Origin of the sequence: Galactobacter sp. (assembly GCF_022712295.1) — a bacterium.
GTDB lineage: Bacteria > Actinomycetota > Actinomycetes > Actinomycetales > Micrococcaceae > Galactobacter.
Map to the genome: position 1 here is coordinate 1 of NZ_JALAGT010000049.1, position 42,074 is coordinate 42,074.

Consider the following 42,074-nt stretch of genomic DNA (forward strand, 5'->3'; position numbering starts at 1 on the left):
GTTCGTCCTCACCCTCGTCGTGATCGTGGTGGTGGGGTTGGTGCTCTCCGCAGCGGGACGTCTGGGCAGGGCCCCCAGTGCGGAGTTCACGTTGATCCCGGTGGACGATGCAGGGGTGACCGGGCTCCTGGGCCTGGCGCTGGTGCTGAGAGCCTTCTCCACCGGATCGGCCGCGCTCACGGGAGTCGAGACGCCCATCTCGGGTGTCACCGAGCTGGCCCGCCAGCGGGCCGTGAATGCCGGCCGGGTGCTGGTGTGTTTGGGCCTGACCGCGACGGCGCTGACGTTGGGCGTGATGTGGTTGGCGAGGGCCACTGGGGTCAACGTCGTGGAGGATCCCTCGACCCAGCTTTCCCTGCACGGCGCGGCCGTCGAGGACTACGTCCAGGCCCCGGTCCTGTCCCAGCTGACGCAGGCCGTGTTCGGCAGCGGCTGGCCGGTCATTGCCTTCGGCGCCGTCACGGTGCTGGTGCTGTTGGCCGCAGGGCTCTCAGGTTTCGGTTCCTTCCCTCGCCTGGCTTTCCACCTGGCCACGGATGGCTATCTGCCTCGGCAGCTGCGCACCCGCGGTGACCGGATGGGATTCTCCAACGGGATCCTGGTGCTCGCAGCCTCCGCTCTGGTGTTGGTACTGGCCACGGGGGCGCATCTGTCCGTGCTGGTGCAGCTGTACGTGGTCGGTGTCTTCGTCTCCTTCACGCTCTCCCAGGCGGGCATGACGCGGCATTGGACACTGCGGCTGCGCGCGCTTCCGCGTGGAGCAAGGAAGTCGGCACTGCATCGGCGGCGGGTGCTCTCCGTGGTGGGGGCCACCCTGAGCCTGTTGGTGCTGGCCGTGGTGCTCATCACCAAGTTCACCCATGGCGCCTGGCTGGCCGTGGTGGCCATCGTGGTGCTCACCTTGGGGATGACGCGGATTCACGCACATTACATGCGGGTGGACGCCGAACTCGCGGTGGCGGAGGGAACCGACGGCACCGCACCGGAGACCTCCCTGCCCTCCCGGGTCCACGCTTTGGTCCTGGTCTCCACCGTGCGTAAGCCGGTCCTCCGGGCCCTCAGCTACGCCAGGGCCACGAGACCCCACCACCTCGAAGCGGTGCTCGTCGACAACGACCCGGAGAAGACCTCGCGAGCCGTTGAAGCGTGGACCGCGCTGCGTCTACCCACACCGCTGACCGTGCTGGCCTCCCCGTATCGGGTGATGCTCCCGCCGCTGCTGAACCACATCAGGCGGCTGCGCCGCAAGGGCCCACGTGATCTGGTGGTCGTGTACCTGCCGGAATATGTGGTGGGGCACTGGTGGGAGACACTGGTCCACAATCAGGCCGGTATCCGTTTGAGGTCTCGGTTGCGCAGGGAGCCGGGAGTCGTCCTGGCCACGGTCCCGTGGCAGTTGAGCGGGCAGGCCGCCGCCGCGGTCACGCCGGAGCGGACGCCGGGCCACACGCTTGAGGGACCACACGCTTCAGGCACCACACAAGAGCATGCAGAACGAGACGGGGGAATGAGCCAGTGACCGAGCAAGTGCACGCCGACCAGGAGCCACGCGACGCCGAGGTCGTGGAGGTGGAACTCACCGACATCGCCAAGGACGGTCCTGTGGTGGGACGCGTGGACGGGCGTGCGGTCTTCGCCCGGCACGGGGCACCGGGTGAACGCGTTCGGGTCAGGCTGGATCCGCACAAGCCCAAGGCTCGCTGGCTGGCAGGCGACGTCATCGAGGTGCTCTCGGCATCGGAGCACCGGGTCCCGCACGTGTGGCCGCAAGCGGACGTCTTGCTGCACGGTCCGGACGAGGTCCCGGGAGGCGCGGAGTTCGGACACCTGGAGCTCGCCTATCAGCGGGAGCTGAAGGGGCGGATTCTCGAGGGGCAGCTGAGCAGGCTGGCCGGGATCGACGCCGCCGACCTCGGCTTCACCGGCGTGGAACCGGCCCTGGAGGAGTCGGCGGACGGGCTGCACTGGCGCACCAGGTCAGCCTTCGGCGTGGATGCCGGGGGCCGCCTGGCCATGCGCGCCCGCGCCTCACACCGCATGATCCCCACCCCGGAATTCCCGTTGGCGGTGGCGGCCGTGGACCGGCTCGGGCTCGGGGACCTTGACCTGAGCGGCCTGGAGCGGGTGGAGGTGGCCGTACCGACCCAGGGTCAAGCGCTGGTCCTGCTGGTGCCGGAAACGCGGACCAGTGCTCCTCGGCAGGCCCGCGGACGCCGCGGTCGTGGTCCTCGCCCCGTATCTGCCCCCACCAGGACCGGCCTGGCGGCGGTGGAGCGCGTGGCGGCCTCGCTGCCCGACGGCGTGGCGGTGGCCTCGTTGGTCCAGACCGGTGGCGCCGCTGCCGACGGCGCGGGGTCCTTGACCCCGCTGCGCGGAGCGACCGACCTGATCGAACGCGTCGAGGGGTTCGACTTCAGGGTCACGGGGGAGGGCTTCTGGCAGGTACACCGAAGCGCGCCGGTCACTCTGACCAGGGCCGTGTTGGATGCGGTCGGAGCGGAGCAGGGACAGGCGGTCGCCGACCTCTACGGTGGGGCGGGCCTCTTCAGCGTGCCACTGGCACAGGCCGTCACCGGCAGTGGGAAGCTCGTGTCCATCGAGGGCGCACCGGGTACCCACCGGGATGCCGAATACAACCTGCGCCGATTCCCGCAGGCCACCGCTGTGCAAGGACGCGTGGAACGCGTCCTCGAGACCGACGCGGAAAAGTACAACGCAGTGGTGCTCGATCCGCCCCGTGCGGGAGCCGGCGTTCGCGCGGTCTCGGCCATCGCCGCGTCGGGCACGGACACGGTGGTCTACGTGGCATGCGACCCTGCAGCCCTGGCCAAGGACGCGGCACGTCTGGCGGAGGCAGGCTACCGGATGAGTCGAATCCGCGGATTCGACCTGTACCCGCACACCCACCATCTGGAGTCCGTGGCCGTGTTCACCAAGGCCTGAGAATGGCGCACGGGAGTCGTGACGCAATGCGGCGTGTCGCCCAGGGACGATGGCCGTTTGCGACCGTTGCGTAACCCGAACGATCGCGTGTCGAGATTCGGGGGTTGACATTGTTAGAATGGGGAAGTATCTCCGTCGCGCTTCTCTTGCGTTTCATGGTGAGGTGACCCTCACTGGCAGGGGTGGGCTGCGACCATCATGATGGAGTGAAAGCGAGAGGAGTCCCATGACCAACGTGGACAGCTTTGGTGCCAAGGGCGTATTGGACGTCCAGGGGACCGAATACGAAATTTTCCGTCTGAACGCCGTGGAAGGCGCAGACAAGCTGCCGTACAGCCTGAAGGTGCTGCTGGAGAATCTCCTGCGGACCGAGGACGGCGCAAACATCACAGCAGATCACATCAAGGCCCTGGCCAACTGGGATCCGGACGCCGAGCCCAGCGTGGAGATCCAGTTCACGCCTGCCCGCGTGATCATGCAGGACTTCACCGGCGTTCCCTGCGTCGTCGACCTCGCCACCATGCGTGAGGCCGTCAAGGACATGGGCGGCGACGCCTCCCGCGTCAACCCGCTGGCCCCCGCCGAGCTGGTCATCGACCACTCGGTGCAGATCGACACCTTCGGCTCCGAGGCTGCCCTCGATCGCAACATGGAGATCGAGTACCAGCGCAACGGCGAGCGTTACCAGTTCCTGCGCTGGGGCCAGACCGCCTTCGATGACTTCAAGGTGGTTCCCCCGGGAACCGGCATCGTTCACCAGGTCAACATCGAGTACCTGGCACGCACCGTCATGACCCGTGAGGTGGACGGCAAGCTGCGCGCGTACCCCGACTCCTGCGTCGGAACCGACTCCCACACCACCATGGTCAACGGCCTGGGTGTGCTCGGCTGGGGCGTGGGTGGCATCGAGGCAGAGGCTGCCATGCTCGGCCAGTCCGTCTCCATGCTGATCCCTCGCGTGGTGGGCTTCAAGCTCTCCGGCTCCATCCCGGCTGGCGCCACCGCCACCGACGTGGTGCTGACCATCACCGAGATGCTGCGCGACCACGGCGTGGTCGGCAAGTTCGTGGAGTTCTACGGCGAGGGCGTCGCGGCCGTGCCGCTGGCCAACCGCGCCACCATCGGCAACATGTCCCCGGAGTTCGGCTCCACCGCCGCCATGTTCCCGATCGACCAGGTCACCCTGGACTACCTGCACCTCACCGGCCGCAGTGACGAGAACCTGGCTCTGGTCGAGGCCTACACCAAGGAGCAGGGCCTCTGGCACGACGCCTCCAAGGAAGCCAAGTACTCCGAGTACCTCGAGCTGGACCTCTCCACCGTGGTTCCCTCCATCGCCGGCCCCAAGCGCCCGCAGGACCGCATCGTCCTGACGGATGCCAAGGAGCAGTTCCGCAAGGACATCCACACCTACACGCAGGATGAGGACGCGCTCGGCCTCGGCCGTCCGTCCAAGTCCGTGGACGTCACGATGGAAGACGGTCGCGAGTTCGCGCTGGATCACGGTTTCGTGTCCATCGCCTCCATCACCTCCTGCACCAACACGTCCAACCCCTCCGTCATGCTCGCCGCGGCCATCCTGGCCCGCAACGCCGTGAAGAAGGGCCTCGCGGCCAAGCCGTGGGTCAAGACCTCCGTGGCCCCCGGTTCCAAGGTCGTCACCGACTACTACGAGAAGTCCGGTCTGATCCCGTTCCTCGAGGAGCTCGGCTTCTACATCGTGGGCTACGGCTGCGCCACCTGCATCGGTAACTCCGGTCCGCTGGAGACCGAGATCTCCGAGGCGGTCCAGGCCAACGACCTCACCGCCACCGCGGTGCTCTCCGGTAACCGTAACTTCGAGGGCCGCATCAACCCGGACGTGAAGATGAACTACCTGGCCTCCCCGCCGCTGGTCATCGCCTACGCCCTGGCAGGCACCATGGACTTCGACTTCGAGAACGACGCCCTGGGGCAGGACGCTGACGGCAACGACGTCTTCCTCTCCGACATCTGGCCCAACCCGGTCGAGGTCCAGGAAGTCATCGACGCCTCCATCGACCGCGACATGTTCTCCAAGGACTACGCCTCCGTCTTCGACGGTGACGAGCGCTGGCGCTCCATCGACACCCCCGAGGGCAACACCTTCGAGTGGGCCGACGAGTCCACTTACGTCCGCAAGCCCCCGTACTTCGAGGGTATGGAGTCCACCCCGGCTCCGGTGCAGGACATCGATGGCGCCCGCGTGCTGCTCAAGCTGGGCGATTCGGTCACCACCGACCACATCTCGCCCGCAGGTTCCTTCAAGTCGGACACCCCGGCCGGTAAGTACCTGATCGAGCACGGTGTGGATCGCAAGGACTTCAACTCCTACGGCTCCCGCCGTGGTAACCACGAGGTCATGATCCGCGGTACCTTCGCCAACATCCGCATCAAGAACCAGCTGCTGGACGGCGTCGAGGGTGGCTTCACCCGCGACTTCACTCAGGCCGACGCCCCCCAGTCCTACGTCTACGACGCCGCTCAGAACTACCAGGCCGAGGGCACCCCGCTCGTGGTCCTGGCCGGTAAGGAGTACGGCACCGGATCGTCGCGTGACTGGGCAGCCAAGGGCACCGCACTGCTTGGCGTTCGCGCAGTCATCGCTCAGAGCTACGAGCGCATCCACCGCTCCAACCTGATCGGCATGGGCGTTCTCCCGCTGCAGTTCCCCGAGGGCGAGTCCGCTGACACGCTGGGCCTGGACGGCACCGAGACCTTCGCGGTCTCCGGCGTCACCGCGCTCAACGATGGCTCCACCCCCAAGACCGTCCACGTGACGGCCACCGCCCAGGACGGTAAGGTCACCGAGTTCGACGCCGTGGTGCGTATCGACACCCCCGGTGAGGCCGACTACTACCGCAACGGCGGCATCCTGCAGTACGTGCTGCGCAACATCGCCGCAGAGGCCTGATCCAGGTCTTACCCACGAGGGCCCGGTCCCTCCCCTGATACTCAGGGGAGGGACCGGGCCCTCGTGCTAGTAGAGTTGATCTCCGTGATGAATCGGCAGCCGATCAGTGCCCGCGTGGTTCCGCAGCGTCCTCGTAGGCCGGAGCCGCTGGTTCCGGGGGAGCGCGTCGTGACGCGGGCCTGGAAATACGACGGATACGCGCATTGGGTCGTGGACGGCGTCGCCCTGGGCTCCGACGACGACGGAGAGTGGATCTATCAACCGGCCGGCTCCTTCGTGGCTCGCCCCGGCGCCGCCTTCACGGCAGGCGACGATGCCGTGGTCCTCATCCCTGACACGGGGGAGTGGATCGCGACCTTCCACGCAGGTGTGCGCCGTAACGGACTGCTGATCTACATCGACGTGTCCACCGAGATCGGCTGGTCACCTCTGGCTTCCGGGGAATGGGAGGTCCACTCGGTGGACATGGACCTGGACGTCGTGGAGCGGGCAGGGCAGGACGTCTATCTGGACGATGAGGACGAGTTCGAGCAGCACAGCGAAGAACTCGGCTACCCACAGGAGTTGATCCACGCCACGCGAGCCGAGGCGGCCAAGCTGCTGGCCGCCGTCGGGCACCACACACCACCGTTCGACGGGCGCGCGAAGGCGCGCTTCGCTCAAGGCCGCGCCCTGCTGGGGCGCTGAAGGAAAGAAGAGGGCACAGCATGGCGATTTTGCGCACGTACCGCACTGAGGAGGACGGGAGCCTGAGCTTCCGCGAGGCGTGGTACGACGAGGAGACGGCTCAGTTCGTGATCAACCGGGGCCCTGTAGGGCGACTTTCCGAGACCCCGGTGGTGGAGGACGACCTGACTCCGGAGGCCGGCGAGGGACTGCTGGCCGCCTTCGCGGAGTCCTGTGAGACCGATGGATACCGTGAACTGGCCGTCGAGGAGCAGTCCTGGCTGCACGTTCGTTTCCCACTCAAGCACGCCGAGCCACAGGCGCGTGACCGCTCCCTGCGCGACGCCGTGGTGTCGGGTTTGACCGGTCACCTGGCCTGGCGCGGCCTCGGAACCGTGGAGGCCTCGGTGTTCGGCGCCTCAGGGCTCACGGTCACGGTGCTCACGCCTGCCCCCAAGCTTGCGGTGAAGGCCGTCATGACGTGCCTGCGGGAGACCGTCCGCTCCGACGTGAACCGTGCCGTGATCGCAGTGGCGGCTGGCTCCGAACCGGCCGACGCCAGGGTCAAGCAGCCGCAGCCCTACCGGGGTTCCTTCCCGGTGGACGAGGAGACCGTCAACGAGTTGCAGGAGCAGAACTGACATGACCGACATGCCCACCACCCGTCTGGGGAATTCGGGGCTGACCGTCTCGCGGATCGGCCTCGGTTGCAACAACCTGGGACGTTCCGGCACCGCGACGCTGGACCAGGATGGAGCGGACGCGGTGGTCCACGCTGCGCTGGACGCCGGAATCACCTTCTTCGATACCGCAGACAACTACGGTGTGGAGGCCGGGCTGAGCGAGACCCGTCTGGGAAAGGCCCTCGGCTCGCACCGCGACGAGGTGGTCGTCGCCTCCAAGTTCGGCATGGATGTGCGCGGGGCCAACGGGCCGGACTTCGGCGCGCGCGGCTCCCGACGCTACGTTCTCACGGCGGTCGAGAACTCCCTGAGACGTTTGGGAACCGACCACCTGGATCTCTTCCAGTTCCACACTCCCGACCCGGCCACCCCCATCGAGGAGACGCTCTCCGCCCTGGACACGTTGGTGACTTCCGGCAAGGTGCGTTACATCGGGCATTCGAACCGGGCCGGCTGGCAGATCGCCGAGGCCGAGTTCGTGGCCCGCGAGCTGGGGACGGAGCGCTTCATCTCCGCGCAGAACCACTACAACCTGATCGATCGGCGTGCGGAGCTCGAGGTGCTTCCCGCATCCCGCGCCTACGGCCTCGGCGTGCTGCCGTACTTCCCCTTGGCCAACGGCCTGCTGACCGGCAAGTACTCCTCTGGCCAGGCCCCGTCAGGCAGCCGGCTCTCGCATTCGCGCCAAGAGGTCTTGGAAAGCGCGGACCTGGATCAGCTGGTGGCTTTCGGTGAGTTCGCCGCAGCACGGGGACTGTCCGAGGTCATCGTCGCCTTCGGGTGGCTGCTGGCTCAGGATCCGGTGGCCTCGGTGATCGCCGGTGCCACGCGCCCGGAGCAGATCGCGCAGAACGCCGAGGCATGGACCTGGACTCCCACGGCCCAGGAACTGGCGGAACTGGACGCGATCTTCCCAGCCCCTCAGCCCATCGCGTTGTTCTGAGCCGACCAGGATTCACAGCCTCCGGTGCCCGACACGCACGCGAAGGATCACGATTTGATCACGTACGGTGCGTAAAGTGGTCGGACACTGGCGGTCTCCTTCCCCGACCTCCGGCACACAGACTCGTCCGTATCCGCCTGCGGCTGGTGTGCCAGGGACTCTATGATCACTTTCGACCACGTCACCAAGGTCTACGACTCGCGTGAGCGCCCTGCGCTGCGCGACGTGGACCTCACGGTGGACCGCGGCGACTTCGCCTACCTCGTGGGACCTTCGGGTTCGGGTAAGTCCACCTTCATCAGGCTGGTGCTGCGTGAGGAACAACTCACCAGCGGTTCCGTGTATGTCGCCGGGACCAACGTGGATCGACTGCCTGGGTGGAAGGTTCCGCTGCTGCGCCGCAACATCGGTGTGGTGTTCCAGGACTTCCGACTCCTGCCGGGGAAAACCGTGTTCGCGAACGTGGCGTTCGCCATGCAGGTGATCGGTAAATCCCGCGCCATGATCAAGGAGACCGTACCCGAGGTGCTGGCCACCGTCGGCCTGGAGAAGAAGGAACAACGCCTCCCGCACGAACTCTCCGGCGGAGAGCAGCAGCGCGTGGCGATCGCCCGTGCCGTCGTCAACCGTCCCGCCATACTGTTGGCGGACGAGCCCACAGGCAACCTGGATCCGGAAACCAGTCTCGGGATCATGGAAGTGCTTGAACGCATCAACCAGAACGGCACCACGGTGGTCATGGCCACGCACGATGACGAGATCGTGAACTCGCGCCGTCATCGAGTCATCGAACTCGACGGTGGCGTGGTGGTACGTGACGAGGCCAAGGGTGAGTACCACGCCTCGGGCGTTTCCCACATCGCGGGCGCGCCTGCTCTGGCGCCCTTCGACAGCGAGGAGGACGAGATATGAGACTCTCCTTCGTGCTCAGCGAGATCTTCACAGGGCTGCGTCGCAACCTGTCCATGGTGCTCTCCGTTATCCTGGTCACCTTCGTGTCGCTGACCTTCGTGGGTGCATCGGGACTGCTGCAGTCCCAGGTGAACCAGATGAAGGATTACTGGTACGACAAGGTCCAGGTCGCCATCTTCATGTGCAACTCGACCTCGGTCTCCAGCAACTGTCCTGTGGGTTCCGACGGGCAGCCTGCCGAGGTCACGGACGCTCAGCGTGACCACATCGAGGAGCTGCTCAACTCCGCGCAGATGAAACCGTACGTCGACTCGTTCGCCTACGAGTCGCCGAAGGAAGCTTTTGAACACTTCCAGGACCAGTTCTCCAATTCCGACATCGCGTCGTCGGTGACGGAGGACCAGCTCCCCGGCTCGTTCCGCGTGAAATTGGTTGACCCCGAGAAGTATCCCGTGATCAACGAGCAGTTCTCCTCCCAGCCAGGGGTGGACTCGGTTGCGGACCAGCGCGACTACCTCGACACCGTCTTCAAACTGATCAATGTGGCCTCCGTCGTCGCGATCGTCATCGCGGTGGTGATGCTGGTCTGCGCGGTGTTGATGATCGCGACCACCATCAGACTCTCCGCCTTCTCCAGACGTAGGGAAACAGGGATCATGCGGTTGGTCGGTGCCTCCCGCACCGTCATCCAACTGCCCTTCGTCCTGGAAGGCGTGATCGCCGCCGCGATCGGAGCGATCCTGTCCTCGGCGGTGCTCTGGGCGGTGCTCCAGTTCGTGGTCCAGGACCGCCTCGCGCCGGAGAACCCCGGCGTCGCTTTCATCGGCGTGGAACAGATGTGGTGGGTGGCTCCGGTCCTCATCCTCATCGGCGTGGTGTTGGCCGGCCTCTCCTCAGTCCTGACCTTGAGGCGATACCTTAAGGTTTAGTCCCTCCGTCCGCCTCGGGCCCCGCCCGACCGATCCCGATCCATCCCGGTGTCTTCCCCACCAGCCGGAAAGGAACTCCTCGTGAGCTCGAAATCTGTCATGTCTCGGTCCACCCAGCCCACACGTCGGGCGGCGTCGAGAAAGCCGGCCAAGCTGGCCCGCGCCGTCCTCGGTTCCCTGCTGGTCGGTGCGTTCACCTTCGGGGCGGGCGTGGTACCGGCCCAGGCCGACAAGTTGGATGACAAGAAGGCCCAGATCGACAAGCAGGTGAAGGGCACACAGGAGGACCTCGAGGGCTTGCACGCGGAGGTCCAGACCACGGCAGACCAGCTGAAGTCCTACCAGGACAAGGTGCCTGCGGCCAAGCAGCGGGTCAGCGACGCCGAGGCCAAGGTGGCTGCCGCCCAGCGGGAGCTCACCGCGTTGCAGAACCGGCTCACCGCAGCGAAGAAGGACCAGGCCGATCTGGAAGCCAAACGGGAACGCAATGCAGCCGCGCGTGCCGAGAACGAGCAAGCGGCCGGTCAGATCGCATCGCAGGCCTACCGCCAAGGTGGACAGAGCAACAACAACCTGTCCATGCTCTTCTCCGGCGCGGACCCCTCGGACATGGCGACGTCCATGGAAATGGCGAACCGTGCTGCGGAGTCGCGCAACAAGAAGATCGCGAACCTGCGCTCGGCTGATGCGACCAACCGGAACAACGAGGCCCGGCTGAAGACCATCGCCGCTGAGATCGAGGATCTCAAGGAGCAGGCGGACGCCGCCCTCAGCCGGACTCAGGCTGCCCGCAGCGAGGCGCAGCAGGCCAAGGCCACCTTGGATTCCCTGGTGTCCAAGACCTCTGCGACTCAGAAGCGGCTCAAGGGTGAGGTCGCCTCGGCCAAGGGCCGACTCGACAAGCAGCGCAGCGAGCAGAGGTCCATCGACGCGCAGATCAAGGAACGCCAGGAGCGCTTGAAGCGTGAGGCGGAGGAACGGGCACGTAAGGCCCGTGCGGAGGCCAAGAAGAAGGCTGCCGCGGCAGAGAAGGCGCGCCAGGCTCGCGCGGCCAATGCGGCGAAGCTGCAGCGTCAGGCGGCCGCTGCGCAGACCAGGGCCAACACGGCCACGAGCAACGCGACTCCGTCCGGTTCCGTGCAGAAGTCCTCGTGGGGCCTCATCGTCCCCTCGACCGGCGGCTACATCTCCTCCGGATTCGGCTGGCGGCCCACGCCGGCAGGCACCATCGACTATCTCGGCACGGGCGGCTACGTCCACGGCGGGCAGGACTGGGGCTACGGCGGGCAATGTGGGGCACCCATCAAGGCCGCTGCCGCGGGCACGGTGCGAGAAGCCGGCTCCAAGAGCACCCACGGCATCGTGGTCTCCCTGGACCACGCGGTCGTGAAGGGCCACGCCCTCACCACCAACTACCACCACATGTCCAGGGTGGCGGTCAGCGTCGGTCAGAAGGTTCAGCAGGGCCAGACCATCGGCTACGTCGGCACCACGGGCAACTCCACCGGTTGCCACCTGCACTTCGAGACCATCGTGGACGGTAGCTACCGCAACCCGCTCGGACTCCTTCCGTGACCCGTTGGGAATTCCCAACCGACAAGCGCTAAAATGGTGACTTCCGCGCCCAGCAACGGGCGTCGGCACCGCTGACAGCGGTGGAGCACCAGTAGACGAGGGGGACACGGCCATGGCCAAGACCAAGAAGAAAAAGGTCGACGACCCACGGAACCTCGTTGTTGCCACGAACCGTAAGGCGCGCCACGACTACACCATCCTGGACACCTGGGAGGCCGGCATGGTCCTCACCGGTACCGAGGTGAAGTCGCTGCGTGAGGGGAAGTCCTCCCTGGTGGACGGCTTCTGCCAGTTCTACCGTGACGAGCTCTACGTGGAGCAGATCTACATCCCCGAATACCTGAACGGCTCCTGGACCAACCACGCCGCCCGGCGTCGTCGCAAGCTCTTGCTTCATCGTGACGAACTCGCCAAGATCCAGCGGAAGGTGGACGAGGCCGGTCTGACGATCATCCCGTTGCGGCTGTACTTCAAGGAAGGCCGCGCCAAGCTGGAGATCGCGTTGGCCCGTGGTAACCGGGAATACGACAAGCGTCATGCGTTGCGAGCCAAACAGGACAACCGTGAGGCCCAGCGGGCCATGCGTGCTGCCAACCGGCGCGGCGGCATCTCCTGAGTCCGTATCCGAGGCACCGCTGAACGTGTCTTCCGGAGAGGACGGGCTGCGGGAATGAACTGCCCATGAAGTGCGTTAGACTTGATGTATTCCGCGTGAGAGCGCGGGACGGTTCGACGGGAAGCCTGAAAGGTAGAACGTCGTGACAACCACATACGGGGCCGATCGGTTTCGACGATGCAGTCGTTGATCAGGGGAAGCGGGCCGAGGATGCAGAGTCATCTCGTCAACGCTCTCTGCAAAACCATAAGTGCCGAATCCAAGCGCACTGACTTCGCTCTCGCTGCCTGATAATCGCAGCCAGTAGCAGTCCGTCAGACCCAGGATGCTATCGCCTGGGATCCTGACGTCAGCTAGGTAGCCACTGCTTCACCACCCGCGTCACGGGGGTGGTGAGGGACACCCACCGTGACTGTGCCCAGAGATATCCACGAATCGCTCGTTCTGGTGACGGTTCATGGGGCAGAGAAATCTCAATCAGGAATGCGCCCGGAGAAGACCTGGCATCACAGCATCGGACGCGGGTTCGATTCCCGCCGGCTCCACCTGTCAGACCCCCCGTCGATCCTCGGATCGACGGGGGGTCTTGTCGTGTCCGCAAGGTTGGCCTCCGTGGCGTGTTCGGTTTGTGCGCCCTGGCAAATCCACGTAGCTTCTTTGATGAGCACTAACACCGATACGTATTCAGGCGCCCGCCCGAGAGCGGCTCTGACGGAACAGGAGCATCATGACCACCCCCAACGGCTGGCAGGGACAGAACAACCCGGCCCATCCCCAGCAGGCGCCCTCCTCGGCCTCTGCGCACCACCCGGCGGGTCCGGCGGGGTACGGCGCTCCTGCACCCGGCCAGGGCGCTCCTGGAGCTCCTCAAGGGTACGGGCAGCCCGGAGCCCAGTACGCGCAGCCCAAGCCCAAGGCTCCTGCCGACACCGCCAAGATCTTCAACCTGGCCGGGCTGATCGCCCTTGGCGTGGCTCTGGTCCTGGTGATCCTCGGGCTGATCTTCACCCTGACGGGCACCAGCTCCCACTCGGAAGAGGACTACGACCAGACCTACGTCGAGGTCAAGAAGCTCTACTACGTCGGCCAGACGTTCCTGTCCACCGGTATCGGAGTCGCTGTGGTCGGCGCCGCGGCGTACGTGGGCAGCCTCATCCAGGGTCTGACGGCACAGCTGAAGAAGTAACCGGCTCCACACGTATCGACGGCGGGGCACCATGACTCGAAGGTCGTGGTGCCCCGCCGTCGTCGTGTCCGGGGAAGGCAGCGGAGCAGCGCCGAAGGAGATCAGCGGGGGATCGGCGTGGGCGTCGGCTCGTCGTCCAAGGTCCCGAGGACGGAGAGCACCTCGTCATGCAGCAGGGAGTTGGTGGCCAGTGCGTTGCCTCCGAACGGCCCGTCCTCGCCCTGCAAGGAGGTGAAGCGGCCGCCGGCCTCCGTCACCAGGGGAACCAGTGCGGCCATGTCGTAGAGGTTCAGCTCGGGCTCCGTCGCGATGTCCACGGCCCCTTCTGCCAGCAGCGTGTAGGAGAAGAAGTCCCCGTAGCCGCGGGAGCGCCAGATGCGGTCCTGAAGGTTCAGCATCCCGTCGAGATGACCGTTCTCCCGCCACCCGGTCAGTGAGGAATAGGAGAGTGAGGCATCCTCGAGCCGGGAGACCTTGGAGACCCGGAGGCGGCGGGACTGTGCCAGGGAACGGCCCACATAGGCCCCCTGATCCTTGGCGGCCCACCATCGCCGGTTGAGCGCCGGTGCGGAGACCATGCCGACCACGACCTCGCCCTCCTCCACCAGGCCGATCAGGGTGGCCCACACGGGGACGCCACGGACGAAGTTCTTGGTCCCGTCGATGGGATCGATGATCCAGGTACGGTCGCTGTGCCCGGAGGTGCCGAATTCCTCGCCGTAGACGGCATCGCGCGGGCGGGCGCGTCCCAGGTGCCCACGGATGGATTCCTCGGCGCGTTTGTCGGCATCGGTGACAGGCGTCAGATCGGGTTTGGTCTCCACGACCAGGTCGGAGGAGTGGAAGCGGCGCAGCGTCACCTCGTCGACGGCTTCCGCCATGAGATGGGCCAGGTGCAGATCGTCGGAATGGCTCGCCATGGATCCCATGCTAGTGGTTGCCGAGTTCCTTCTCCGCCTGGGTGTCGTCCTGTCGTGATGCCAGCAACCGGCGGAGGGACTCCAGCCGGGCCGCACCGAAAACGCCCGCATGCCCGGAAGCGACCCAACCGTCCAACGCGCACCCGGGCGAGTCCTCGGCATGGGTGCATCCTCGCGGGCAGTCAGCAGTGGCATCCACCAGGTCCTCGAAGGCGTTCACCACGCCCTCGGGAGGCACATGGGCCAACCCGAAGGAGCGCACACCAGGTGTGTCCACGATCCAGCTTCCTGGATTTGCACCCGGCAGCTTCAGGGCGATCGCGGAGGAGGAGGTGTGCCGCCCGCGTCCCGTGACCGCGTTGACGTGACCCGTGGCGCGGCCCGCACCGGTCAGGGCATTGACCATGGTGGATTTGCCCACCCCGGAGTGGCCGAGGAGGGCGGAGATGTGGCCGTCCAGTTCGCTGCGCAAGGCTTCGACGGCCTCGGACGAGAGCGCCGGATTCTCCACGTTCTCGTCGTCGGAGCGGGAGACGATCACACGTGAGACCAACGGCGTGTAGCACCGCACCAACTCGGAGGGCTCACGCAGGTCCGCCTTGGTGATCACCAGGACGGGGGTGATCCCGGCATCGTGAGCCGCAACGAGCGCACGGTCGATGAATCCGGTGCGGGGTTCGGGATCGGCCGCCGCGACCACGATGACCAGTCTGTCAGCATTGGCCACCACAACGCGTTCCACCTCGTCGGTGTCATCGGCACTGCGCCGCAGGAGGGTGGAACGATCCTGGATCCGCACGATCCGGGCCAAGGACCCCTGCGCCCCTGAGGTGTCTCCGACCATGCCCACGAGGTCACCGGGCACGATGGCCTGGCGCCGCAATTCGCGGGCACGCATGGCCTGCACCGTGCGCTCACCGGCATCACCCTCGTTCACCACGCTCTGATAACGCCCGCGATCCACGCCGATGACTCTGGCGAGCACGGCGTTCTCGTGTTTGGGTCGGTCCTTGCTGCGCGGCTTGGAACCACGCTTGTTGGGCCGGATCCTGACGTCGGACTCGTCGTACTCGCGACGGCTCACGCGACGTCTCCTGTCGGCGTGCCTGCTGTGGCGAGCATCCGCTCCCACATGTGGACGAAATCCGGCATGGTCTTGGAGGTGGTGGCCACGTCCCGAACCGAGACGCCTGGGATCCTCAGCCCCACCATGGCTCCGGCGGTGGCCATGCGGTGGTCCTCGTAGCTCTCCCAGACCGCGCCGTGCGCGGTTGCGGCGCCCGGGGTGATCTCCAGGCCGTCCTCGAGCTCTCGTGCCTGGATCCCCACGCGGGCCAGTTCGGCGACGAGGGCGGCCAACCGGTCGGTCTCGTGGCCCCTGAGGTGGGCTATGCCCGTCAGCCGACTGGGGCCGTCGGCCAGAGCGCACAGCGCGGCCAGGGTCGGCGCGAGTTCGCCGGTATCGGCGAACTCGCCGCCGGCGATGCCGCCGTCACCGCTGACCTGCAACGAGCCGTCGGGCAGGCGTTGAACCCGCGCGCCCATGCGCGGTAACAACTCCTCCCAGAGCGCACCGATCTGGGTGGTGGTGGCGGGCCAATGCGGGATGCGGACCGAGCCCCCGCAGATCAGCGCCGCCCCGAGGAAGGGGCCGGCGTTGGAGAGATCCGGTTCCACGACGACGCGGCCGGGGGAGGGAACCCCCGGTTCCACGCGCCACGAGCGATGATCGGGGGCGGCCGAGGCCGTGATGCCCGCCGCGCGCAGTACGTCGAGGCTCATCCCGATGTGCTGGGGGCTGGGTAGTGAGGATCCCGTGTGGCGCAGCGTGAGTCCATGGGGGAGCAGGGGCGCAGCCAACAACAGCGCAGAGACGAACTGGCTGGATCCGGAGGCATCGATGCTGACCTCGCCGCCCACGACCGCCTCGTTACCGGTGACCGTGAACGGGAGGAAGCCTTCCTCACCGCCGTCCACGTGGGCGCCCAAGGCGCGCAGCGCCTGCAGGACGGGACCCACCGGCCGACGACGCGCGGCGGCATCGCCGTCGAAGGTCACCGGGCGGCGCTGAAGCGCCGCGAGGACGGGGACGAAGCGCATGACGGTGCCGGCCAGCCCGGTATCGATGCTGACCGGGTCGGAGCCGGCTTCCGGGCCCAACGGCAGCGGTGAGACCGTCCAGACGGGGCTGCCGTCCCGAGTGCTCTCGGTGATGCCGGATCCCAGTCCGGTCAGGGCGCGCTGCATCAGGCGTGAGTCCCGGGAGTCCAGGGGCGCCACGACCTCCACGGGATCCCGCGCCAACGCCGCCACCAAGAGGTGCCGATTGGTCAGCGACTTGGAACCGGGAATGGCCACGGTGGCATCGAGCGGTCCTGGGGAGACCGGCGCGGGCCACGGGTCGGGGACGGGCACTCGGCTCATGCGTCCTGGGAGGAGTCCGCGGCGCTCTTGACGGCCTTGGCCGCACGCGCCTCGGCCCGATCGGCCCGACGCTGCGCCCGTTTGGTGGCCTTGGCTGCGTTCGCCTTCACGGCCTTGATCTTGTTGCGGGAGCCGCCGTCGACGCTGGCCACGAGGGCGCCGCCCACCAGCCCTGCCCGGGTCACGGCCGTGGTCACGAGATTCCCCTGCGTCTTGGCCGCGGAGAGGTCCCCGGGCAAGGTGGCCGCCTGAGTCGCAACGATCAGCGCCGCGGAGAGACGTGGGGCCTTGCCCAGGGCCAGTAGGAGGGAGGCGCCGGCCTCGACGCCACCCACCGTGCGCGTGAAGAGTTCCGGACGATCCGCGAGGGCCCGCAGTGCCGGGAAACGGCGCGCAAGCCGTTCCAGCTGTGGGCGCAACGACGCGGCGGTGGCGCCGGGAGTGCGGAGCCGGGACACGGCGTCTGCCACGAAGGGTGCGGCCAGGAGCGGACGGGCGATGGTACGGATCGGCGACATGTTTCCTCCGGATTGATTCGGCGTGTGGACTCCTCCATCATCCCACGCGGTTGGTGGGCCCGCGGAATATCCGCGGCGCAAGGAAACGTTGTACCGAATGTGGAAGCGACCATGACCCCCGTGCAGACGCACGTAGACTCGGCCGGGATGAGTACCTCAGAGACCCCTCCGGTGGACGTCGCCACGGAGACCGAGGAAGAACGACGCTCCCGTTTCGAACGGGATGCCCTGCAATACGTTGACCAGTTGTACTCGGCCGCGTTGCGGATGGCCCGCCATCCCTCAGACGCCGAGGACCTGGTGCAGGAGGCCTACGCCAAGGCGTACGCGTCCTTCCACCAGTACAAGCCGGGGACCAACCTGAAGGCGTGGCTGTACCGGATCCTGACCAACACCTACATCAACCTGTACCGGAAGCGCCAGCGTGAGCCCAAACGCTCGGGGACGGAACAGGTCGAGGACTGGCAGCTGAGTCAGGCCATAGACCACCACGACCCGGGTTTGCGCTCTGCGGAGGCGCAGGCGTTGGATCATCTGCCCGATTCGGACGTCAAACACGCTCTGCAAGCGATCCCGGAGGACTTCCGGCTGGCCGTGTACTTCGTGGACATCGAGGGTTTCCCGTACAAGGAGGCAGCGGAGATCCTCGAGGTGCCGATCGGCACCGTGATGTCGCGGCTGCACCGCGGGCGCAAGCAATTGCGGGAACTGCTGAGCGACTACGCCGCGGAGCGCGGCGTCGACGTCGGGGCGGCAGCGAAGAAACGGGCACAGAAAACCAAGACCAAGGACGCAGGAAAATGAATCACGCGACAGCATCCGCTGAAGGAGACGAACTCGAACGCTGTGGGAGTTCGGCCGATCCCGACACCAGGATGGAGCGGATCCATGACTACCTCAACGGTGCGCTGAGCTGGGAAGAGCTGCTGCAGCTGCAGGAGCACCTCGCCGAGTGCCCGGAATGCGCTCAGCAGTACGACCTCGAGTGCATCATCCGCTCCGTGGTGGCCCGCTCCTGCCATGAAGCCGCGCCCGCCGCCTTGCACGCCCGCATCAAGGTCCGGATCGAGGAGATTCGCGTCAGCGAGGGGCACTGAGACATGACAAGGGCCGACGGCGTGTGGTGACCACACGCCGTCGGCCCTTGTTCCGGGCGTCCGACAAGGACGCTCGACGATCAGGCGTTGGGACGCTTGCCGTGGTTGGCGCCGCCGTGCTTACGGCTGCGACGCTTGCGTGCGCGCTTGCTCATGGTGCTTCTCCTTCGCTTCAGTCGGATTCTCGTGCGGGGTCACTACGCCGGTCACGGCGGGCGGACACCCGAGGTCAACTCATCCATTCTCCCACGAGGCGGGAGACCTGAGGAAACCGGGGTCATTCCTCCGGTTCGGTGATCCCCAGCCAGGGGTACCAGCCGCGGTGAAGAACCAGCCACGCGATCAAGCCGTGTCCCTGCTGGGACGGCACCCCTCGGTGCGCGGCCAGGTCGGCACGGAACTGCTCATGGCCCTCGAGCGGCGTGAACGTGTCCACGTAGAAATGGTTGCGACGGGTGGTGACGTCCCCGAAGGCCGTGGACAGCTGGCTGATGCGTTTGTTGCGTTCCGGGTCCAGGGTGGGCGGCGGGCCCACCACGAAGGCGGAGAGGCTCAGTTGCGTCGCGGCATCGAGGATGTTGGCCAGGTTGAGGCGTGAGCGAGCGGTGGAGACCCCGTGCTCCTCATCGGCCGTGGACAGTGCCACGACCACTCGGTTGGCCCCGTCCGGATCGAAGCGTTGCTGGGCCTCGCCCAACCAGCGCCCGGCCAATTCCTCGGTGGTCTCCTTGGGCGAGGCCAGAACGTAGGGCTCCAGCTGCACCTGGTCGCTCGGGGTGCGTGCCAGCACGCGACCGAACCATCCGAGGCCGCGCGGGTCCCCGTGACCGGCCAAGAGTTCGTCGCCGATGGCAACAAGACGCAGGGAACGGGTATCCACGGTTCAGGCTTCCTTCACGGGTTGGGGGCTATGCGCCCGGCGCCGGGCCTGAGGCCCGGCGCCGGGGGAGTGCTCACATGGTCTCAGGCCTGGAAGGCCTCGGTGAGGATCTGCTCCAATTCCGCATCGTGTCGCTTGTGCGATCCCGTGGAAGGCGCGGCGGAGGCGGGACGGGAAACCAGGGCGACCGTGCGGTCGAGGCCGGGCACCAGGTTCAGTGCCATGAATGGCCACGGCCCCTGGTTGGCGGGCTCGTCCTGCACCCAGCGCACCGTGGCGTTGGGGTACTTGGCGAGCTCGGCCTCGATCGCTTCGGCGGGCAGCGGGTACAGCTGCTCCACCCGCACGATGGCGGTCTTGGTGTCGCCGGCGGCCTGCTGGCGGGCCAACAGGTCGTAGTACAGGCGACCGGAGACCAGCAGAACGCGTTCCACGCTCTCGGAGCTGGCGACCGCGGCGTCGGGGATGACCGGCTGCCACTGACCCTGCGTGAACGCCTCGATGGGCTGGGCGGCCGCCTTGAGCCGCAGCAGCTGCTTGGGGGTGAACACGATCAGGGGCTTGCGGGGGCGCAGGTGGGCCTGCCGACGCAGCGCGTGGAAATAGTTGGCGCCGGTGGTCGGGTTGATGACCCGCATGTTCTCCTCTGCGCACAGCTGCAGGTAGCGCTCGATGCGAGCGGAGGAGTGGTCCGGGCCCTGACCCTCGTAGCCGTGCGGCAGCAGCAGCACCAGCGAGGAACGCTGGTTCCACTTCTGCTCGCCTGCGGAGATGAACTCGTCCATGACGGTCTGGGCGCCGTCGGCGAAGTCGCCGAACTGAGCCTCCCAGAGCACCAGTGCGTCCGTGCGCTCCACCGAGTAGCCGTACTCGAAGCCCATCACCGCGTACTCGGAGAGCGGGGAGTCGTAGATCATGAACGGCGCCTGGTCGTCGCTGATCTGACGCAGCGGGGTCCACTCGTCGTCGTTGTTGCGATCGTGGAAGACCGCGTGGCGGTGCACAAAGGTGCCGCGACGGGAATCCTGGCCGGTGAGACGCACCGGGATGCCCTCCTCCACGATGGAGGCGAAGGCGATGGCTTCCGCCATACCCCAATCGATGTTGCCCTCTGAAGCCATCTTCAGGCGGGAATCCAGCACGCGCTTGAGCTTCGGGTGGACCGTGAAGCCCTCGGGGACGTCGGCATGGGCCTGGCCCACACGGGCAACGCGCTCCGGGGAGATCGCGGTGTCGTGCGCCCGGGGGTCCTCGGGCTGCTCGGCCTCGGACTGGGCGCGGGGGGAGTCCAGTCCATTGACGCCGCTGGCATCCAGCGCGGGAACCGAGGTGGTCTGGGCCACGTGGGTCTCCACGAACACGGTCTCGAGCCGGGCCTTGTAGTCGGCGACGACCTGATCCGCCTCGTCCTGGGTGATGTCACCGCGGCCCACGAGGGCCTCGGTGTACAGGCGGCGGGTGGAGCGCTTGGCCTCGATCAGGTTGTACATCAGCGGCTGCGTCATCGACGGGTCGTCGCCCTCGTTGTGTCCGCGGCGGCGGTAGCAGATGAGGTCGATGACCACGTCACGGTGGAAGCGCTGGCGGTACTCGAAGGCCAACTGGGCCACGTGCACCACGGCCTCGGGATCGTCTCCGTTGACGTGGAAGACGGGGGCCTGGATGAACTTGGAGATGTCGGTGGTGTACTCCGCGGAACGCCCGGAGGCCGGGGGAGTCGTGAAACCGACCTGGTTGTTCACCACCACGTGGATGGTGCCACCGGTCTTGTACCCTCGCAGCTGGGAGAGGTTCAGGGTTTCCGGAACCACACCCTGGCCGATGAAGGCCGCGTCGCCGTGGACGGCGATCGGCAGCACGGAGTAGCCGTTCTCGCCGCGGTCGATGACGTCCTGCTTGGCGCGGGTGATCCCCTCGAGGACCGGGTTCACGGCCTCCAGGTGGGAGGGGTTGGCGGCCAGGTAGATCTTGGTCGAGTTACCGGACTCCGAGGTGAAGGAACCCTCGGTACCCAGGTGGTACTTCACGTCGCCGGAACCCTGCACGCCTGCCGGATCCTGGGTGCCCTCGAATTCGCGGAAGACCTGGGCGTAGGTCTTGCCTGCGATGTTGGTGAGCACATTCAGGCGGCCACGGTGGCTCATGCCGATGGCGGCCTCGTCCAGTCCTGCATCGGCGGCATCGGAGATGATGGCGTCCAGCAGCGGGAGCAGGGATTCGCCGCCCTCGAGCGAGAAGCGCTTCTGGCCAACGAACTTGGTCTGCAGGAAGGTCTCGAAGGCCTCGGCCTGGTTCAGCTTGCCCAGGATGCGCAGCTGCTCGTCGTGGCCGGGGGCCTCGTAACGCCGCTCCAGCTTGTCCTGGAACCACTCGCGCTGCTCCGGATCGGAGATGTGCATGTACTCGATGCCGGAGGTGCGGCAGTAGGCGTCACGCAGCACACCGAGGATGTCACGCAGCTTGAGGCGGTCCTTGCCGCCGAAACCACCGGTGACCCACGTGCGGTCCAGGTCCCAGAGGGTGAGGCCGTAGGTCTCGATCTCCAGGTCGGGGTGGGAACGCTGCACGTAGACCAGAGGGTTGGTGTCCGCCATCAGGTGGCCACGCTCGCGGAAGGCGTGGATCAGCTGCTGGATCCGGGCCACCTTGCTCAGCTGCAGCTCGGCGTCCACCTGGTTGTCGCGGTTCCACCGGATGGGGGCGTAGGGGATGCGCAGGGCCTCGAAGATCTCGTCCCAGAAGGCATCCGAGAGCAGCAGCGTCTCGATGGCCTTCAGGAACTCGCCCGAGCCCGCACCCTGGATGACGCGGTGGTCGTAGGTGGAGGTCAGGGTGATGATCTTGCCGACACCCATGGCGTCGATCATGGCCTGGGAGGAACCGCGGTACTCGGCGGGCACGTCGAGCGCACCGACGCCGATGATGGCGGCCTGGCCCTTGGACAGGCGGGGCACGGAATGCACCGTGCCGATGCCACCGGGGTTGGTCAGGGAGACCGTGGTGCCGGCGTAGTCGGCGGCGGTGAGCTTGTTGTTGCGCCCACGAGCGATCAGGTCCTCATAGGTGTGCCAGTAGGTGGCGAAGTCCATGGCCTCGGCCGCCTTGAGGTTCGGCACCACCAGCGAACGGGATCCGTCAGGCTTGGGGATGTCGATGGCGATGCCGAAGTTCACGTGCGGGTTGTGCACGGCGACCGGCTTGTTGTCCTTCACGTCGTAGGAGACGTTCATGGACGGGTTGAGCTTCAGCGCGCGGATGACGGCGAAGCCGATCAGGTGTGTGAAGGAGATCTTGCCGCCGCGGGCACGGCGCAGGTGGTTGTTGATGACCACGCGGTTGTCGATCAGGAGCTTGGCCGGAACGGCACGCACCGTGGTGGCGGTGGGGACCTCGAGGGAGGCCTCCATGTTCTTGGCGATGGCCTTGGCCGGACCCTTCAGGACCTGCAGCTCGATCTCCTCGGAGGGACCGGAAGCCTTGGGCTTCTGCGGGTCTGCGGGGACGGCGGCCTGCGTCGACTTGTTGGTGCGCACGGAGGCGGAGCTGCTGGCACGGTTGCTCGCTGCGGCCGAGGGCGCGGCCGGCTTGGTAGCGGCCGCCGGCTTGGGCGCGGGGGCCCCGGCCTTGGCCGGTGCAGCGTTGGCCGATGCAGCGTTGGCGGGTGCCTTCTGGGCGGGGACCGGAGCGGCGGGAGCTGCGGCGGCGGGCGCCGCGGCTTCGGTCGCAGCGTGCTTCGGTGCAGCAGGGGCTGCTGCAGCAGTCTGGGTGGCTTCAGCGGCGGAGAGCTCCTCGAAGACGCTCCACCACTTCTTGTCCACGGAGTTCTTGTCTGCCAGATATTGCTGGTAGAGCTCCTCGACGAGCCACTCGTTGTCACCGAAGAGTTCGGTCAAGCGGTGGTTGGAAAGTTCTGGCACGCTGATTACGCCTCGTTTCGCAGGTGCTTGTGCGTCTGGGGCCCACTTGTCGGTGGGCAGCCTGGCTACCACGCCGAAAATGGACACGCTCATTTTGACACCTCACTTTAGCCACTCCGGAGGCGGCACACCCAATCCTGGAGGGTGATTCCTGTGGGTTTCTGAGTTCGACAACTTGTAGAAGTTGATCGAGTCTGTTAAATGCCGTGTTCGGTGGGTTGGTCTCGGCATCGTGCCGGGTATGATGGTTCGACTATGGACGACCACTCTCTGTGCCGGCCAGTCGCCTCCTGGCGACGTCGCGCCGGCGCCCCAAGGACCCGCCCCCGCTCCGCCAGTAGAACGGAGCCCTCTAGTCCGAATACACGGACACTGACTTGCCTTGCCGCGGTTGACGTCGCGGTGACGGGAGCCTGGGGGGTGCGTAAGTAGATGGAATGGCTCCTCCTCGCTGTCGGCCTCGTACTCATCCTGGGTACGGCCTTCTTCGTCGCCGTCGAATTCTGTTTCGTGGCCCTCGACGTCACCTCGGTGCAACGTGCGGTCGATTCGGGTGATACGCATCTCAAACCCCTGCTGAAGTGCCTGCGAACCCTCTCGACTCAGCTTTCCGCGGTGCAGCTGGGTATCACCCTGACCACGCTGCTCACCGGCTATGTGATCGAACCGAGCCTGGGAAAACTGCTCAAGCCGCTCTTCGACGGCATGGGGCTCAACGACGCGACCTCCGGTGCAACGTCACTGGTGGTGGCCATGATCGTGGCCACGTTCCTGTCCATGTTGCTTGGCGAACTGATTCCCAAGAACCTGGTGATCGCGGAACCGCTGAGGATCGGCCGCTATCTGGCAGGACCACAGTTGGTCTTCACCGCCGTTTTCAAGCCGATCGTGCTGCTGCTCAACGGCTTTGCCAACAAAGTGCTGCACTTGATGGGGATCGAGGCCAAGGAAGAGCTCTCCGGGGCGCGTACCCCCGCCGAACTCTCCAGCCTCCTGAAGCGATCTGCTCAGCTGGGTACGGTCGAGGCTGACACGGCCCGCTTCCTGGAGCGCACGTTGGTCTTCGGTGAGCGCAGTGCTGCCGACGTCATGACGCCACGCATCCGCATGGAGACGGTCCAGGCGGAAGATCCTCTCGATGAGGTCATCGAGACCGCCCGTCGCAGTGGCTATTCCCGCTTCCTCGTCATCGACGAATCCCCGGACGAGGTTCGGGGCGTTGTGCATGTGAAGAAGGCCGTGTCGGTCCCACGCGATCGGCGCGACGAACTCGTCGCAGCGACCATCATGTCCGACGTGGCCTCCGTTCCGGAGACCGTGCATCTGGACGATCTGATCGGCGTGCTGCGGACGGCCAATCTGCAGATGGCCGTGGTGCTCGATGAATACGGCGGCACCGCAGGCATGGTGACGTTGGAGGACCTGGTTGAAGAGATCGTCGGCGATGTCGCGGACGAGCACGACCGGCGTCCGGCCGGTGTGCTGCAGTCGGCAGACGGCAGTTGGTTCTTCCCCGGACTGCTGCGTCCCGACGAGGCAACGGAACAGATCCCGGGCCTCGTCGCGGAGGAAGGGCCCGACTACGAGACCATGGGTGGGCTGATCATGACGCGGCTGGGGCGCATCCCGGATCGTGGAGACGAGGTGGCGTCGGAAGGCGGAGTGCTCAGGGTGAGCGCGATGGACGGGTTCCGTGTGGACCGCATCGAATTCGTTCCGGATGCACCTCAGCAGCCGACCCCCTCCAGGCCGGCTGAGGTGCCCTCGGCGGCCGCCGACGACGTGGCGGGGGGTGCGGCATGAGCGACTGGATGGGATTGATCTGGCTCGTGGTGCTGCTGCTCGGCAACGCCTTCTTCGTCGGAGCCGAGTTCGCGGTGATGTCCGCGCGCAGGTCTCAGATCGAGCCGCGCGCGGAGGCGGGGTCCAAGCGGGCCAAGACCGCCCTCTACGCCATGGAACATGTGACCATCATGCTGGCCGTGTGCCAGCTGGGTATCACGGTCTGTTCGCTGTTGATTCTCAACGTCTCCGAACCGGCCATTCACCATTTGATCGCGGGACCGCTGGTGTCCTGGGGTCTGCCGCACGGTCTGGCCGACACCGTCGCGTTCATCATCGCCCTGGTGCTGGTGACCTTCCTGCACGTGAGCCTCGGCGAGACGGTACCGAAGAACATCTCGGTCTCCGCTGCGGACAAGGCCGTGTTGATCCTCGCCACACCGCTGCACTGGGTCGCCGTGGCGATCAAGCCGGTCACTCGTGCGCTGAACTGGCTGGCCAACCATGCGGTCAGGGCGCTGGGCGTTGAACCCAAGGACGAGGTGTCCTCGACGTACACGCTGGAGGAGGTGCAGTCCATCGTGGAGGAATCCACCAAGCAAGGCCTGGTGGAGGATGACGCGGGACTGCTGCACTCCGCGTTCGAGTTCACGGAGGAGACCGTCGGGTCCATCGCCGTGCCCTTCGACGACGTCGTGACGCTGCCGGTGGGCACCACGCCTGACGAATTCGAACGCGTGGTGGGGCGGACCGGATTCTCCCGTTTCGTGATGGTGGAAGACGACGGCCAACTGGCCGGCTACCTGCACCTGAAGGACGTCATGACGATCCCGGAGGCGCGTGCGGATCACCCCATCCCGCTGTCCAGGATGCGTTCGCTGTCCAACTTCCACACGGACGTCGAAGTGGAGGACGCGCTGGAGACCATGCAACGGATGCGGACCCACGTGGCTCGCGTCCTGGACGCCGAACACCGGACGGTGGGGATCCTGTTCTTCGAGGACGTGCTGGAGAAGCTGGTGGGCACCATCAACGATGTGACTCAGCAACACGGCGCTCGGCGCTATTCGCTCGGTCAGGAGTACTGAGCACCGCCACGTGGCCGGTAGGATGAGAACAATTCTCATTTATCCGCCGTTCGCGAGGTTCCGTTCATGACTCCCGGGTCCACCACTTCTGCCGTCTCCCTCAGGGGAGCCGCGGTTCGTTTCGGAGACAGAACCCTCTGGGAGGGGCTGGACCTGGACGTGGCGCCGGGAGAGTTCGTGGCCGTGCTGGGGCCCAACGGTTCCGGTAAGACCACGTTGATCAAGGCCCTGCTCGGCCTCGTCCGGCTCAGCGCGGGTACCGCCCATGTCGGCGGAACCCCGGTGGGGCGGCAGCGTGGCTCCACCAGCGGAGGTGTCGGGGTGATTCCTCAGCAACGTCCGCTTCCGGAGGGGACTCCGCTGCGTGGCCGGGACCTTGTTCGGCAAGGGTTGGACGGAACGCGCTGGGGCCCGGCCTGGTTGGACTCGCGGCGCAAGGCCGACCGCGCCCGCGTGGACGCCATGCTGGAGCGGGTCGGAGCCACCGCATTCGCCGAGCGTCCCGTCTGGACGCTCTCAGGCGGGGAACAACAGCGGCTCCGGGCCGCTCAGGCGTTGGTCTCCTCGCCCGCCGTCATGCTGTGCGACGAGCCGTTGCTCAGCCTCGATGTGCGTCACCAGCAGGAGATCACCCAGCTCATCGCGGAACAGGCCAAGCAGGAACAAGCAGCCGTCCTGTTCATCACCCACGAGATCAACCCCGTGCTGCCCTACGTTGACCGGGTGCTGTATCTGGCTCAGGGTCGGTTCCGGGTGGGGGCCCCCGACGAGGTCATCACCACGGAATCCTTGAGCGATCTCTTCGGCCGCCGCGTCGATGTGGTGCGCGTGGGGGACAGGTTGGCGATCCTGGGTGGCGAGGACCACGTGCATCACGATCATGACGAGGAGGCGGGCGCGTGAACGCGAATCTGTGGGAGCGGGTCTTCTCCTTCGAGGACTATGGCGAGCTGTTGGATCTGCTCTGGCCGTCGCTGGTGGCAGGCGCCGTGCTCGGTGTCGTCGGCGGCGTGATCGGTGTGGTCGTCATGGCACGGGACATGGGATTCGCCGTGCACGGGATCTCCGAGCTGAGCTTCGCGGGTGCCTCCGCGGCACTCCTGCTCGGCGTGGACGTGGTTGGCGGCTCCGTGGTGGGCGCCGTCGTGGCCGCGCTGGTGCTCGGCCTGCTCGGGGCCGGAGCCCGCGAACGCAATGCCGTCACGGGCGTGCTCATGCCCTTCGGCTTGGGACTGGGCATCCTGTTCCTGTCCCTGTACCAGGGACGCAGCGCCAACAAGTTCGGGCTCCTGACCGGTCAGATCGTGGCCGTGGACGGAGCCAAGGTGACCACCATGATCGTCGGCGCTGCGGTGGTCCTGCTCGGCCTCGCCCTCATCTGGAGGCCGCTGATGTTCGCCTCCACCGACCCGTGGCTCGCCTCCGCTCGAGGGGTTCCCCAGAGGAGCCTTTCGGTGGCCTTCGTGGTGCTGCTCGGCCTGGCCGTGGCCATGGCCATCCAAGTGGTGGGCGCCCTGCTGGTGCTGTCCTTGTTGATCACCCCGGCCGCTGCGGCGCTCAGGCTGACGGCCAGGCCGGCCGCTGCGGTACTTCTCTCGGTGCTGTTCGCGGTGGTGTCCGTGGTGGGTGGCATCATGCTCGCCCTGGCCGGGACGCTGCCGGTGAGCCCGTACGTCACCACCATCTCGTTCCTGATCTGGATCGTGTGCCGAATTGTCGGCAACGCCAAGGAGCGCAGTCACCGCCTATCGACTGCGGCTTGACTTAAGCTATCGCTTGACTCGCGTCAGGCGCCTCAAGGCTCAAGAGCAACTGGAGTTTCATGTCCTTCGTTTCCGAACGCCACGACGAACCGCAGATCGGCAGCCCCGAGGACTTCCGGAATCGGATACTCCACCACCTGAACTACAGCGTCGGCACCGACCCCAGCCACGCAACCGAGCACAACTGGCGCGTCGCACTGACGCATGTGATTCGCGACCGTGCCCTGGATCCCTGGTTCGCCGCAACACGGCAGACCTATGCCCAGGACCGTAAACGCGTGAACTACCTGTCCATGGAGTTCCTGATCGGCCGCCTGTTGGAAGACACGGCCATCAATCTCGGCATTCGCGACGTGGCGCAGGAGGCCGTCGAAGGCCTTGGGCTGGACTTCGAGCGACTGCTGGCGGACGAACCGGACGCGGCACTCGGCAACGGCGGTCTGGGCCGTCTGGCCGCGTGCTACCTCGAATCCATGTCGACCCTGGGTTGCCCCGGCTACGGTTACGGGCTGCGCTACGAGAACGGCCTCTTCAAGCAGCTCTTCGATCAGGGCCGGCAGGTCGAGGTGCCCGAGTCGTGGCTGGCGTCCGGGAACCCATGGGAGTTCCCGCGCCCCGAATCCGCCTATCGGGTGGGAATGTACGGGCAGGTCGCCGACGGTGACGTGTGGACGCCGGGCGCCATGGTCCCCGCCGCGGCGCACGACACGCCCGTGGCAGGATTCGGCGGTCGCTGGGCCAACACGCTACGGCTGTGGGCGCCCCTCGAGGACGCCACATTGTTCGACCTGGGCCGCTTCAACTCGGGCCAACTCGTCTCCGCGTCCAGATCCGAGGTGCTCGCGCGCAGCCTGTGCCGCGTGCTCTACCCGGACGACTCCTCCCAGAGCGGCAAGGAGCTGCGCCTGGCCCAGGAATACTTCCTGACCTCGGCCTCCGTGCAGGACATCGTGCGTCGCTACCTGGACGGGCATTCGGATCTGAGCCGGCTACCGGACCACGCCGCGATCCAGATGAACGACACGCACCCGGCGATCGCCGGCCCGGAACTGATCCGGATCCTGCTCGACGAGCACGGGTTCGATTTCGATGCAGCCGTGGACACCGTGACCCGTGTGCTCGGCTACACGAACCACACGTTGCTCCCGGAGGCGCTGGAACACTGGCCGGTGGACCTGATGCGCCACTTGCTGCCGCGGCACCTGCAGATCATCGACCGGCTGGACCGTCGCGAGGTGCAGCTTCACGGTCCAGAAGCGGCCGAGACCGGCGTGGTCCGGGACGGCCAGGTGCGGATGGGCAACCTCGCCTTCACCACCAGCCACCGCGTCAACGGCGTCTCCGCGCTGCACACCGATCTGGTCAAACAGGACCTGTTCCCGGAGCTGGATCGGCGTCACCCTGGCCGGATCGTCAACGTCACCAATGGCGTGACACCTCGACGCTGGCTGAAGTTGGCGAACCGGCCGCTGGCGGATCTCATCACCGAACGGATCGGCGCCGGCTGGGAGACGGACCTGGAGAAGCTTCGTGGCCTCGAGGCTCACGTGGACGATCCCGAGTTCCTCGCCGCCTTCGGCCGCACCAAGGCGGCGGCCAAGGAACGAGCGGTCACCTGGCTGAGCGAGGTCCATGGCATGGACGTTCCTGTCAACGCCTTGTTCGACGTGCAGGTCAAGCGCATGCACGAGTACAAGCGCCAACTCATGAACATTCTGTGGACCATCGGACGGTGGCAGCGCATCAAGCGCGATCCGAACGCCGGCTGGGTGCCGCGCGTCAAGGTGTTCGGCGGCAAGGCTGCGCCGAGCTACCACGTGGCCAAGGACATCATCCGGCTCATCAACGACGTTGCGGCCACGATCAATGAGGATCCCGAGACCCGGGACCTGCTTCGGGTCGTGTTCGCCCCGAACTACAACGTGAGCGCCGCAGAGCGACTGATCCCTGCCGCCGACCTCTCCGAGCAGATCTCCACGGCAGGCATGGAAGCCTCGGGCACAGGCAACATGAAGTTCGCACTCAACGGCGCCCTGACCATCGGCACCCTGGACGGAGCCAACGTCGAGATCCGGGAGCAGGTCGGGGAGGAGAACTTCTTCCTCTTCGGGCTCACGGCTGATGACGTGGCGGCAGAACGCGGCCGTGACGGGCATGCACGCGCCGCGCTCGAGGCGTCGCAGACACTACGTGACGTCCTGGCGGCGATCGCCGAGGGCCGGTTCTCCGGGGGAGACGCGCACCGTTACGACGGCCTGCTGGCCAACATGTGGAACAGCGACTGGTTCCTCGTGGCCTCGGACTTCGAGTCCTACGACGCAGCGCAGGATCGCGTGGATGATGCCTACTCCGATCCGGAGCATTGGCAGAGGATGGCGGTGCTCAATGTGGCGCGTATGGGCTACTTCAGTTCCGACCGTGCCGTGGAGGAATACATGGAGAAGATCTGGGAGGTCGACTCCGCGCTGTGAGGAGGTGGGGCCGGTTCCGGTAAAAGAATCCGTGCCCCCGATCACACAAAGCGGGTTCGGGGTGGTTGGATGGACACAGTGCTTCCCCGAACGTTGGAGTCGAGATGGTCAAACGGTCCGAGGAGACCGGCCCCGGGTATCTGCCGGATGCGGCACTGGTCCGCGAGATCGTCTCCGGCGTGCTCAGCGACCCGTTCGCGGCGCTGGGGCCCACCGAGGACGGTAGCGGTGTCGTGGTGCACATCCCAGGCGCCGAGCGCGTGTGGGCCGTCAACGGCACGGACTCCTCGGAGCTCTCCCAGCACCCGGAAGTGGCCTCCGTCTTCGCCGGGCCGTCGGTGCCCTACTACCGACTTCGTGTCCAGTTCCCGGCAGGTCACATGGAGGAACGCCACGATCCCTACCGCTTCTCGCCCGTGCTCGGTGAGGTGGACGAATACCTGATCGGCGCGGGTAAACACCACCGCCTCTGGGAAGCGCTCGGCGCACACCTCATCACCCACGAAGAGGTGCCGGGTGTGCACTTCGCCGTCTGGGCTCCCGCCGCCAGGAGGGTGTCCGTGGTGGGTGAGTTCAACTCGTGGGACGCCACGGTCCATCCCATGCGGGCCCGCGGTGCCACCGGCGTGTGGGAACTGTTCCTGCCGGGGCTGGAGGAAGGTACCGCCTACAAGTACGACCTGTTGGATTCCCACGGTCGAGAGCTGCCGCAGAAGGCCGACCCCGTCGGATTCGGCGCCGAGCACCCGCCGGCAACGGCCTCGGTGGTCAGACGCATCGACTCGCATGCGTGGCACGACGACGCGTGGATCCGCCGTCGTGCCGCCCGCAATGCTGTGGACGCACCGATCTCGGTCTACGAGGTGCACCTCGGTTCGTGGCGCAGGGTGGCTGACGCCGAGGCGGAGACCGGCGAGCGCGCCTTGTCCTATTTGGAATTGGCCCGCGAACTGGTTGACTACGCGGCGGACATGGGTTTCACCCACATCGAGGTGCTGCCGGTCTCCGAGTTCCCCTTCGACGGCTCGTGGGGCTACCAGCCCATCGGCTTGTACGCCCCCACCGTGCGTTACGGAACTCCGCAGGAGTTCTCCGCCTTCGTCGAGGCCGCGCACAGGGCGGGACTCGGCGTGCTGCTCGATTGGGTTCCAGGACATTTCCCCACGGACGCACACGGCCTGGGTCTTTTCGACGGCACGGCCCTGTACGAGCACTTGGATCCGCGCCGAGGTTTCCAACCCGACTGGAACACGCTGATCTTCAATTACGGGCGGCCGGAGGTGAAGAACTACCTCGTGGCCAACGCACAGTACTGGTTGGACACGTATCACGTGGACGGGCTCCGCGTGGATGCCGTGGCCTCGATGCTCTATCGCGACTACTCGCGTGAGCCCGGGGAATGGATCCCCAACAAGGATGGTGGCCGCGAGAACTACGAGGCCATCGATTTCTTGCGGGAGACCAACGTCCTCGCGGCACGGGACCACCCTGGCACCGTGCTCGTGGCGGAGGAATCCACCACCTTCCCCGGCGTCACGGCCCCCGCGGAGGAGGGCGGCCTGGGTTTCGGGTACAAGTGGAACCTCGGGTGGATGAATGACTCCCTGCGCTACTTCGGCATGGACCCCGTCTACCGCAAGCACCATGCCGACGAGCTCACCTTCGGACTGACCTACATCTTCACCGAACGGTTCATGCTGCCCATCAGCCACGACGAGGTGGTTCACGGCAAGGGCTCCATGTACGCACGGATGCCCGGAAACCATGCGGACAAGCTGGGCAACCTCAAGGCCTTCTACGGCTACATGTGGGCCTATCCCGGAAAGAAACTCCTGTTCATGGGGCAGGAGTTCGGGCAGCCCGCCGAATGGGATTTCGCGTCCCAACTGGACTGGGGTGTGGTGGAGGACCCCGGGCACGCCGGCGTGAAGGCGCTGGTGCGCGATCTCAACCTGCTCTATCGCGACCTGCCCGCGCTGCACCTGCGAGACAGCGATCCTCGTGGTTTCCAGTGGCTCATCGTCGATGCGGTGGATGAGCAGGTCTACGCGTGGTTGCGCCGCGGAGCACCGGGCGATGCTCACGTGGTGGTGGTGCTCAACCTGACGCCCGTGGAACGCACTGGCTACCGCGTGCCCTTCCCTGTGCCCGGACGTTGGATCGAGGCGATCAACACCGATTCGGCACATTACGGCGGGGCCGATCGCGGAAACGCCGGCGCCATCGAGACCGAACCCGTGGCAGCGGGGACAGAAGCCCAATCCGCCGTGCTCAACCTACCGCCGTTGTCGGCAACCTATTTTGTGGAGGATCAGTCATGAGTCCATCTCCCCATGTCCCACAGCCGGTACGCTCCAGCGGCGCCTCACACAGGCTGTCGAATCAGGCCATGGCCTTCGTGCTGGCCGGAGGCCGCGGTTCCAGACTGCAGGAACTCACCGACAGGCGCGCCAAACCAGCCGTGCACTTCGGCGGCAAGTCACGCATCATCGACTTCCCTCTGTCCAACGCACTGAACTCAGGTATCCGCCGCATCGCGGTGGCCACCCAATACAAGGCTCACTCCCTGATCCGTCACCTGCAGCGTGGCTGGAACTTCTTCCGTGAAGAGCGCAACGAGTACCTGGACATCCTGCCCGCCAGCCAGCGCGTTGCCGAGACCAAGTGGTACATGGGCACGGCGGACGCCGTGACGCAGAACATCGACATCGTGGACGACTACAACGTCAACTACGTCGTGGTGTTGGCGGGAGACCACATCTACAAGATGGACTACGAGATCATGCTGCGTCAGCATGTCGATTCGGGCGCAGCCGTCACGGTGGGCTGCCTCACCGTTCCCCGTGAGGAAGCGAGCGGCTTCGGTGTGATGCATGTCGATGCCACCGGCCGGATCGTGGATTTCCTCGAGAAGCCGGCCGATCCGCCCGGTACACCGGAGGACCCGGACAAGGCCTTGGCCTCCATGGGTATCTACGTCTTCGACTGGAAACTGCTGCGGCAGGTGCTGCTGGACGACGCCGCTGACCTGACGTCCAAGCACGACTTCGGCCACGACATCATCCCGAAGCTGGTCAAGGACGGGAGAGCCTATTCCCACCGCTTCGAGGACTCCTGCGTGATGAACGGACTGGAGACGGAACCCTACTGGCGTGACGTGGGCACCGTGGACGCCTTCTGGCGGGCCAATATCGACCTCACCGAGTTCGTTCCTGCCCTGGACCTGTACGACAACTCGTGGCCGATCTGGACGTATTCGGAGCTCGTCCCGCCGGCCAAGTTCATCCACGACGATGACGACAGGCGCGGCCAGGCGCTGCAGTCGCTCATCGCCGGTGGCACCATCATCTCCGGTTCCGAGGTGCGCAACTCGCTGATCTCCACGAACACACGCGTGCGCTCGTACACGACCTTGGATCACACGGTGGTTCTTCCCGGCGTGCACATCGAACGCAGTGCACGACTGACGAACTGTGTGATCGATTCGCGCGTGCACATTCCCGAGGGCCTGGTGGTGGGTGAGGACCCGGTCGAGGACGCCCGCTGGTTCCGGCGTACCGACGACGGGATCGTGCTGATCACGCAGCCCATGCTGGACGAGCGCGCCGCCGGCCTGGGGGAGTGAGCGTGGCAGTCAAGAGAAAGCCGGTGGCTCCCGTGCGGCGGGTCCTGTCCGTCGCTTCGGAGTGCGTGCCCCTGATCAAGACGGGTGGCCTGGCGGATGTTGTCGGCGCGCTGCCCGGGGCGCTGGAGCCCTTGGGCTGGGAATCGCGTGTGCTGCTCCCGGCCTACCCCGGCCTGCTCGATCGGGTGGGCGCGGCCGGCGAGTTGTCAGTTGTGTGGTCAGATCCCGACCTGTTCGGTGGCCCCGCGACGGTGCATCTCGGGACCCTGGACGGGCTGGCCGTCCTGCTCCTGGAGGCCCCGCACCTCTTCGACCGGCCAGGCGGCCCGTACAACATGAACGGATACGACCACCCGGACAATCATGTGCGCTTCGCCGCGCTGTCGTGGGTGGGTGCACGGATCGCGATCGAGGGGACATCTGAGGGCTGGCGCCCCGATCTGGTCCACGCGCACGATTGGCAGGCCGGGCTGGTTCCCTCCTATCTCAGATACGCCGGGAGCAATGTGCCCAGCGTGATGACCATTCACAACATTGCCTTCCAGGGCGTGTTCGGGCCGGACCAGCTGGACCATGTCCGCCTGCCGACGTGGGATTTCCATTCGGAGGCCTTGGAATACAACGGACTGGTGTCCACCCTGAAGGCCGGCATGATGCACGCTTCGCACGTCACCACGGTGAGCCCCAGCTATGCGCGAGAACTGGCTACACCGGAGTTCGGGTTCGGCCTGGACGGGGTGGCTCGGATGCGCCTGGACCGTGGGGAGATGTCCGGCATCGTGAACGGGATCGACACCGCGGTGTGGGATCCCGCGACCGACCAGCACCTACCGACGCCGTTCTCCGCTCAGGACGTCTCCGGCAAGGCCGAGGACCGCGACTCGCTGTGCCGGGAATTCGGCCTGAACTCCCCGAAGGGACCCCTGGCCGTGGTGGTCACACGTCTGACCCATCAGAAGGGCGTGGACCTCTTGCTCGATGCGCTGCCGGGTTTCCTGGCCCGTGGGGGTGCGGTGGCCGTGTTGGGCTCCGGCGACCCGAATTACGAGGCCGGGCTGCGGGAGTTGTCGGCGCGTTTCCCGGGCTCCGTCGGCGTGCGGATCGGCTACGACGAGCCCTTGAGCCACCGCATGTACGCCGGTGGCGATCTGGTCCTGGTTCCCTCTCGATTCGAGCCGTGCGGGTTGACCCAGCTCTATGGTCAGCGTTACGGAACGCTGCCGGTGGTGGCGGCCACCGGTGGGCTCAGGGATACGGTCGTGGACGCGGACCCCGAGCACCTGGACGCGGGTACCGCGACCGGCTTCAGCTTCGGTGACGCCGAACGCGGTGGGACGATCGACGCCGGCGGTCTGGGGTTCGCGCTGGGCCGGGCCGTGGACCTGTACTCGGATCCCGCGGACTGGCAACGGCTGCAACACGGTGCCATGCGAGCCGACGTCGGGTGGGGACGCTCCGCTGCGACCTACGCCCACTTGTTCGAACGGCTGGCGGCTCAGGCCGGCACGGGGCCGGAGCGTTGACGCGGCAGGTACCCCGGGACGATCACCCTACCGGCCGTCGCATCACGCGTGGGCGCCCCTATCCCATGGGCGTCACCGCGGATGCCGAGGGCGTGAACGTGGCCGTCTGGGCGCCTGAAGCGGAGGCGATCGAGTTCTGCCTGTTCCCCTCCGCAGCAGGGGACCTCTGCGGACCGGAGGAGCGATGCGGCCTGCCGTATCGCGAGGGCGAGGTCTGGTATGCCCACATCTCGGGTGTGTTCCCTGGTGACCGTTACGGGCTGCGCGCCCACGGTGCGTGGGACCCGGAGACCGGCCTGCTCCACAACCCACGGAAGCTGCTCGTGGATCCGTATGCGAGGGCGCTGGACGGGCCGCTCCGATGGGACCCGCTCATGCTCGGCTATGTGGAGGACGAGGAGGATGGATCACCCGACGCCTCCACCGGCGCGTCGTCGTACGTCCCGAGCGAGCGCGACAGCGCGGGTGTGGTCCCCAAGGGCATCGTCGCCGCGGTGGCGGCCCCGCCGTCGGGCACGGAAGGCGACCGTGCTGATCCCGCAGGCAACCGCCCAGGCCACGCGTTGGCGGACCTGGTGGTCTACGAGGCGCACGTGAAGGGCCTGAGCGCCGCGCACCCCGACGTCCCCGAGGAGCTTCGCGGAACCTACCTGGGCGCCGCGCACCCGGCCATTGTGGATCATCTGAGCGAACTCGGCGTGAACGCCGTCGAGTTCCTGCCGTTGCAGGCCTTCTTCGACGATCGCCATCTGGTGGAGAAGGGCCTCTGCAACTATTGGGGCTACCAGCCACTGGCCTGGTTCGCACCCGAGCCACGCTATGCGAGCGTTCCCGAGCAAGCGGACGCGGAGCTGCGAGAGCTGGTGCATGCCCTGCACGCTGCCGGCATCGAGGTGATCCTCGATGTGGTCTACAACCACTCGGGCGAGGGCGACGAGTACGGGCCGACGGTGGGTCCGCGCGGCCTGAACAATCGCGGGTACTACCGCCTCGATCAGGACTTCGGCTACATCAACGACACCGGCACGGGGAACACGCTCGGCGTGCATCGGCCGGCCATGCTGCGGCTGGTGATGGACAGCCTTCGGCACTGGGTTCAACACTTCGGCGTGGACGGTTTCCGCTTCGATCTGGGGGCCACGCTGGGCCGTGGGCCGTTCGGGTTCGACACGCAGAGCGCCTTCTTCCAAGCGATCGCGCAGGATCCTGTGTTGGCCGGAACCAAACTGATCGCGGAACCGTGGGACATCGGGCCGGGCGGGTACCGTCTCGGTGAGTTCCCTGAGCCGTTCTCGGAGTGGAACGACACCTTCCGGGACGGCGTGCGCAGACTATGGCGCGGGGAATCGGTGGGCGGCACCAACCTGGGCTCCCTGCTGCTGGGGTCCGCGAATGTCTTCGACACCGGGGTTCGTTCCGCCACGGCCTCGGTGAACTTCCTGAGCGCGCACGACGGTTTCACGTTGGCCGATGTGGTCTCCTACAACGAACGTCATAACGAGGCCAACGGGGAGAACGGCGCCGACGGCCACGGGGAGAACTTCTCAGCCAACCTCGGTGTCGAGGGGCCAACGGACGATCCCGCGGTCCTGGCCGCGCGGACCAGGCGCGTGCGGGCCATGCTGGCCACGTTGCTTCTCAGCCAAGGCGTCCCCATGCTGCTGGCTGGTGATGAGATGGGTAATTCGCAGGCCGGGAACAACAACGCCTACGCCCAGGACAACGAGATGGGCTGGGTTGACTGGTCAGGGGTGGGCCGGGACGCGGCGGACCCCGAGCTTCCCGGTCTGGTCGGCAGGCTGATCGATGTGCGACGTCGCCTTCCGGTGTTGCGCCAGCGCACCTTCCTGCACGGAGGCGAGCGGGCCGACGGGCTCCGCGACGTTCGGTGGTACAGGCCGGATGGGGGAAAGCCGACGCCCGCCGATTGGGACCGCGCGGACTTCCACGCGATCGGCGTGGTGCTGCGCGGTGCCGCGGGTGACCCGGACGGCGAGGCCATGGCGGACCAGGTCTTGGTCATCCTCAACACGGGATGCGATGTGGACTTCGTGTTGCCGTCATCGGACCATGGCGCCATCGGCACGTGGCGGCTGGAGGTGGACACTGCGCGGGCGGAACTCGGCGCGGAGACGCCGATCGACGGATCCTACGCGGTTGCCGAACAGTCCGTGGTGGTGTTCTGTCGGGGCTAGTTCTTGCTGTCGTCCGGCGAGCCGTTGGGTGCCTTGCCCAAACCGTGGCCCATGAATTCGCGCACGGTCACCCAGCTCACGAACAATCCGAGGACCAGCAGGATCACGCCAAGGATGGGGTGGCCCAGCGGGAAGCTAGTGACACCCCAGGCCAACAGCACCACTGCGCCGATGGCCTCCAAGAGGTTGGAGAAGCGCGCCACGGGGCGGCCCGGGACGGACTTACGGGATTTGCCGGTCTTGGTGTCAACGGTCTTGGGTCGGGACATGCTCCCCATTCTCTCACTCGGCTTCCCACGCTTGGGCACGGGGAGGGAGTTCACTTGCCCGCGGCCGTGCAGTTCCCGCAGACACCCGTCAGCTCCACGGTGTGTCCCACGCGTGAGTATCCGAAGCGCGCGGCCACCGACGCTGCCCACGCCTCCACCTCGGGCGCCTCGATCTCCTCTGTGGCCCCACAGACCCGGCAGACCAGGTGGTGGTGATGGGACTCGTCGGCGCACTTGCGGAAGGAGGTCTCGCCGTCGTCGCGCCGCAGCGCGTCCACCTCGCCGTCGTCGCTCATCTGCTGCAGCGTGCGGTAGACGGTGGCCAGGGAGACCTTCTCGCCGTGTTCGGCCAGGCAGGAGTGGATCTCCTGGGCCGTACGGAAGTCGGCATGACGATCCAGTTCTTGAGCCAGCGCGGTGCGTTGGCGTGTGACCCTGCGAGCCGGCTGCGCATCCATACCGTCCAGTTTAGGGCCGGAATGCTTGCAGCGCCGTGCCGTACGACACCAAGAGGCCGTCGATGGTTCCGGGCTCAGCGGGGGACGCCCAGGATTTCTCCACTCGTCAGTGCCCTCCGTGCCCGCCGCCTCGGTGTTCTTCGTGCAGCGCCAACACATCTGGTGGGAGCACCACGACGTGGCGCATCATGGTGTGGTCCTCGTGGTCCAGGATGTGCAGGCGCAGCAACGACGGGTCCGGAGGGTGTCACCAGGCCCGGCGATGACTAGGGTGGGGTCATGGAGCTCACCAAGTACGGCCATTCTTGTCTTCGCGTCACCACCGAGGTGGACGCGCAGGCGGTCACCTTGACCATCGACCCGGGCAACCTCTCCAACTCCTCCGAAGCGCTGGAGGGTACGGACGCCATCCTGCTCACGCATGGGCATCCCGACCACCTGGACGAGGATCTGGTGGCGGACTTCCTCAAGAACCATCCGGAGGTGCCGGTCTGTGGCCCTGCCGACGTCATCGCGACCCTCGGCGCCCGCGACGACGCCGCAGCCTTCCAGGACAGCCTGGTCACCCTGCACCCCAACGACGAGGTGGAGATCCTCGGCGTCCCGGTGCGCACGGTGGGCGGCCAACACGCGCTGATCCACCCGCTGATCCGCACCATCGACAACCTGGGTTACGTCCTCGAAGGCTCCGTCTACCATCCCGGGGATTCCCTGGTGGTCCCGGCCGGCCCAGCGAACCTCGACGTCCTCCTGGTACCCGCCTGGGCGCCCTGGTCCAAGACCCAAGAGGTGGTGGACTTCATCGCGGCCGTGCGGGCACGGCGCGCCTACAGCATCCACGACGCACCGTTGTCCGAGGCGGGCCAGGGGATCGTCGGCAAGCAGCTGACCAACCTGGGCGGGCGCACCGGCACCGTCTACGCGGCGTGGCCGGAAGGCACCACGGTGACGGTGTGACCGTGGCCTCCCCGCTCATCAGCGCGGCCGAGCTCGATGCGGCCTTGAAGGGTGCCGACCCGCCCACGCTGCTGGACATCCGCTGGCATCTGACCTCCGGCCCCGAGCACCCGGAGCGCCCCGTGGGATACGACGACTACCTGAGAGCTCACCTGCCCGGTGCGACCTTCGTGGACCTGGCCACCGAGCTCGCGTCGTCCCCTTCGTCTGAGCAGGGCAGGCACCCGCTGCCGACTCCCGAAGACTTCGCCGAGACGGTGGCTCGCTGGGGCGTGAGCGGAGGCCAGGAACTGGTCTTCTACGACGACCTGGGTGGCATGTCTGCGGCCCGAGGCTGGTGGCTGGCCCGGCACGCGGGCCTGCCCGCCAGAATGCTCGACGGCGGCCTCGCCGCCTGGATTCGTCACGGCGGGGAGACGACGGCGGGCGCCGCAGCCCCGCCGTCGGGCACAACCGACCCGGCCGGCCCGGGCTGGGGCCACATGCCCGTGCTGAGTGCCGACGACGCCGCAGCGCTGGCCGCGGACGGCGTGCTGTTGGATGCGCGGGCGGGGGAGCGCTACCGCGGAGAGACGGAGCCCATGGACCCCCGCGCGGGGCACATCCCGGGTGCGCTGAGCGCGCCCACCGCAGCCAACCTTGCCCACGACGGGTGCTTCCGCGACGCCGACCACCTCGCGGCCCGCTTCGCGGACCTGGGCGCCACCCCAGGGGTGCGGGTCGGTGCGTATTGCGGGTCCGGTGTCACGGCCTCGCACCAAGTGTTCGCGCTCGCCGTGGCGGGGATCGACGCGGCGTTGTACCCGGGTTCGTGGTCGCAATGGTCGTCGGATCCTGCCCGCCCCGTGGCGGTGGGCCCGCTGCCCGACGGGGCCGACTAGGGTCGTGAGTATGTCGTTGATCCGCCGCCCCGATCTGAACACGCTGGCCGCCCTTCGGCAGGGAATCGACCTGCCCGAGCCGGTGTCCTCTACCGAGGCGCCCGCCACGAATCCCGAGGGCGACCCGCAACCCCTGACAGACGCGCTCTCCGCAGCCTCACGCGGCGAGGGGCACGTCACCGCGGCCCGCGGCGTGCGCACCCTGGGTGGCTCCTTCGAGGACGTGTTCATCCCTCGTCGCAGCCCGGATGCACATGACGTGGTCATCGAGATCGAGTACTGCGGCCTCTGCCATTCGGATGTTCATGCAGGACGAGGGGAGTGGGGCGTCCGCGCCATGCCGCTGGTCCCAGGGCATGAGATCGTGGGGCGGGTTGCAGCCGTGGGGGCGGCCGTCACCGCCTTCAAACCAGGGGACCGCGTAGGCGTCGGCGTCATGGTGGCCTCCTGTCGCGAGTGTGACCAGTGCACGGCGGGGCGAGAGATGTACTGCAGCAACGGCGGGAGCGTGTCCACGTATGCCGCCTGGGACCGCTTCCACGGTGAACGGACGCAGGGCGGATACGCGCGCACGGTCGTGACCGCGGAGGATTTCGTCTACGCGCTTCCCGAGGGATTGGACCCCGCGGGCGCCGCACCACTGCTGTGCGCGGGCATCACCACCTACTCACCGCTGGCCGCGGCCGGCGTGGGCCCGGGCTCGCGGGTGGCCGTGGCCGGAATCGGCGGCCTGGGACACCTCGCCGTGAAGATCGCCGTGGCCATGGGGGCCACCGTCACCGCCCTGACACACTCGGAGTCCAAGACCCAAGCGGCCCTGGACCTGGGAGCGCACGAGGTGGTGCTGACCTCGGACGAGGCCGCGTTGAAGGAGAGGGCCCAGGCCTTCGATGTGATCGTGGACGCCATCGCCGCAGGACACGACGTGAACACGTTCCTGTCCCTGTTGCGTTCCGGTGTGGGGAAGCTGGCGCTGATCGGGATGCCCCCGGCCGACGTGGCCTCCCTGGACGTCGACTCCGCGCAGCTCTCCCGGCGCGGTCTGACCCTGTTCGGTTCCAAGATCGGCGGCGTCGCCGAGACCCGGGACATGCTGGACTTCTGTGCCGAACACGGCGTGACCTCCGACGTGGAGGTCGTCTCTGCTTCCCAATTGGATGAAGCATGGGACCGGATGGTGGCCGGCGACGTCCGCTACCGCTTCGTGCTGGACGCGACCACCATCTGACCCACCCTGACTCCACTCACCCGACCGAACCCAAGGAGCACACCACCGTGGCCACCCTCTTCACCAAGATCATCGACGGCGAGCTTCCCGGACGCTTCGTCTACTCCGACGACACCTGCGTCGCCTTCCTCTCCATCGGACCTCTCACCACGGGTCACACGCTCGTGGTGCCGCGTCAGGAGATCGACAAGTGGACCGATGCCTCACCCGAACTCGTGGCGCATCTGACCACCGTGGCGCACCTGATCGGCAAGGCCCAGATCCCGGCCTTCGGGTCCGAACGCGCGGGCCTGGAGATCGCGGGCTTCGAGGTGAACCACCTGCACGTGCATGTGTGGCCCACCAACTCGTTGGAGGACTTCGATCTCTCCCGCGCCCGCACCGATGTGCCCGCTGAGGAATTCGACGCAGCCCTGGCCACACTGCGGGCCGAGCTGGTCAAGCAGGGCCACGGCGGCAACGTCCCGCAGGACTGACTGCGGGCCCGATCGCACGGCTGACCTGGACGCAACTTCAGCCGGATTCCCAACTTCAGCGAAATGACCGTGATTTCGCGGCGGTCTCAACCGGTGGTTGCAACACCTCTACTTGAGGAGCTGCGACCACCGTGTCATCTCGAACCGAAACCGCTGCATTGCGGGCGGAATTCATGGAAGCCTTCGACCGCATTGGTTCTGTCAAGCCGGCGGCCGA

Annotated in this window: 34 protein-coding genes and 1 other RNA gene; 27 read left to right on the forward strand and 8 right to left on the reverse strand. The window is 66.7% G+C overall.

All coding sequences use genetic code 11. The features are described from left to right. The 12 genes from Q0A15_RS03545 to Q0A15_RS03600 all read left to right on the forward strand — a co-directional run. Window positions 1–1,519, forward strand: a 1,519-nt coding sequence (locus Q0A15_RS03545) for an APC family permease (RefSeq protein ID WP_291278160.1), incomplete at its 5' end; no start/stop codon positions are given. Further along, window positions 1,516–2,943, forward strand: a complete 1,428-nt coding sequence (locus Q0A15_RS03550; protein WP_291278161.1) for a class I SAM-dependent RNA methyltransferase — start codon at window positions 1,516–1,518, stop codon at window positions 2,941–2,943. The genes Q0A15_RS03545 and Q0A15_RS03550, both read left to right, overlap by 4 nt. A gap of 226 nt (window positions 2,944–3,169) precedes the next feature. After that, complete coding sequence (gene acnA / locus Q0A15_RS03555; RefSeq protein WP_291278162.1) at window positions 3,170–5,875, forward strand: aconitate hydratase AcnA; 2,706 nt, start codon at window positions 3,170–3,172, stop codon at window positions 5,873–5,875. Between the two features lie 87 nt (window positions 5,876–5,962). Then, window positions 5,963–6,562: a DUF402 domain-containing protein gene (locus Q0A15_RS03560; RefSeq protein WP_291278163.1), complete on the forward strand. Its 600-nt coding sequence runs from the start codon at window positions 5,963–5,965 to the stop codon at window positions 6,560–6,562. Between the two features lie 20 nt (window positions 6,563–6,582). Further along, window positions 6,583–7,182, forward strand: coding sequence for a hypothetical protein (locus tag Q0A15_RS03565; RefSeq protein ID WP_291278164.1), 600 nt, complete (start codon window positions 6,583–6,585; stop codon window positions 7,180–7,182). Between the two features lie 10 nt (window positions 7,183–7,192). Further along, complete coding sequence (locus Q0A15_RS03570) at window positions 7,193–8,167, forward strand: aldo/keto reductase (RefSeq protein ID WP_291278191.1); 975 nt, start codon at window positions 7,193–7,195, stop codon at window positions 8,165–8,167. A gap of 162 nt (window positions 8,168–8,329) precedes the next feature. Further along, on the forward strand, window positions 8,330–9,079 hold the full coding sequence (gene ftsE / locus Q0A15_RS03575) for a cell division ATP-binding protein FtsE (RefSeq protein WP_291278165.1): 750 nt from the start codon (window positions 8,330–8,332) through the stop codon (window positions 9,077–9,079). Further along, on the forward strand, window positions 9,076–10,008 hold the full coding sequence (ftsX, locus tag Q0A15_RS03580) for a permease-like cell division protein FtsX (RefSeq protein ID WP_291278166.1): 933 nt from the start codon (window positions 9,076–9,078) through the stop codon (window positions 10,006–10,008). The genes ftsE and ftsX overlap by 4 nt, the downstream gene beginning before the upstream one ends. Window positions 10,009–10,089: 81 nt before the next feature. Beyond that, window positions 10,090–11,583: a peptidoglycan DD-metalloendopeptidase family protein gene (locus Q0A15_RS03585; protein ID WP_291278167.1), complete on the forward strand. Its 1,494-nt coding sequence runs from the start codon at window positions 10,090–10,092 to the stop codon at window positions 11,581–11,583. A 112-nt stretch (window positions 11,584–11,695) separates the two neighbouring features. Next, window positions 11,696–12,199 carry an SsrA-binding protein SmpB gene (smpB, locus tag Q0A15_RS03590; protein WP_291278168.1) on the forward strand — a complete coding sequence of 168 codons (504 nt, stop codon included), beginning with the start codon at window positions 11,696–11,698 and terminating at the stop codon, window positions 12,197–12,199. A gap of 157 nt (window positions 12,200–12,356) precedes the next feature. Beyond that, window positions 12,357–12,747, forward strand: a transfer-messenger RNA (tmRNA) gene (gene ssrA, locus Q0A15_RS03595). Window positions 12,748–12,926: 179 nt separating this feature from the next. Then, entirely contained in the window at window positions 12,927–13,385 is a 459-nt protein-coding gene (locus Q0A15_RS03600; RefSeq protein WP_291278169.1) for a hypothetical protein, read from the forward strand. A gap of 101 nt (window positions 13,386–13,486) precedes the next feature. On the opposite strand, the gene hisN is transcribed toward Q0A15_RS03600, so the two are convergent. From hisN to Q0A15_RS03620, 4 genes are read right to left on the reverse strand one after another with little or no spacing between them, the layout of a single operon-like run. Continuing rightward, the gene (gene hisN / locus Q0A15_RS03605) at window positions 13,487–14,314 is read right to left on the reverse strand and encodes a histidinol-phosphatase (protein ID WP_291278170.1); all 828 of its coding nucleotides are present in this window, start codon (window positions 14,312–14,314) and stop codon (window positions 13,487–13,489) included. 1 nt (window position 14,315) lies between these two features. Beyond that, on the reverse strand, window positions 14,316–15,389 hold the full coding sequence (gene rsgA, locus Q0A15_RS03610) for a ribosome small subunit-dependent GTPase A (protein WP_291278171.1): 1,074 nt from the start codon (window positions 15,387–15,389) through the stop codon (window positions 14,316–14,318). Beyond that, on the reverse strand, window positions 15,386–16,729 hold the full coding sequence (aroA, locus tag Q0A15_RS03615; protein WP_291278172.1) for a 3-phosphoshikimate 1-carboxyvinyltransferase: 1,344 nt from the start codon (window positions 16,727–16,729) through the stop codon (window positions 15,386–15,388). Before aroA ends, rsgA begins: the two co-directional genes overlap by 4 nt. Further along, window positions 16,726–17,247 carry a DoxX family membrane protein gene (locus tag Q0A15_RS03620; RefSeq protein ID WP_291278173.1) on the reverse strand — a complete coding sequence of 174 codons (522 nt, stop codon included), beginning with the start codon at window positions 17,245–17,247 and terminating at the stop codon, window positions 16,726–16,728. Before Q0A15_RS03620 ends, aroA begins: the two co-directional genes overlap by 4 nt. A gap of 147 nt (window positions 17,248–17,394) precedes the next feature. Here Q0A15_RS03620 and Q0A15_RS03625 point away from each other — a divergent pair, with 147 nt between their 5' ends. Then, the gene (locus Q0A15_RS03625) at window positions 17,395–18,051 is read left to right on the forward strand and encodes a sigma-70 family RNA polymerase sigma factor (protein WP_291278192.1); all 657 of its coding nucleotides are present in this window, start codon (window positions 17,395–17,397) and stop codon (window positions 18,049–18,051) included. Window positions 18,052–18,122: 71 nt separating this feature from the next. Next, the gene (gene rsrA / locus Q0A15_RS03630) at window positions 18,123–18,344 is read left to right on the forward strand and encodes a mycothiol system anti-sigma-R factor (protein WP_291278193.1); all 222 of its coding nucleotides are present in this window, start codon (window positions 18,123–18,125) and stop codon (window positions 18,342–18,344) included. Between the two features lie 277 nt (window positions 18,345–18,621). On the opposite strand, the gene Q0A15_RS03635 is transcribed toward rsrA, so the two are convergent. Both Q0A15_RS03635 and Q0A15_RS03640 read right to left on the reverse strand, forming a co-directional pair. Then, entirely contained in the window at window positions 18,622–19,224 is a 603-nt protein-coding gene (locus Q0A15_RS03635) for a GDSL-type esterase/lipase family protein (RefSeq protein ID WP_291278174.1), read from the reverse strand. Window positions 19,225–19,307: 83 nt separating this feature from the next. Continuing rightward, a complete protein-coding gene (locus Q0A15_RS03640; protein WP_291278175.1) occupies window positions 19,308–23,141 on the reverse strand; it encodes a multifunctional oxoglutarate decarboxylase/oxoglutarate dehydrogenase thiamine pyrophosphate-binding subunit/dihydrolipoyllysine-residue succinyltransferase subunit in 3,834 nt (1,277 codons plus the stop codon). Window positions 23,142–23,573: 432 nt separating this feature from the next. Between Q0A15_RS03640 and Q0A15_RS03645 the strand changes: the two genes are divergently transcribed. The 9 genes from Q0A15_RS03645 to glgX all read left to right on the forward strand — a co-directional run bounded on the left by Q0A15_RS03645 (window position 23,574) and on the right by glgX (window position 37,588). Further along, entirely contained in the window at window positions 23,574–24,944 is a 1,371-nt protein-coding gene (locus tag Q0A15_RS03645; protein ID WP_291278176.1) for a hemolysin family protein, read from the forward strand. After that, complete coding sequence (locus Q0A15_RS03650; protein ID WP_291278177.1) at window positions 24,941–26,011, forward strand: hemolysin family protein; 1,071 nt, start codon at window positions 24,941–24,943, stop codon at window positions 26,009–26,011. The genes Q0A15_RS03645 and Q0A15_RS03650 overlap by 4 nt, the downstream gene beginning before the upstream one ends. Before the next feature lie 66 nt (window positions 26,012–26,077). Next, a complete protein-coding gene (locus tag Q0A15_RS03655) occupies window positions 26,078–26,914 on the forward strand; it encodes a metal ABC transporter ATP-binding protein (RefSeq protein WP_291278178.1) in 837 nt (278 codons plus the stop codon). Then, window positions 26,911–27,774: a metal ABC transporter permease gene (locus Q0A15_RS03660; protein WP_291278179.1), complete on the forward strand. Its 864-nt coding sequence runs from the start codon at window positions 26,911–26,913 to the stop codon at window positions 27,772–27,774. The genes Q0A15_RS03655 and Q0A15_RS03660 overlap by 4 nt, the downstream gene beginning before the upstream one ends. 59 nt (window positions 27,775–27,833) lie before the next feature. After that, entirely contained in the window at window positions 27,834–30,245 is a 2,412-nt protein-coding gene (locus Q0A15_RS03665) for a glycogen/starch/alpha-glucan phosphorylase (protein WP_291278180.1), read from the forward strand. 104 nt (window positions 30,246–30,349) lie between these two features. Beyond that, window positions 30,350–32,566: a 1,4-alpha-glucan branching protein GlgB gene (gene glgB, locus Q0A15_RS03670; RefSeq protein WP_291278181.1), complete on the forward strand. Its 2,217-nt coding sequence runs from the start codon at window positions 30,350–30,352 to the stop codon at window positions 32,564–32,566. Continuing rightward, window positions 32,563–33,870, forward strand: a complete 1,308-nt coding sequence (glgC, locus tag Q0A15_RS03675) for a glucose-1-phosphate adenylyltransferase (RefSeq protein ID WP_291278182.1) — start codon at window positions 32,563–32,565, stop codon at window positions 33,868–33,870. The genes glgB and glgC overlap by 4 nt, the downstream gene beginning before the upstream one ends. 2 nt (window positions 33,871–33,872) lie before the next feature. Continuing rightward, window positions 33,873–35,393, forward strand: a complete 1,521-nt coding sequence (gene glgA, locus Q0A15_RS03680; RefSeq protein WP_291278183.1) for a glycogen synthase GlgA — start codon at window positions 33,873–33,875, stop codon at window positions 35,391–35,393. Next, the gene (gene glgX / locus Q0A15_RS03685) at window positions 35,315–37,588 is read left to right on the forward strand and encodes a glycogen debranching protein GlgX (RefSeq protein WP_291278184.1); all 2,274 of its coding nucleotides are present in this window, start codon (window positions 35,315–35,317) and stop codon (window positions 37,586–37,588) included. Before glgA ends, glgX begins: the two co-directional genes overlap by 79 nt. Here the strand turns inward: glgX and Q0A15_RS03690 are convergent. After that, window positions 37,585–37,857, reverse strand: a complete 273-nt coding sequence (locus Q0A15_RS03690; RefSeq protein WP_291278185.1) for a hypothetical protein — start codon at window positions 37,855–37,857, stop codon at window positions 37,585–37,587. The two genes, glgX and Q0A15_RS03690, sit on opposite strands and share 4 nt — an antisense overlap. Before the next feature lie 50 nt (window positions 37,858–37,907). Next, the gene (locus Q0A15_RS03695; RefSeq protein ID WP_291278186.1) at window positions 37,908–38,315 is read right to left on the reverse strand and encodes a Fur family transcriptional regulator; all 408 of its coding nucleotides are present in this window, start codon (window positions 38,313–38,315) and stop codon (window positions 37,908–37,910) included. 279 nt (window positions 38,316–38,594) lie between these two features. Between Q0A15_RS03695 and Q0A15_RS03700 the strand changes: the two genes are divergently transcribed. From Q0A15_RS03700 to Q0A15_RS03715, 4 genes are read left to right on the forward strand one after another with little or no spacing between them, the layout of a single operon-like run. Further along, complete coding sequence (locus Q0A15_RS03700) at window positions 38,595–39,272, forward strand: MBL fold metallo-hydrolase (RefSeq protein WP_291278187.1); 678 nt, start codon at window positions 38,595–38,597, stop codon at window positions 39,270–39,272. A 2-nt stretch (window positions 39,273–39,274) separates the two neighbouring features. Beyond that, the gene (locus tag Q0A15_RS03705; RefSeq protein WP_291278188.1) at window positions 39,275–40,153 is read left to right on the forward strand and encodes a sulfurtransferase; all 879 of its coding nucleotides are present in this window, start codon (window positions 39,275–39,277) and stop codon (window positions 40,151–40,153) included. Between the two features lie 10 nt (window positions 40,154–40,163). Then, window positions 40,164–41,381, forward strand: a complete 1,218-nt coding sequence (locus tag Q0A15_RS03710; RefSeq protein WP_291278189.1) for an NAD(P)-dependent alcohol dehydrogenase — start codon at window positions 40,164–40,166, stop codon at window positions 41,379–41,381. 47 nt (window positions 41,382–41,428) lie between these two features. Further along, on the forward strand, window positions 41,429–41,857 hold the full coding sequence (locus Q0A15_RS03715) for an HIT family protein (RefSeq protein ID WP_291278190.1): 429 nt from the start codon (window positions 41,429–41,431) through the stop codon (window positions 41,855–41,857). Window positions 41,858–42,074: the final 217 nt, after the last annotated feature.

Excerpts from the sequence above, each read along its gene's own strand:
- acnA (WP_291278162.1), top strand. The coding sequence starts at position 3,170 with ATGACCAACGTGGACAGCTTTGGTGCCAAGGGCGTATTGGACGTCCAG.
- Q0A15_RS03560 (WP_291278163.1), top strand. The coding sequence starts at position 5,963 with ATGAATCGGCAGCCGATCAGTGCCCGCGTGGTTCCGCAGCGTCCTCGT.
- Q0A15_RS03565 (WP_291278164.1), top strand. The coding sequence starts at position 6,583 with ATGGCGATTTTGCGCACGTACCGCACTGAGGAGGACGGGAGCCTGAGC.
- Q0A15_RS03570 (WP_291278191.1), top strand. The coding sequence starts at position 7,193 with ATGCCCACCACCCGTCTGGGGAATTCGGGGCTGACCGTCTCGCGGATC.
- ftsE (WP_291278165.1), top strand. The coding sequence starts at position 8,330 with ATGATCACTTTCGACCACGTCACCAAGGTCTACGACTCGCGTGAGCGC.
- ftsX (WP_291278166.1), top strand. The coding sequence starts at position 9,076 with ATGAGACTCTCCTTCGTGCTCAGCGAGATCTTCACAGGGCTGCGTCGC.
- smpB (WP_291278168.1), top strand. The coding sequence starts at position 11,696 with ATGGCCAAGACCAAGAAGAAAAAGGTCGACGACCCACGGAACCTCGTT.
- Q0A15_RS03600 (WP_291278169.1), top strand. The coding sequence starts at position 12,927 with ATGACCACCCCCAACGGCTGGCAGGGACAGAACAACCCGGCCCATCCC.
- hisN (WP_291278170.1), bottom strand. The coding sequence starts at position 14,314 with ATGGGATCCATGGCGAGCCATTCCGACGATCTGCACCTGGCCCATCTC.
- aroA (WP_291278172.1), bottom strand. The coding sequence starts at position 16,729 with ATGAGCCGAGTGCCCGTCCCCGACCCGTGGCCCGCGCCGGTCTCCCCA.
- Q0A15_RS03620 (WP_291278173.1), bottom strand. The coding sequence starts at position 17,247 with ATGTCGCCGATCCGTACCATCGCCCGTCCGCTCCTGGCCGCACCCTTC.
- Q0A15_RS03625 (WP_291278192.1), top strand. The coding sequence starts at position 17,395 with ATGAGTACCTCAGAGACCCCTCCGGTGGACGTCGCCACGGAGACCGAG.
- rsrA (WP_291278193.1), top strand. The coding sequence starts at position 18,123 with ATGGAGCGGATCCATGACTACCTCAACGGTGCGCTGAGCTGGGAAGAG.
- Q0A15_RS03645 (WP_291278176.1), top strand. The coding sequence starts at position 23,574 with ATGGAATGGCTCCTCCTCGCTGTCGGCCTCGTACTCATCCTGGGTACG.
- Q0A15_RS03650 (WP_291278177.1), top strand. The coding sequence starts at position 24,941 with ATGAGCGACTGGATGGGATTGATCTGGCTCGTGGTGCTGCTGCTCGGC.
- Q0A15_RS03655 (WP_291278178.1), top strand. The coding sequence starts at position 26,078 with ATGACTCCCGGGTCCACCACTTCTGCCGTCTCCCTCAGGGGAGCCGCG.
- Q0A15_RS03665 (WP_291278180.1), top strand. The coding sequence starts at position 27,834 with ATGTCCTTCGTTTCCGAACGCCACGACGAACCGCAGATCGGCAGCCCC.
- glgB (WP_291278181.1), top strand. The coding sequence starts at position 30,350 with ATGGTCAAACGGTCCGAGGAGACCGGCCCCGGGTATCTGCCGGATGCG.
- glgC (WP_291278182.1), top strand. The coding sequence starts at position 32,563 with ATGAGTCCATCTCCCCATGTCCCACAGCCGGTACGCTCCAGCGGCGCC.
- Q0A15_RS03690 (WP_291278185.1), bottom strand. The coding sequence starts at position 37,857 with ATGTCCCGACCCAAGACCGTTGACACCAAGACCGGCAAATCCCGTAAG.
- Q0A15_RS03695 (WP_291278186.1), bottom strand. The coding sequence starts at position 38,315 with ATGGATGCGCAGCCGGCTCGCAGGGTCACACGCCAACGCACCGCGCTG.
- Q0A15_RS03700 (WP_291278187.1), top strand. The coding sequence starts at position 38,595 with ATGGAGCTCACCAAGTACGGCCATTCTTGTCTTCGCGTCACCACCGAG.
- Q0A15_RS03710 (WP_291278189.1), top strand. The coding sequence starts at position 40,164 with ATGTCGTTGATCCGCCGCCCCGATCTGAACACGCTGGCCGCCCTTCGG.